47 protein-coding genes, 4 tRNA genes and 6 rRNA genes (1 of these 57 cut by a window edge) are annotated in these 55807 nt (G+C 40.7%); 40 read left to right on the top strand and 17 right to left on the bottom strand.

The genetic code is table 11. The annotated features are described in order from the left end of the window. The coding region (locus PGN18_RS07190; protein ID WP_335318740.1) for a Fic family protein at positions 1-259 on the top strand (259 nt) is incomplete at its 5' end. Position 260: 1 nt separating this feature from the next. On the opposite strand, the gene PGN18_RS07185 is transcribed toward PGN18_RS07190, so the two are convergent. Together PGN18_RS07185 and PGN18_RS07180 are read right to left on the bottom strand one after the other, a co-directional pair. Continuing rightward, the gene (locus PGN18_RS07185; protein ID WP_335318738.1) at positions 261-1445 is read right to left on the bottom strand and encodes a M28 family peptidase; all 1185 of its coding nucleotides are present in this window, start codon (positions 1443-1445) and stop codon (positions 261-263) included. After that, positions 1435-1965, bottom strand: a complete 531-nt coding sequence (locus PGN18_RS07180; protein WP_335318736.1) for a hypothetical protein — start codon at positions 1963-1965, stop codon at positions 1435-1437. The genes PGN18_RS07185 and PGN18_RS07180 overlap by 11 nt, the downstream gene beginning before the upstream one ends. Positions 1966-2317: 352 nt before the next feature. Between PGN18_RS07180 and PGN18_RS07175 the strand changes: the two genes are divergently transcribed. From PGN18_RS07175 to PGN18_RS07165, 3 genes are all read left to right on the top strand, one after another. Continuing rightward, on the top strand, positions 2318-2428 hold the full coding sequence (locus PGN18_RS07175) for a hypothetical protein (protein WP_025145553.1): 111 nt from the start codon (positions 2318-2320) through the stop codon (positions 2426-2428). Between the two features lie 196 nt (positions 2429-2624). Continuing rightward, on the top strand, positions 2625-4058 hold the full coding sequence (gene rlmD / locus PGN18_RS07170; protein ID WP_335318731.1) for a 23S rRNA (uracil(1939)-C(5))-methyltransferase RlmD: 1434 nt from the start codon (positions 2625-2627) through the stop codon (positions 4056-4058). Between the two features lie 68 nt (positions 4059-4126). Then, a complete protein-coding gene (locus PGN18_RS07165) occupies positions 4127-4540 on the top strand; it encodes a hypothetical protein (protein ID WP_335318730.1) in 414 nt (137 codons plus the stop codon). A gap of 143 nt (positions 4541-4683) precedes the next feature. On the opposite strand, the gene PGN18_RS07160 is transcribed toward PGN18_RS07165, so the two are convergent. Beyond that, the gene (locus PGN18_RS07160) at positions 4684-5388 is read right to left on the bottom strand and encodes a head GIN domain-containing protein (RefSeq protein WP_335318729.1); all 705 of its coding nucleotides are present in this window, start codon (positions 5386-5388) and stop codon (positions 4684-4686) included. Positions 5389-5577: 189 nt separating this feature from the next. On the opposite strand from PGN18_RS07160, the gene PGN18_RS07155 reads away from it, so the two are divergent. The 10 genes from PGN18_RS07155 (at position 5578) to PGN18_RS07110 (ending at position 12518) form a co-directional block, all read left to right on the top strand. Further along, entirely contained in the window at positions 5578-6084 is a 507-nt protein-coding gene (locus tag PGN18_RS07155; RefSeq protein WP_090986580.1) for a phosphoribosyltransferase family protein, read from the top strand. Positions 6085-6363: 279 nt separating this feature from the next. Continuing rightward, a complete protein-coding gene (locus tag PGN18_RS07150; RefSeq protein ID WP_335318726.1) occupies positions 6364-6987 on the top strand; it encodes a 1-acyl-sn-glycerol-3-phosphate acyltransferase in 624 nt (207 codons plus the stop codon). Then, positions 6984-8081, top strand: a complete 1098-nt coding sequence (locus PGN18_RS07145) for a glycosyltransferase family 2 protein (protein WP_335318725.1) — start codon at positions 6984-6986, stop codon at positions 8079-8081. Before PGN18_RS07150 ends, PGN18_RS07145 begins: the two co-directional genes overlap by 4 nt. After that, complete coding sequence (locus tag PGN18_RS07140; protein ID WP_335318724.1) at positions 8051-8725, top strand: carotenoid biosynthesis protein; 675 nt, start codon at positions 8051-8053, stop codon at positions 8723-8725. Before PGN18_RS07145 ends, PGN18_RS07140 begins: the two co-directional genes overlap by 31 nt. Before the next feature lie 32 nt (positions 8726-8757). Further along, positions 8758-8964, top strand: coding sequence for a DUF2683 family protein (locus PGN18_RS07135; RefSeq protein ID WP_335318723.1), 207 nt, complete (start codon positions 8758-8760; stop codon positions 8962-8964). Between the two features lie 79 nt (positions 8965-9043). Further along, entirely contained in the window at positions 9044-9226 is a 183-nt protein-coding gene (locus PGN18_RS07130; protein ID WP_335318749.1) for a Txe/YoeB family addiction module toxin, read from the top strand. Positions 9227-9242: 16 nt separating this feature from the next. Then, positions 9243-10094 (top strand): 4-hydroxy-3-methylbut-2-enyl diphosphate reductase, encoded by an 852-nt coding sequence (locus PGN18_RS07125; protein ID WP_335318722.1) that lies wholly within the window; start codon positions 9243-9245, stop codon positions 10092-10094. Between the two features lie 94 nt (positions 10095-10188). After that, positions 10189-10863 carry a fatty acid desaturase gene (locus PGN18_RS07120; protein WP_335318719.1) on the top strand — a complete coding sequence of 225 codons (675 nt, stop codon included), beginning with the start codon at positions 10189-10191 and terminating at the stop codon, positions 10861-10863. A 131-nt stretch (positions 10864-10994) separates the two neighbouring features. Beyond that, the gene (gene hemH / locus PGN18_RS07115; protein WP_335318718.1) at positions 10995-12005 is read left to right on the top strand and encodes a ferrochelatase; all 1011 of its coding nucleotides are present in this window, start codon (positions 10995-10997) and stop codon (positions 12003-12005) included. Positions 12006-12011: 6 nt separating this feature from the next. Further along, positions 12012-12518: a gluconokinase gene (locus PGN18_RS07110; RefSeq protein ID WP_335318717.1), complete on the top strand. Its 507-nt coding sequence runs from the start codon at positions 12012-12014 to the stop codon at positions 12516-12518. Here the strand turns inward: PGN18_RS07110 and PGN18_RS07105 are convergent. Further along, complete coding sequence (locus PGN18_RS07105) at positions 12496-13743, bottom strand: 3-deoxy-D-manno-octulosonic acid transferase (RefSeq protein WP_335318716.1); 1248 nt, start codon at positions 13741-13743, stop codon at positions 12496-12498. The genes PGN18_RS07110 and PGN18_RS07105 overlap by 23 nt on opposite strands. A 300-nt stretch (positions 13744-14043) precedes the next feature. Between PGN18_RS07105 and PGN18_RS07100 the strand changes: the two genes are divergently transcribed. The 3 genes from PGN18_RS07100 to PGN18_RS07090 are packed head-to-tail and all read left to right on the top strand — an operon-like array spanning position 14044 to position 16654. After that, entirely contained in the window at positions 14044-15072 is a 1029-nt protein-coding gene (locus PGN18_RS07100; RefSeq protein WP_335318715.1) for a UDP-glucuronic acid decarboxylase family protein, read from the top strand. 1 nt (position 15073) lies between these two features. Beyond that, complete coding sequence (galE, locus tag PGN18_RS07095; RefSeq protein ID WP_335318714.1) at positions 15074-16096, top strand: UDP-glucose 4-epimerase GalE; 1023 nt, start codon at positions 15074-15076, stop codon at positions 16094-16096. Then, on the top strand, positions 16097-16654 hold the full coding sequence (locus tag PGN18_RS07090) for a hypothetical protein (protein ID WP_335318713.1): 558 nt from the start codon (positions 16097-16099) through the stop codon (positions 16652-16654). A 46-nt stretch (positions 16655-16700) separates the two neighbouring features. On the opposite strand, the gene PGN18_RS07085 is transcribed toward PGN18_RS07090, so the two are convergent. Beyond that, on the bottom strand, positions 16701-17930 hold the full coding sequence (locus tag PGN18_RS07085) for an ABC transporter permease (protein WP_335318712.1): 1230 nt from the start codon (positions 17928-17930) through the stop codon (positions 16701-16703). A 140-nt stretch (positions 17931-18070) separates the two neighbouring features. Beyond that, entirely contained in the window at positions 18071-18424 is a 354-nt protein-coding gene (locus PGN18_RS07080; RefSeq protein WP_090986779.1) for a HesB/IscA family protein, read from the bottom strand. Positions 18425-18516: 92 nt separating this feature from the next. On the opposite strand from PGN18_RS07080, the gene PGN18_RS07075 reads away from it, so the two are divergent. From PGN18_RS07075 to dnaA, 3 genes are all read left to right on the top strand, one after another. After that, the gene (locus tag PGN18_RS07075; RefSeq protein WP_335318711.1) at positions 18517-19047 is read left to right on the top strand and encodes a DUF7935 family protein; all 531 of its coding nucleotides are present in this window, start codon (positions 18517-18519) and stop codon (positions 19045-19047) included. Positions 19048-19141: 94 nt separating this feature from the next. Further along, a complete protein-coding gene (locus PGN18_RS07070) occupies positions 19142-20689 on the top strand; it encodes an acyl-CoA mutase large subunit family protein (protein ID WP_335318710.1) in 1548 nt (515 codons plus the stop codon). A 523-nt stretch (positions 20690-21212) separates the two neighbouring features. After that, positions 21213-22643 carry a chromosomal replication initiator protein DnaA gene (dnaA, locus tag PGN18_RS07065; RefSeq protein WP_090502090.1) on the top strand — a complete coding sequence of 477 codons (1431 nt, stop codon included), beginning with the start codon at positions 21213-21215 and terminating at the stop codon, positions 22641-22643. A 107-nt stretch (positions 22644-22750) separates the two neighbouring features. Here dnaA and PGN18_RS07060 read toward each other — a convergent pair whose 3' ends face one another. The 5 genes from PGN18_RS07060 to PGN18_RS07040 all read right to left on the bottom strand — a co-directional run bounded on the left by PGN18_RS07060 (position 22751) and on the right by PGN18_RS07040 (position 25771). Then, positions 22751-23302: an NUDIX hydrolase gene (locus PGN18_RS07060; RefSeq protein ID WP_335318709.1), complete on the bottom strand. Its 552-nt coding sequence runs from the start codon at positions 23300-23302 to the stop codon at positions 22751-22753. 43 nt (positions 23303-23345) lie between these two features. Continuing rightward, the gene (locus PGN18_RS07055) at positions 23346-23735 is read right to left on the bottom strand and encodes a hypothetical protein (RefSeq protein ID WP_335318707.1); all 390 of its coding nucleotides are present in this window, start codon (positions 23733-23735) and stop codon (positions 23346-23348) included. A gap of 154 nt (positions 23736-23889) precedes the next feature. Further along, on the bottom strand, positions 23890-24657 hold the full coding sequence (locus tag PGN18_RS07050; RefSeq protein ID WP_335318706.1) for a TPM domain-containing protein: 768 nt from the start codon (positions 24655-24657) through the stop codon (positions 23890-23892). Between the two features lie 3 nt (positions 24658-24660). Next, on the bottom strand, positions 24661-25104 hold the full coding sequence (locus tag PGN18_RS07045) for a TPM domain-containing protein (protein ID WP_335318705.1): 444 nt from the start codon (positions 25102-25104) through the stop codon (positions 24661-24663). Between the two features lie 85 nt (positions 25105-25189). Next, positions 25190-25771 (bottom strand): LemA family protein, encoded by a 582-nt coding sequence (locus tag PGN18_RS07040; RefSeq protein WP_090502080.1) that lies wholly within the window; start codon positions 25769-25771, stop codon positions 25190-25192. A gap of 613 nt (positions 25772-26384) precedes the next feature. Between PGN18_RS07040 and PGN18_RS07035 the strand changes: the two genes are divergently transcribed. The 3 genes from PGN18_RS07035 to PGN18_RS07025 are packed head-to-tail and all read left to right on the top strand — an operon-like array spanning position 26385 to position 28837. After that, positions 26385-27926, top strand: coding sequence for an NAD(P)/FAD-dependent oxidoreductase (locus tag PGN18_RS07035; RefSeq protein ID WP_335318704.1), 1542 nt, complete (start codon positions 26385-26387; stop codon positions 27924-27926). 33 nt (positions 27927-27959) lie between these two features. Next, positions 27960-28427, top strand: coding sequence for a DinB family protein (locus tag PGN18_RS07030; RefSeq protein WP_335318703.1), 468 nt, complete (start codon positions 27960-27962; stop codon positions 28425-28427). A gap of 50 nt (positions 28428-28477) precedes the next feature. After that, positions 28478-28837, top strand: coding sequence for a CoA-binding protein (locus PGN18_RS07025; protein ID WP_335318702.1), 360 nt, complete (start codon positions 28478-28480; stop codon positions 28835-28837). Here the strand turns inward: PGN18_RS07025 and PGN18_RS07020 are convergent. Both PGN18_RS07020 and PGN18_RS07015 read right to left on the bottom strand, forming a co-directional pair. Then, on the bottom strand, positions 28834-29943 hold the full coding sequence (locus PGN18_RS07020) for an acyloxyacyl hydrolase (RefSeq protein WP_335318701.1): 1110 nt from the start codon (positions 29941-29943) through the stop codon (positions 28834-28836). The two genes, PGN18_RS07025 and PGN18_RS07020, sit on opposite strands and share 4 nt — an antisense overlap. Beyond that, on the bottom strand, positions 29943-30908 hold the full coding sequence (locus PGN18_RS07015; RefSeq protein ID WP_335318700.1) for a lipid A deacylase LpxR family protein: 966 nt from the start codon (positions 30906-30908) through the stop codon (positions 29943-29945). Before PGN18_RS07015 ends, PGN18_RS07020 begins: the two co-directional genes overlap by 1 nt. Before the next feature lie 764 nt (positions 30909-31672). Between PGN18_RS07015 and PGN18_RS07010 the strand changes: the two genes are divergently transcribed. From PGN18_RS07010 to PGN18_RS06935, 16 genes are all read left to right on the top strand, one after another. Then, complete coding sequence (locus PGN18_RS07010; protein WP_335318697.1) at positions 31673-31816, top strand: hypothetical protein; 144 nt, start codon at positions 31673-31675, stop codon at positions 31814-31816. Positions 31817-32030: 214 nt separating this feature from the next. Beyond that, a 16S ribosomal RNA gene (locus PGN18_RS07005) occupies positions 32031-33552 on the top strand. 254 nt (positions 33553-33806) lie between these two features. Beyond that, positions 33807-33881: transfer RNA gene (locus PGN18_RS07000), tRNA-Ile, on the top strand. A gap of 81 nt (positions 33882-33962) precedes the next feature. Continuing rightward, positions 33963-34039 (top strand) — tRNA-Ala (locus PGN18_RS06995). Between the two features lie 469 nt (positions 34040-34508). Then, positions 34509-37384: ribosomal RNA gene (locus PGN18_RS06990) — 23S ribosomal RNA — on the top strand. A gap of 139 nt (positions 37385-37523) precedes the next feature. Next, positions 37524-37635, top strand: a 5S ribosomal RNA gene (gene rrf / locus PGN18_RS06985). The 16S, 23S and 5S rRNA genes sit together here with 2 tRNA genes alongside, the layout of an rRNA operon. A gap of 1023 nt (positions 37636-38658) precedes the next feature. Beyond that, the gene (locus tag PGN18_RS06980; protein WP_335318698.1) at positions 38659-39525 is read left to right on the top strand and encodes a DUF808 domain-containing protein; all 867 of its coding nucleotides are present in this window, start codon (positions 38659-38661) and stop codon (positions 39523-39525) included. A 797-nt stretch (positions 39526-40322) separates the two neighbouring features. Next, positions 40323-40466 carry a hypothetical protein gene (locus PGN18_RS06975; protein WP_335318697.1) on the top strand — a complete coding sequence of 48 codons (144 nt, stop codon included), beginning with the start codon at positions 40323-40325 and terminating at the stop codon, positions 40464-40466. Between the two features lie 214 nt (positions 40467-40680). Beyond that, positions 40681-42202, top strand: a 16S ribosomal RNA gene (locus PGN18_RS06970). Positions 42203-42456: 254 nt separating this feature from the next. Then, positions 42457-42531: transfer RNA gene (locus PGN18_RS06965), tRNA-Ile, on the top strand. Between the two features lie 81 nt (positions 42532-42612). Then, a tRNA-Ala gene (locus PGN18_RS06960) sits at positions 42613-42689 on the top strand. Between the two features lie 469 nt (positions 42690-43158). Further along, positions 43159-46034 (top strand): 23S ribosomal RNA (locus PGN18_RS06955). A 139-nt stretch (positions 46035-46173) separates the two neighbouring features. Beyond that, positions 46174-46285: ribosomal RNA gene (gene rrf / locus PGN18_RS06950) — 5S ribosomal RNA — on the top strand. A 123-nt stretch (positions 46286-46408) separates the two neighbouring features. Next, positions 46409-46630 carry a hypothetical protein gene (locus PGN18_RS06945; protein WP_335318696.1) on the top strand — a complete coding sequence of 74 codons (222 nt, stop codon included), beginning with the start codon at positions 46409-46411 and terminating at the stop codon, positions 46628-46630. A 181-nt stretch (positions 46631-46811) separates the two neighbouring features. Next, positions 46812-48578, top strand: coding sequence for a S8 family peptidase (locus tag PGN18_RS06940; protein ID WP_335318748.1), 1767 nt, complete (start codon positions 46812-46814; stop codon positions 48576-48578). Between the two features lie 157 nt (positions 48579-48735). Then, positions 48736-50133 carry an IS4 family transposase gene (locus tag PGN18_RS06935; protein WP_335318695.1) on the top strand — a complete coding sequence of 466 codons (1398 nt, stop codon included), beginning with the start codon at positions 48736-48738 and terminating at the stop codon, positions 50131-50133. Positions 50134-50217: 84 nt separating this feature from the next. On the opposite strand, the gene PGN18_RS06930 is transcribed toward PGN18_RS06935, so the two are convergent. The 3 genes from PGN18_RS06930 to PGN18_RS06920 are packed head-to-tail and all read right to left on the bottom strand — an operon-like array spanning position 50218 to position 53111. Continuing rightward, positions 50218-50997 carry a polysaccharide deacetylase family protein gene (locus PGN18_RS06930; RefSeq protein WP_335318694.1) on the bottom strand — a complete coding sequence of 260 codons (780 nt, stop codon included), beginning with the start codon at positions 50995-50997 and terminating at the stop codon, positions 50218-50220. Further along, positions 50998-51930, bottom strand: coding sequence for a glycosyltransferase family 2 protein (locus PGN18_RS06925; protein ID WP_335318693.1), 933 nt, complete (start codon positions 51928-51930; stop codon positions 50998-51000). Next, entirely contained in the window at positions 51927-53111 is a 1185-nt protein-coding gene (locus tag PGN18_RS06920; protein ID WP_335318692.1) for a glycosyltransferase family 87 protein, read from the bottom strand. The genes PGN18_RS06925 and PGN18_RS06920 overlap by 4 nt, the downstream gene beginning before the upstream one ends. Before the next feature lie 171 nt (positions 53112-53282). On the opposite strand from PGN18_RS06920, the gene PGN18_RS06915 reads away from it, so the two are divergent. Then, positions 53283-54251 carry a phosphatidylinositol-specific phospholipase C gene (locus PGN18_RS06915; protein WP_335318691.1) on the top strand — a complete coding sequence of 323 codons (969 nt, stop codon included), beginning with the start codon at positions 53283-53285 and terminating at the stop codon, positions 54249-54251. Between the two features lie 97 nt (positions 54252-54348). Here the strand turns inward: PGN18_RS06915 and PGN18_RS06910 are convergent, their stop codons facing one another. After that, positions 54349-55807: the 3' portion of an alpha-L-arabinofuranosidase C-terminal domain-containing protein gene (locus PGN18_RS06910; protein ID WP_335318690.1), read on the bottom strand. It continues 1118 nt past the right edge of the window; 1459 of the gene's 2577 nt are visible here — the last part of the coding sequence; its start codon lies beyond the right edge, outside the window; its stop codon occupies positions 54349-54351.

The raw sequence follows: 55807 nt of genomic DNA, 5'->3' as shown, positions 1-55807 counted from the left end.
AAGTATGGAAGAAAAGGCAGCCAATCTACTATATTTCGTTGTAAAAAACCATTCATTTTCTGATGGAAATAAACGGATCGCTGCTTTTTTATTTGTTTGGTTTCTGGACAAAAATAAAATGCTCTATCGGGAAGATGGTAGAAAAAGAATTGCTGATAATGCGCTGGTTGCGCTTACTTTGCTTATTGCAGAAAGTGATCCTAAAGAAAAAGAGATGATGGTTAAAGTAGTTATAAATTTGATTAACCATAAAAACTAACCTACTTTAATTCCGCTAAATACACTTTTGTTTGTTTTTCAATCTCATTGGTGGCAAATTTAATGGACGAACCTACTCTTGTAGTTTCTGCTTTAACTGGCATTTTATTGATGGTTGCCAGTGCATCAACATACCATTTGCACCAAACTTCGATAATATGCTTCTCATCGTCTGCCGGTTTTCCTTCGGCGATGGCTTTTTTGCTTAGTTCAAATTCAGTTTTTAAGCGGGTTAAAGCATCGGTTTTAATTTGAGAAACAGTAGCAGTAGCTGTGTTTTCATCTGCTGAAATTAAAGTGTAGGCTGCTGTTAAGCCACTTATACCAACATTTTTCATTTCAGTTGGCGAAACTTTATCAATCCTGTCATTATCCGTATGGTAGAACACATCAGTAAAGTGCCACATTAATAGTCCGGGAATTTTATTTTGCAAGAACGGGGTGTGGTCACTACCACCTTCAAAAGGATTGTAGTGAACTGTCCAGTTGGCAAATTTACCCTGTGCTTTACAGATGTCGAAAATAAAATCGTTGAAATAGTGCGGAAAAAGATCTTTCTCTTTAACATCACCAGCCCCCCATTCAGTATGTTTATCTGTACCTCTTGTCCAAATGGCTGATGGATCAGGCATCTTTTCGATTAGAAAAGAACCGCCGGTTTTTTTGGTGTCTTCGCCAACCATATCCAAACTCATGCCCCACATAATGCCATTGGCCCTTGTGGTATCTTCAGTAATATATCTTCTTGTTGATACGATTTCGTCGCCCCATAAAAAAGTTAAACTGCGCTTAGGGTTTATCTTTTTCGCCTGATACAATTCTGCCGTTAATCTTGCCATTTCTGCTAATGTACCCACGCCACTTGCATTATCGTTTGCGCCAGGTTCTTGTACGTGTGCACTAAATACAAAACGTTCATGTGGATTTACGCTTCCTTTAACATTTGCCACAATGGTTAATTCTTCGGAAGGATAAATTTTAGTTTGAATATTTACCTTCAATTTCGTCTCACCTTTTAGGCAAGCAGCTTTCAATTTTTCTTTCGCCATATAAGATAGGAACAATGTCCACACTTCGCTATTGGCTCTCATGCTGCCGAACTGGATGGAAGTTTGATTAATTTCTGGCTGTGTATATTTCGGCATCGAATAGCCTAAAACACCAATGGCCCCTGCTTTAGTTAGCAATTTGAAGTAAACGCGATGGATTATTTTCTGAAAATAGGATTTTTCCTTTTAAATCCATTTTTTCTATTTCTGCTGGAATTATTTTTTCGATGTAAACAACCTTGGCTGTAATGCCATCAGCGGGAGTTGATCCACAGTTGATGGGAATCATGTTACGATTGGTTTTGTAAGATATGAGCGGCTGTACATCACCTATAATATTAATATTGGCATCAACAGGCTCCCATGCACTGTTGTTCATCGCTCTTTTTTCAATCCGATAGGTTAAAGGCGCTTCAAACTCATCTTGCTTCTGTTCTACAAAACCAGCTTTTTTAAGGATGTTTTCTACATAATAGATACTGGCATTAAAGCCCGTGTTGCCGGGCACACGGAAGTATTTTTCTACAAAAGCGGTGGTTTCGTAGGCATTTTTTTCTTGGAAACCCGCCCTTGTAAGCTTAAAATATTCATTTATCGAATGTTGTGCATAACAGCCTAGGTGAACAAAAAGTAGTGCAAGAAGTATCTTCGTTTTCATGGTCATTAGTAAAAACGAAAGATAACAATAGCTTTTGATTATTTCCCGATTACAATAATATTAAGGAGCCGAACGCAATGTTATACTTACACATCATCTATATGGCAAGCTGTTATACGTTTATTAATACTAACTTTCACTTTACACATAGTGTCCTCTCTTTTTGGTAATTTCATCAATAGCATGTATGGCGAATCAAACAAATACTTGAAGATCAATTATAAAACAATTTAAATTAAAGGTGAAGAAGTTATTTAATTATTCAATACGAAATTAACACAAAATTAATATATACCGTTTTGGTTTTTGGTCTGAATTTTGTATTATTGTTTAAATAGATAGGTTTTTTATCATGAGCAAAGAAATACTAGAATTTTCTGTACAAGTGGATGAGAAATTCGACTTGAAATTTAATTGGCTGGACGGCTTTTGGGGCGCAGCATTTAAATTTTTTGGAAAATAATTTTTTAAGCCATAATTGTTTACCGGGCAGTTAGTTTCCGGTTGAAAAGTTATGCGTAATTTTTTCTGATTTTTGAGTCTTGCTCCTATCAATAACACGCTTCATTACTAGCCCTCAATCTTTTTATTTAGTAGTTTTTAAGCTTCCATCTTTCTGCCCTTCACCTTCAACCTCTTTTTCTTATCTTTGTAAAATAATGAGTAGAAGAAAACCTGGTACGGTAACTATTGTTCCAAACGTACAAATAATTGATATTGCTGAAGAAGGTAAAGGTGTTGGCAAAGCTGATGAATTGGTCATTTTTGTAGATAAAGCTGTTCCTGGTGATGTGGTAGATGTACGCTTAACGAAAAAGAAAAAGAATTTTGCTGAAGCCATCATCGATCAGCTTCATGAAAAATCAGCATTGCGTACCAATCCTTTTTGTCCTCATTTCGGAACCTGCGGCGGTTGTAAATGGCAGCATATGGGGTACGATGCTCAATTAAAGTTTAAACAGAAAAATGTTGAGGCCGCCTTACAGCGTTTAGGCAAAATAGATACCTCTGGCACAGAACCGATTTTGGGTTCGGCAAAAAACAGATATTATCGTAATAAATTAGAATTTACTTTTTCGAATAAACGTTGGTTGGAAAAAACTGATGTTGAACGCGATGAAGATTTTGATATGAATGCACTGGGTTTTCACGTACCCTTACGTTTCGATAAAATTTTAGATATCGAACATTGTTATTTACAGGATGAGCCATCTAATTCGATCAGAAACGCCGTCCGTAAATATGCTTTAGAAAATGAGCTGTCTTTCTACGATTTGCGTAACCATGTAGGCGTTTTGCGTAACCTGATTATCCGTACTTCCAGCACGGGAGAAGTAATGGTTGCGGTAGTTTTTGCTTATCCGGAACAAACACAGATTAATGGTTTAATGGAGTTCCTTAAAAGTGAATTCCCACAAATTACCTCCCTGCTTTATATCGTTAACCAAAAGAAAAATGATACCATTTTCGATCAGGACGTAGCGGTTTTCGCTGGCCGTGATCATATTTTCGAAGAAATGCCTGTCGGACTGATAGGCGGGGATGTCATCCGTTTTAAAATCGGGGTAAAATCGTTTTATCAGACCAATTCAGAACAGGCCTTTGAACTGTATAAAATTACGCGTGATTTTGCAGAATTTAAAGGCGATGAACTGGTTTACGATTTATATACCGGAGCAGGAACCATTGCCAACTTTGTGGCTAAAAATGTAAAGCAAGTGGTAGGTGTAGAGTATGTACCAACTGCGATTGAAGATGCTAAATTCAACTCCGAGCTAAACGGAATTGATAATACGATCTTTTATGCAGGCGATATGAAGGATATTCTTACATCCGAATTTATATTGGCACATGGTAAGCCTGATGTAGTGATCACCGATCCGCCGCGTGCTGGAATGCATGCAGATGTGGTGCAAAGATTATTGGAAATGGAAGCCGAGAAAATTGTGTATGTAAGCTGTAATGCCGCAACTCAAGCCAGAGACCTTGAATTGTTAAAGGAGAAATATGACGTGTCGCGCATCAAGCCGGTAGATATGTTTCCTCATACACAACACGTAGAGAATGTGGTACTATTGAGGTTAAGAGCGTAGGAACATAAAATGGAAAAGGTTTTATGGGACTTTCAAGATTCTACACTTAAACCTTTCAACAACAAAAAATGGATAGAGAAGAATTATTAAGTGCAACGCCCGAAGATAGTGGGGCGCCACAACGTAAACAGGAGAGTCCACTGATCAGTTTAGAGAAAGACCTGGAGTTTTATGCTGATGCGATTAAAGAAGTAGCTATTGAAATTATGGTTGAAGGCATTTCTGCCTATCCTATTTTTATTGCTCACCAACATGAAGTAAATATAGGGGAGGTTATTTTGAATAAAGAAGAACTCAATACCAATTGGACCATACAAGCCTCTACATTAGAAGAATTTGTAGAAAAAGGAATTATCAGCAAGGAGAAAAAAGAACCTTTCTTAAAAGTATATAAGAAACCGGAAGACTTTATGTGTGTATTTGTAATCGTTCCTGAAGGTGCTAACTTTATTTATTACCCCTATAAAAAAGGTAGAGGATAGGAGGCGGAGGGTTTAAGGTTTGCTTGCCATAGCCAATAATAGCCAGAATCCGTATAATTCCCGAATACCTGATGGCTATCTATAACGAAAAACGCCGTTTTGCATCCACAAAACGGCGAATTATCATTAACTAAACTAAACTTTTAATTTACGTGGTGTACCTCTCCACTTTTTGATGTCGATGTTTTTTTGAGTGAGGCATTCCCTTTATAACTTACATCGCCACCTCCACTTGCACTGGCTTCTAAACCTTTATTTACATAAATATTTACATCAGAACCACCAGAAGCCTGCACCTTTGCATAATCTGCAATTAATTCATAAGCGTCGATATCGCTGCCGCCGCTAGATTGAATGGTCATGTTTTCTGCTTTTCCTTTTAGATCAATGTCACTGCCACCGCTTGATTGGATGGATAGATCTTTACAAACAACACTAAGCTTTAAATCTGAACCACCAGAAGAGCGGATGGCAAGTTTATCTGTCTTGATCTGATTTTGTGTAAAAACATCCGAACCTCCAGAAGCTGCAATTGCATTTAGGGTTTTAAAATTTACATAAGCTTTAATAGTACGGTTTTTAAACATGCCACCCCAGTTGATGCCATCTTTAAACCTAATGGTAACATTACTGCCGCTTTGCTCCACAACAATATCTTTTAATATTTCAGAATCAGATTTTATGTTTACACTTTCGCTACCGCCTTGGGTTAAGTATAAGTCAATTCCACTGCTAACGCCAATACTATTGAAGTTTTTAACCGTAAAACTTTTAGCTTCCTGCGCTTTAGCCATATAGCTGGTTACCACTATAAATAAGATGGCGGATGATTTGATAAGGATTTTCATATTTGTCTTTCGTTAAATGATCTTGAAGCTGTTGTAATGTGATATTTACATGTCAAGGCTTCGATTTTTGTTTTGGTTAAAGATTAGACGCATCTCTGGCGAAAACGTTGCAAACAATCGAAATTATTTTTTAAATAGTTTGAATTTCATCCTTAAAATCGTTCTTTTTGTATTCAATCCGATTATACAATGGCATCGCAATTACTTATTCTTAACAAGAAACAAATTCAGCAGAAAATAGATCGTATCGCTTATCAGATTTTAGAGGATAACCTGAACGAGAAAGAAGTGGTACTTGCCGGCATTTGGGACCGCGGTTATAAATTGGCACAGAGGTTAGAAAAAGTGCTTAAAAAGATTTCAGGTTTTAAACTTACCCTGCTACGTATTGACCTGCAAAAAGAAAGCAGCAAATTGGTGGCTTCAACAGATTTGGACGAAAGCCATTGGAAAAACAAGGTAATTATTATTGTTGATGATGTATTAAACAGTGGTAAAACCCTTGCTTATGGTTTAGGTGTTTTCTTAAACACACCTCATAAAAAAATCCGTACGGTAGTTTTGGTTGACCGGAGCCATAAAATCTTTCCCATTGCCACTGATTTTGTTGGTCTTGAACTTGCTACCGTTTTAAAAGAGCATGTTGATGTAGTGATGGATGTAGAGGGAGAAGAAGATCGGGTTTATTTGAGCTAGGTATCGATGTAAGATGGAAGAGGTTAGATGGGTGATGAACGATATCTATAGTTAAATTTTATAATTTGATTGTTTGCCAACAGTATCTGTAAATTCGAACTGGCTACTAGTAGCTGAGACTGGAGAATCGGCGAAGCTAAATCTTTTAGTCAATAATTAGGTTCAAAGATCCCTCTACCGACTTAACGTCGGGACTTCGCTACATTCGAGATGATGAATTTTTTAGATCTACGACATGCTATATTTGTAATTCACCTCAATTTTTTGCAATTTTCCAAAATGTATCAGCCCAGAAAAAATAATCTGATTTTCAAGTTTTTCTCATGGTATATTCAGTTTATTATCAAAAAAGATTTTGCAGCATTTAATTATAATGCAATAGCTACGCAATCTGATTCTTCTGTTCTGATTTTGGCCAATCATTTTAGCTGGTGGGATGGCTTTTTTCTGTTTTATATCAACAAAAAAGTCCTAAAAAAACGGTTTCATGTTTTAGTGAATGCCGAGAACTATACGAAAATAGGTTTTTTGAAGTTTCTAGGTGCTTTTGCCGCTGAAAATAAAGGTAGGGACGTTCTGGAAACGCTTAACTATGCAGGCAAATTGTTAGATGATCCTGCAAACTTGGTGCTGGTATTTCCGCAGGGCAAATTATATTCGAATCATTTAAAAGGTATTCATTTCGAAAAAGGAGTGATGCAGATGATTAATGCCAGCAAAAAAAAAATAAACATCATTTTTGCTGCTACTTTCATTGATTACTTTGCAAAAAGAAAACCAACGGTTTATACCTATCTACAGCATTGGGAAAATGAAGAATATGTGAGTTTGCAATTGCTAAAAAGTGCCTATAATAAACATTACGATCAATCGGTTGTTAAACAAAATCAACTAATTGAATGACGATTTTTATTTATGCCGTTTTGATTTTCCTGGTGATCCGGTTTTCGGTTACTGTTTTTAATTTCCTTTCTAATCCCAAGTTGCCGAGAGTGGTTAAATATCACCATGATCTGGTTTCGATTCTTATTCCCGCTAGGAATGAGGCTGAGAATATTTTAGAATTGCTTGTTTCGATAAAAAATCAGGACTATACCCATTATGAGGTTTTTGTTCTGGATGACAACAGCAATGATAATACTTTTGAGGTAGTCGAAAAATATTGCCTCGACAATCCGCAATTTAAGGTGGTAAGGGGTAAAGCGTTACCTCTAAACTGGTTGGGGAAAAACTATGCCTGCCACCAGCTTAGCGAATTGGCTACCGGTAAATACTTATTGTTTATTGATGCTGATGAAACAATTAAAAGAGGATTGATCAATAGCCTCATCAGCCGGATGGAAATTGGAAACCTGGCTTTACTTAGCGTTTTTACCAATCAAACGATGAAATCAATAGGTGAATGGTTAACTGTTCCCTTGATGCATTTCATCCTGTTGAACTTATTGCCTTTGCGACTAGTTAAGCTTTCGAAAAATCCAGCTTTTGCAGCGGCTAGCGGGCAATGTATGTTTTTTAATGCCAATCATTATAGAGAAAAACAATGGCATGAGCGGGTTAAACATCAGGTAGTAGAGGATGTGGAGATTATGAAATTGGTAAAACAGGAAAAATTTAATGCAGAAGCACTTCTGGCCAACGGATTGATTTATTGCAGGATGTATAAAAATTTAAACGAAAGCTTAAATGGCTTTAGTAAAAATTTACTGGCAGGTTTTGGTAATAACATCATAATATTATTACTTTACCAGCTTTTGGTAACCATAGGGCCATTAATTTTAATCCTAAACTTTAATCTTAATTTACTTGTATTACCATTAACTTTAATAGTGTTATGCCGAATGATGATTTCCTATTTATCCGGGCAGCATGTTTTGATAAACCTGGTTTTACATCCTTTACAGATGACGTTCTTCTTAATCATTTCACTCATTTCTATAAAAAAATATATTTTTAAAACGGGCACATGGAAGGGCAGAACAATCAAAACGATTTAAAGGTTAAAAGGATTGCAGTGGCAATAATTGTCATTTTTCATGTGGTTGGCTTATTGGGCTTCTTAATCACTGCTGCACAGCCTTATTTTATCAAGCTTGTACCCTTTCATTTATTGCTGATGTTTGCTGTAATTGTTTTTTCGTACAATGCAGATGTGAAACGTTTATTATTATTCGTTTCTGGAGTGTTTCTCTGTGGCTTTTTAGTTGAAGTATTTGGTGTGCATACTGGAAAAATATTTGGCAGTTATTATTATGGCGATACATTAGGTTACAAAGTTGCTGCGGTTCCACTGTTGATGGGGGTTAATTGGGTAATCCTTATTTTCAGCGTTGGGCAAATGATGAAAAGTATGAAAATCAGGCATAGTATTTTGGCTTCGGTTCTTGGCGCTGTTTTATTGGTTGTTTTCGATTTCTTTTTAGAGCCTGTGGCCATGAAATTTAACTACTGGCAGTGGGATTGGCACGAAATTCCGGTTCAAAATTATGTTGCCTGGTTTATGGTTTCTGTAATCTTATTAAAATTTTATTACGCTTTAGGCTTAAAACAACAGAAATATATTGGTGTGGTAATGTTTGTCTCGCAGTTAATCTTTTTTGTTGTCTTGTACATGACAACCGGAACAAATATTTTTGTTTAATTTTGTAAGGTTATTTTAATTAATTTTATAATATGGAAACACTAATCGTACAGCCCAAAAATAAAAAGCAGCTTTTGGCAGTTGAGGCGGTGTTACAAGCATTAAACGTAACTTTTAAAAAAGAGAGAAGCTATAGCCCTGAATTTATAAATGAAATAGCTAATGGTGAAGAAGATATAAAAAATGGACGTTTAACGAGAGTTAAGGATGTTCAAAATATATGGGAAAGTATTTTGTAGACATCACAGATCAAGCTAAAAAACAATTGGCTGAAATCCTTAAATCAGGAGATAAAGCTTCCATTAAAAACTTCAGCAAATTTTTATAGAATTAAGTATTCATCCCGCATCAGGCGTAGGTAAACCTGAAAGGTTAAAATTTGAATATTCTGGTTATTGGTCAAGACAAATAAATAAAAAAGACAGATTAGTTTATAGAATTGATGAAGAGATTATTACTGTATTTGTAATTTCTGCAAAGGGACACTACCACGATAAATAACTATTCCGGAAAAAAAATGAGCAATTTAAACTTACAGGTCAACATCGATAAATCATCAGGCTTTTGCTTTGGCGTAGTATATGCGATAGAAATGGCCGAAGATATTCTGGATAACGAAGGTTATTTATATTGCCTTGGCGATATTGTGCATAACGATGAAGAAGTGGAGCGTTTAACCGACCGCGGATTAAAAATCATCGACCACGAAGTATTAAAAAACTTAAGGAACGAGAAAGTTTTAATCAGGGCACATGGCGAGGCTCCCTCAACCTATCAACTGGCTTTAGAAAATAACCTGACGTTAATAGATGCTTCATGCCCCGTGGTGCTGAAATTACAGAACAGAATTAAAAATTCGCATGATGATGATGAGCAGATACTTATTTTTGGTAAGCACGGCCATGCTGAAGTGATCGGATTACAGGGTCAAACCGATGGTAAGGCCATTGTTTTTCAAGATTTGGCCGAATTAGATCACGTTCAACTTCCTGCTAAATTTACTTTGTATAGCCAAACGACTAAAAGCACCGATAAATTTTATCACATTAAAGATGAATTATTAAACCGTGGTTACGAAGTTAAGGCTAACGATACCATTTGCAGACAAGTATCTAACCGCTACGAGGAATTGGAAGATTTTGTGAGTCATTACGATAAGATCGTTTTCGTTTCCGGAAAGAAATCTTCAAACGGAAAAGTACTTTATGATGTGTGTAAAAAGCACAACGATAACTCATACTTCATTTCAAATGTTGAAGAGTTGGATCAAACCTGGTTTAACGAAAATGATAAAGTAGGTATTTGTGGGGCTACCTCTACACCAATGTGGCTAATGGAAAATGTTAAGGCCGCTCTGGAGCAGTATTAGTTCCTACAGTAAGCGTCACCCTGAATTTATTTCAGGGTCTTACTAACTAAGAAAGATGCTGAACATTCAGCATGACGAAATAAAATAAAAACCATTGAAAAAAATAAACCCATATACTGGAGTACTGGTTGCATTAACTGTAATTGCCTGTTGGTTTATTTCTCTTTATTTTTTGCTGACATGGGATTTTACCTGGAGCAATCCTTTGGTTTATCTCATGATTTTTGTTCAGATGCATTTATATACCGGGTTGTTTATTACCGCTCACGATGCCATGCATGGAACGATATCGCCTAACCCCAAAGCAAATAATTTTATTGGCTATCTTTCCGTTTTTCTTTATGCAGGTTTCTTTTATAACCGTTTGTATGCAAAACATCACCAACACCACCGTCATGTACATACTGAAAACGATCCGGATTTTGCGCCACATGGCTTTTGGAAATGGTATTTGCGTTTCATGTTAAATTATGTTACGATTATTCAATTGGTAATTATGGCCATAGCTTTTAATGTGTTGCAAATCTGGGTTGATAAAGAAAATCTATTATTATTTTGGGTGCTGCCATCCTTATTGAGCACCTTTCAGCTTTTTTATTTTGGTACATATTTACCCCATAAAGGAGAACATAATAATGAATACCATTCTTCAACCCTAAAGAAAAATCATCTTTTTGCGTTTATTACCTGTTATTTTTTTGGTTACCATTTAGAACATCACCAGAAACCGGGCATGCCCTGGTGGCAGTTGTATAAAACTAAAGGGTAATAATTGCTTTTCTAGTAAATAGTTAACAAACACCATTTTTTTGACCTAAAAATGTCGGCAATCACATTTTTAGCTTAGTGAAAAGACAATAAAAAGGCGATATTTGCGACACAAAACATATTTCTTTATAGATGAGCAAAAAGGGAATTTTACTGGTAAATTTAGGAACACCTGATAGTCCGGCGACGGGTGATGTAAGAAAATACTTAGATCAATTTCTGATGGATGAGCGGGTAATTGATATTCCTAAACTCAACAGAACATTATTGGTTAAAGGTATTATTGTTCCCTTCCGTAGCCCTAAAACGGCCAAGTTATATAAAGAAATCTGGGATGAAAATGGTTCACCGTTACTGTTTTACAGCAGGTTGCAGGCTAAAATGCTTCAGGAACGATTAGGCGATGATTACCACGTTGAATTGGCTATGCGTTATCAAAGTCCGTCTATTGCATCGGCATTGGCGAATTTGAAAGCAGGTTTAGTAGAAAGCATACAGGTAATACCCATGTTTCCACAATATGCTTCTGCCAGTACTGGTTCGGTAATGCAGCTGGTAATGGAATTGGTGAGCAAGTGGCCAACAGTTCCTCCTATTTCCTTCATTAATTCATTCCACGATAATGAATTAATGATCAAAGTTTTTGCCGAAAATGCCGGGAAACATCAGGTAGAAAGTTATGATCACGTATTGTTCAGCTTCCACGGCTTGCCAGAACGTCAACTTTTAAAGTGCGATCATACTGGAAATTATTGTTTGAAAAGTGCCGATTGCTGTCAAACATTAAATGATACCAATAAATTTTGCTATTCTGCACAGGGGCATGATACCGCCAGGTTAATTGCTAAGGAATTAAATTTATCAAAAGACCAATATACTGTTTGTTTCCAATCGCGCTTAGGTAAAGAGCCGTGGGTACAGCCTTACACTACAGATGTGTTAAAGAAATTGGCTGCAGAAGGCAAAAAACGTCTTTTGGTTTTTAGCCCGGCTTTTGTTGCTGATTGTTTGGAAACGCTTTACGAAATTACGGTTGAGTACCATGAAGAATTTAAGGCTTTGGGTGGCGAACATGTTCAGTTGGTAGAAAGTTTAAACGATAGTCCTGTATTTATTGAGGCTTTAGCCGGAATGGTAAAATAGTTAAAGATGGGAAGTTTTATTATTTTGATGGGTGTTTCGGGAAGTGGTAAAACAGTAATAGGAAAAGCCCTGGCTCCTGCAATAAATGCGGAATTTATAGATGGAGATAACCTGCATTCGCAACGGAATGTAGATAAGATGGCTGCTGGAATTCCCCTAACCGATGCTGATCGTTTAGATTGGCTGCAATTGATTGCAAAAGTTGGTGGCGAACATTCTGCCCAAGGAACTAATTGTATTATTGCTTGTTCTGCACTTAAAAAATCTTACCGTGATCTGTTGAGAGCACATAATAACCTGATGCATTTTGTGTATTTGAAAGGAAGTTTCGATTTGATACACGATCGCATTGGTAAACGTGCCCATCAATATATGCCTTCCAGCTTATTGCAAAGTCAGTTTGAAACTTTAGAGGAACCACAGGCAGATGAACCGGATGTATTTACGGTTTCCATCGATCAAAGTATATCCGAAATAGTTGAAGAAATTGTTAAGGCTGATCTGATTTCGTAATTACCGAAATAATCTGATCTGTTGCTCCTTTTTTATCATCCACATATTTTCTCGCCGCATCCGCTGCATGTTGATTGTCTGCAAAAGCACTAAAGGCATCAATCAGTTCTTCAGTTGATACTATACTTTTGGCTGCACCAATGGCAATAAGATCCTTTGCTTCCTGAAATTTATCGTATTTAGGACCGAAAATCACAGGCATTCCAAAAGCCGCGGCTTCTAAAGTATTATGGATTCCCGTTCCAAAACCACCACCAATGTAAGCCACTTTCCCATATTGGTATAAGGAAGAAAGCATGCCGATGTTATCGATGATTAAGATTTTGGATTTAAGATTTGAGATTTGAGAACCGTTAACTTTTAACAGGGAACTGAAAACTGAAAACCGTACACTGCCAACTGAAAACTGTTTTTCAATACTTTCAATATGGCTTTCATGGACTTCGTGAGGTGCGATGATAAATTTCCAATTAGCGTATCGCTGAGTTAAGGACGATAATATTTTTTCATCTTCGGGCCAGGTACTTCCGCAAACTAAAGTAGGCGCGCCATCAATAAAGCTTTCGATGATGTTGAGCTGTTTAGGCGATTGAGCATTTTCGTAAACCCGATCGAAACGGGTATCACCACTTATGGTTACATTATTTAATCCAATTGATTTTAAAAGGTTCTTGCTTTCTTTATTTTGTACAAAAAAGTATGTAACAGATTTTAAAATATTGCGATAGAAGCCGCTGTACCATTTAAAAAATGCCTGGCTTTCTCTAAAAATCCCGGAAATTACATACAAAGGAATGCCCTGGTCTTTTAGTTCCTTAAAATAGAAATACCAAAATTCATATTTGGTAAAAATCGCCATTTCAGGGTTAATGTCTGCTATAAAACGTTTGGCATTAGCTGCCGTATCAATCGGGAGATAGAATACATCTGCCAAAGCATAATTTTTTCTGATTTCATATCCTGAAGGTGAAAAAAAAGTAACTACAATTTTCTTTGAAGGATAAAGGGCTTTTAATTTTTCTAAAACTGGCCGGCCTTGTTCAAATTCACCTAAAGAAGCAAAATGGAACCATATATGTTTTTCTACTGGATTAACTTTTTGGGCAATTGTGGTAAAGATGTCTCTTCGCCCATTGATAAACAATTTAGCTTTCGGATTAAATAATGAGAATATCCTGATGAGTAAAGTATAGCCCCAGATTCCGATGATGTAAAGTAATTTCATATCTTCGTGCCAAGATAAAACGAATATATTTAAAAAGCTTAAAAATATATGGAAGCCTCGTTATTTTACTGGTATTGGCTAAATAAATAGATCTCGCTGATTGCCTTATTGCTAATCAAAGTAAATAGAAAATGGCTTGAAAAATAAAATCATTTTGATGGCTGGAATTTATGCGATTGCAAAAAAAATGATCGATCTTGGCTATTTATTATAATACCATAATTAGAAGACTTATAAATCCCTGGTTTACTATAGGGAGAGAACAATCAAAATGTATCGGGTAAGATTAGTTAAAAAAATATGAGCGAAAAAATGGAAAATTTCCCATCAGCAGATTTGGGAAGTAGAAAGAGGATATTGATTACAGGTGCAGCCGGATTTCTAGGCTCACACCTTTGTGATCGTTTTGTAAAAGAGGATTATCATGTCATTGGGATGGATAATCTGATTACTGGTGATATAGCCAATATCGAACACTTGTTCAAGCTAGAAAATTTCGAGTTTTATAACCACGACGTTTCTAAATTTGTTCACATTCCAGGTAAGCTCGATTATATCTTACATTTTGCTTCGCCTGCAAGTCCGATTGATTATCTTAAAATTCCCATCCAGACGCTAAAGGTAGGCTCGTTGGGCACGCATAACCTTTTGGGTTTGGCACGTAATAAAAATGCAAGAATGCTGATTGCGTCAACTTCTGAGGTATATGGCGATCCGAACGTAAATCCACAGCCTGAAGAATACTGGGGCAATGTAAATCCAGTAGGGCCGCGTGGAGTTTATGACGAGGCCAAGCGTTTCCAGGAAGCTATCACTATGGCTTACCATACTTTTCATGGAGTAGAAACCAGGATCGTTAGGATTTTTAATACTTACGGACCGAGAATGCGGCTGAATGATGGCCGTGTTTTACCTGCGTTTATCGGACAGGCTTTAAGAGGGGAAGATTTAACCGTATTTGGAGATGGAAGTCAAACACGTTCTTTTTGTTATGTTGATGATCTGATAGAGGGTATATACCGCTTATTAATGAGTGATTATGTACAGCCTGTAAATATTGGTAACCCTGATGAAATTACCATCAAACAATTCTGTGAAGAAATTATCAAACTTACAGGCACTTCACAAAAAATTGTATATAAGGAACTTCCACAGGATGATCCAAAACAACGCAGGCCAGATATTACCAAAGCAAAAGAAATATTGGATTGGGAGCCAAAAATAGGACGCGCCGAGGGATTAAAAATTACCTACGAATACTTTAAGTCTTTGCCTCCAAAGGCTTTGGAAAAAATAGAACATAAAGATTTTACCACATTTAACCGTTAAAATGGCAAAAATATTAGTTACGGGCGGAACGGGATATATTGGTTCGCACACAGCAGTAGAGTTACACAACGCAGGATATGATGTTGTAATTATCGATAACCTTTCCAACTCGAATATCAAAATTTTAACTCAGCTGCATGCCATTACCGGCAAATGGTTTGATTTTCATGAGATTGACCTACAGGAGGAAAAAGCAGTAAAGGAATTTGCAGAGCGTCATGCTGATATTGATGGGATTATTCATTTTGCAGCTTACAAGGCAGTAGGTGAATCGGTTGAGCAACCCTTAAAGTATTACAAAAATAACTTTTATGGATTAATCAATCTGTTAATCTCGTTTGACAGGAAAATTAATTTTGTATTTTCTTCATCATGTACCGTTTATGGTCAGCCGGAAACCTTGCCTGTAAACGAAGCTGCATCAGTGCAAAAAGCAGAATCTCCTTATGGGAATACCAAACAGATCGCTGAAGAAATACTGGCCGAAACTGCTGCGGTTACACCTGATTTAAATGTAATCTCTTTACGTTATTTTAATCCGGTTGGTGCCCATGAAACTGCTTTAATCGGTGAGCTGCCAAATGGTGTGCCAGCAAATCTAGTCCCTTTTATTACTCAATCAGCGATTGGGAAACGTGGCCCGATTACCGTTCATGGAAATGATTACGATACGCCAGACGGTTCTGCAATCCGCGATTATATCCATGTAGTTGATCTTGCAAAAGCACATGTAGCTGCCATAAAAAAATTAGAAGATGGAAACCCGAATGGAAACTATGATGTTTTCAATATCGGTACTGGTAAGGGGTCTTCGGTATTGGAGATTATCGCTGCTTTCGAAAAAGTAAATGGCCAAAAACTGGATTATAAAATTGGACCGAGGAGGGTTGGAGATGTTGTTGAGGTTTATGGTGATGTAGAGAAATCTAATAAGGAACTGGGCTGGAAGGCCAATCTAGATATCAATGAAATGATGCGCTCTGCCTGGGAATGGGAAAAATACATTAAGGCTAATCCTTTTTAAATGAAGTTATCGGAGCACAAAGATTTAAAAACTGCCATTACCGAGCTGCCTGTTAAAGAAAAAGACAAGCTGTTACTGCGTTTGGTAGCAAAAGATAAAGTGCTTACCGAACACCTTCATTATAAATTATTAGAGGATGAAACGGATCTGGAAGACCGTAAAGAAAGGATCAAGGCTGATGTTGATGAGCAGATTGCTGAACTCAAAAAATTGAATGCCAAAGAGGCTTTAGTAAAAGTAAGGAAGATGATTACTACTGTCAATCATTTTTACAGAGTGACAAAAGACCCTGTGGGAGAAGTAGAGTTAAAAGTTTTTATTCTTAATAGCATTCCTTTAGATTATAAAAAATCAATTTTTGGTTACCGCGATTTTATGATGCTTTTTAGTGTTTACTACATTAAAACGGTTGCGGTAACCATTAATAAATTCAAGAAACTTCATGAAGATCTACAGTTCGATTTAAGTGAGAACCTAAGTCAGCTGCTCGATAAAATTTATTCCTCTAAATTGGCTGTTGCTGCCGAAGCCAGCAATTTGCCAAAAGAAGTTGGTTAAAGCTATGACTCATCATTAGGTTTGGATTACCGGACTACTGAATCAGTTATTCATACCTTAGTGCTTCTACAGGATCTAGCCTGGATGCCTTTTTTGCGGGATAATAGCCAGAGAGTATTCCAACAAATACACATAATACGAAGCCACCAATAATAAACAACCACGGAATTAAGAATGAGCCACCCATGGCCAGGGAAATTAAATTTCCTAAAACAATTCCAAGGAAAATACCAAATATACCGCCCATTAAACAGATAACTACAGCCTCAATTAAAAACTGGCGACGGATTACTTTTGGATTGGCACCAATGGCTTTACGGATGCCAATTTCGCGCGTACGTTCTGTAACAGAAACCAGCATGATATTCATTAAACCTATTGATGCTCCAATTAAAGTAATAATACCGATTGCAACACCACCTATGGCCACAAAGGCCAGGTTTTCAAATAGTGTTTGGGCAATGGCATCACTTTTGGTAATCTCGAAATTATTGGATTCGTTAACCTTTACTTTGCGGATATTTCTGAATAAGGCAGTAGATTCGCCAATAATATTTTCCTGCATATCATTACTGGGTACCATTACCGTAATGGTGTAAGATGGATTGGCATTGGCATTAATCTGCTTTGCTTTTAGCAGCGGCACATAAACGGCCCGGTCGCCACTAAAGCCCATACTCGATCCTTTTTTCTCCAATATGCCAACAATTTTAAACCTGTTATTCCCCACATTAATCAGCTTATCTAAAGGGTCTGAATCTTTGAAAAGCTTTTCTACTACCTCACCACCAACTATACAAACATTACTTCCCAACTGTATTTCAGAAATGCTAAAGTTCCTTCCTTGTGAGAGGTTTAAGCCTTGAGCGGCCAAACCATTCTCGTCAATTCCCTGAACGTTAATATTGGGGTTGGTTTTTAAACTGCCATATTTTATGGTAGAACCACCACTGGCAAAAACACTTACTGCAACAGTAGCAGGCGTATTCAGGCTATCTTTAAACTTAACGGCATCTTCGTAACGGATGGCTTTAAAAGGTTTCGGCCTTTTCCCGTTTCCAATTCTTATTCCTGTACCCCGGTTCCGAATGGTAAACGAGTTGGCCCCCATGCTACTAAAAGCATCTGTCATACTTTTTTTTACAGCATCAAGCGTGGTTAAAATCCCCACCAAAGCCATTAAGCCAATGGCAATAATTAAGGCGGTTAGCATAGTGCGCAAGCGGTTTGCTTTAATAGATTCTAATGCCAGTCGGATGTTTTCTCTGTAATTCATTTATTGTAAGTACCAAGTTAAGTATGGTATGGAAATAGGATCATCCTTACACCTTTGCCTTAAACCTTTATGTGTAAAAATAAAAAAAGTCCCGATGTTTAGACAAGGGGACTGTACGATATGTTACAATAATATTTTATTTATGCCGAGAAACTCGTGCCACAGCCACAAGTGCTAGTTGCATTGGGGTTAATGAAGGTAAACCCACGTGAATTTAAGCCGTCCTGCCAATCAATCATCATGCCCATTAAGTACATCTGGTGTGCTTTGTTCATGAAAACCTTGATGCCGTTGATTAAAAACTCCTGATCGCCGTCTTTTTTCTGATCAAAACCTAAAACGTAATTCATGCCGGCACAGCCACCACCTTCTACGCCAACGCGCAATCCGTAATCATCGCCAATCTCCTGCTGATCTTTTAATTTATATAACTCTTTGGCTGCCCCTTCAGAAAAACTAACTGGTGCAAATGCTGTATCAACTGTTGTGCTCATGTTATTTAAATTTAATCTGTTACAAATATAAATAATAATGTACATTTTTGCTTTTAACAGGCAGTTAATATTACTGTACTTAAACAATACTTATGAATACACAACAAATTTTAGTTGACGTAGCAATTTTATTCACAGGCCTTTTCACAGCATTAATGGCGGTTTATTATATTTTAAGGAATGATATCCAACGTTTTTTTAACTTGAAAATCATTGAACTGAATAAAGAAAACCGTGCGCAGATTTTACCTTTGCGCTTACAGGCGCATGAACGTTTAATTATATTTGTTGACCGCATTAATCCGGCTAATTTGCTTGTTCGGTTGCATCAGCAAGGGATTAACATTGCGACTTTGCAAGCTGGTATTTTAAATGAAATCCGTTCAGAATATCAACATAACATTGCCCAGCAGCTGTACATAGATAGCATAACCTGGGGTGTGGTAAGAAAATTAAAAGAGGATACCATTGCCATGGTCAATAATGCGATACAAAGTTTACCTGACGATGCAAATGGAATTGAACTTAGCAAAGCCATTTTGCAACACATGGTCAGTATAAATGAAAATCCGTATGATTTAACAATCGAGTTAATCAAGAAAGACATTTATAAGTTGTTTTAAGGATAATCGGTTAATTAAAATCCGATCCAAAGCTAATTTTACAGTTAACTGATTGACCAGTTAGAGCAATTAAACCAAAGATTAAACTAACCAAATGAACGAGATAAAACATGTCACTACTTCGGGGATTGAAATAAAAGCCTTATATACCGAAGCAAAACCCATGAAAGAACTGCCCGGAGAATTTCCTTTTACCAGGGGAATCCAGAAGGATATGTACCGCGGCCGCCTATGGACGATGCGGCAGTATGCCGGTTTTTCGACTGCTGAAGAATCAAACAAACGTTATCATTATTTATTGGCGCAGGGAACAACCGGTTTGTCAGTTGCTTTTGATCTTCCGACGCAAATTGGTTACGATTCTGATCATGATATGGCTGATGGAGAGGTGGGCAAAGTTGGAGTAGCTATCGATTCATTAAAGGATATTGAAATTTTATTTGATGGTATCGAGTTAAAAGACATTACAACCTCAATGACGATCAATGCAACTGCTTCAATTTTGTTGGCCATGTATATTGCGCTGGCTAAAAAACAAGGTGCAGATTTAAAGCAGATTTCGGGGACGATCCAAAATGATATCCTGAAAGAGTACGCAGCAAGGGGAACATACATCTATCCACCAAAGCCGTCCATGCGTTTAATTACTGATATTTTTGAGTTTTGTAGTAAAGAAGTGCCAAAATGGAATACCATTTCCATCTCTGGTTATCATATTCGTGAAGCCGGATCAACCGCTGTGCAAGAACTTGCTTTTACATTAGCAAATGGCAAAACTTATCTAAAAGCTGCCTTGGAAAAAGGTTTAGACATAAACATCTTTGCCAAACGTTTGTCATTCTTTTTCAACTGCCACAATAATTTCTTTGAAGAAATAGCCAAGTTTAGGGCTGCAAGGCGGATGTGGGCGAAAGTTACCAAAGACTTGGGCGCAATGGATGAAAAGGCCCAGATGTTAAGGTTCCACACCCAAACCGGGGGATCAACCTTAACTGCTCAACAACCCTTAAACAATGTGATCAGGGTTAGTAATCAGGCTATGGCTGCGGTTTTAGGCGGAACCCAATCCTTACATACCAATGGCTATGACGAAGCACTTTCCCTGCCTACAGAATCTGCTGCTAAAATAGCTTTACGTACTCAACAGATTATCGCTTTTGAGAGCGGGGTAACCGATACGGTAGACCCATTGGCAGGCTCATTCTTTGTAGAAAGCCTAACCGATGAAGTAGAGGCGGCGGCCTGGGCTTATATCGATCGTATAGACGCTATGGGTGGCTCGGTTAACGCCATCGAAAGCGACTATATGCAAAATGAAATTGCTGGTGCCGCCTATCAATACCAAAAGGAGATCGAAGACGGGGAAAGGATCTCTGTCGGTGTAAATAAGTTTACCCAGGAGGAAGAAGGTTTTACGGAAGTGTTTAATATAGACGATTCGATCCGCAAGCTGCAATCTGAAAAGTTGGAACATTTAAAATCAACCCGAGATCAAGTTGCGGTTGAGCAAGCACTAAATCAATTAAAGGAAGCAGCCAAAGGCGAAATCAACCTGATGCCTTTGATCATAGATGCCGTTGAAAAATATGCTACACTTGGCGAAATTGCGGATGTGTTTAGGAATGCTTTTGGTGTTTATTAAATAAATGTGCTTCTTTAAATTGAAATGTTAAAGAAGTTCTGCTTTAATCAATAATATAATACGACCAAAATTCTAGTTCTCCAAATGATCAAAATATTGGTCTGAACTGTTGTAAAATTATTGCAGGACTAAATTCTATAGGGATAGGCTAAGTCATATTATTACCTCAAAATTAATTTAGTAAAGTTATAGTTTTGATTTCCAGTTTATTTGAAATTTAAACACCTAAAACGGTTAAGTGCATCCAAAAATGGCTTAGATTTTGCTCCTTTGGAGCGATTCGAAATGAAGAATGGATATTTGATAATAAATGGTGATTAATGTGGATAACCATTGTTAATAAATAGTTATCAACATAAAAAATTGAGGTTAAGCGGGCTACTGTATTCCTTATCAGTAGGTTACGATTTATTTAAAATTTTTGTTTAAAATGTTGATAATTATGTCAATATTCGTAGTCCCTAAACGGACCATCCCTTTAATTCGAATAGGTACTGTTAACCAATAAATTATAGAAATCGCAATGGAAAAAACTTGTACAGAAGTGTGGAAGAACTGTCTTCAAATTATTAAGGATAATATTCCGGGCCAAAGTTTCAAAACTTGGTTCGAGCCGATAACGGCTCTTAAATTGGAAGGTAAGGTTTTAACCATACAGGTGCCAAGTTTGTTCTTTTACGAATGGCTTGAAGAACATTATGTGGGCTTGCTGCGCAAGACTGTAAAAAAACAACTTGGAGAGGATGGCAGGTTGGAATATAATATCGTTGTAGATAAATCATCAAACAGCGGTAATCCTTATACTACCAATATGCCCTCAAATGGAAATGGAGCGGAGGCAAAGGTACAATCGATGCCGATTCCGGTTTCCATTAATAAGGATATTAAAAACCCATTTATTATCCCTGGATTAAAGAAATTAAATGTTGATCCGCAATTAAATGCTAACTATACTTTCGAAAATTATATTGAGGGAGATTGCAACCGCTTGGCACGTTCTGCAGGTTACGCTGTAGCAGCTAAACCAGGTGGTACATCTTTTAACCCTTTAATGATTTACGGCGGAGTTGGTTTGGGTAAAACGCACCTGGCTCAGGCAATCGGTAATGAGATTAAACGCAGCATGCCAGATAAATTAGTGATCTATGTAAGTTGCGAGAAATTCTGTCAGCAATTTGTAGATTCCTTAAAAAATAATACCATTAACGATTTCGTCAACTTTTACCAGGCAATGGATGTAATCATCATGGACGATGTGCACAATTTTGCGGGTAAGGAAAAAACACAGGATATCTTCTTCCACATTTTTAATCACCTGCATCAGTCGGGCAAACAGGTAATCTTAACATCGGATAAAGCACCAAAAGATTTAGCTGGTTTGGAAGAGCGTTTACTGAGTCGTTTTAAATGGGGTTTATCTGCAGATTTACAGATTCCTGATCTGGAGACACGCATCGCTATTTTAAGGAAAAAGATGTATGCAGATGGTATTGAGTTACCAGGCGAGGTGGTAGAGTATGTGGCGCATAACATTGATAATAATGTGCGTGAATTAGAGGGGGCTATGGTATCTCTTCTGGCACAAGCTACTTTGAATAAAAAAGAAATCGATTTGGCGCTTGCTAAGCAGATGTTGAAAAACTTCATTAAAAATACCTCAAAAGAAATTTCAATGGAATACATCCAGAAATTGGTTTGTGAATATTTTGAGGTCCCTGTTGATATGGTGAAATCGCAAACACGTAAACGCGAAATTGTTCAGGCCCGTCAGATTTCGATGTACCTTTCAAAGAGTCATACTAAATCATCACTAAAAACAATTGGTGCTTTCTTCGGCGGCCGCGATCATAGTACCGTAATTTATGCTTGCCAAACAGTAGAAGATTTAATCGATACCGATAAGAAGTTTAAAGCTTACGTACACGATATCCAAAAGAAATTAAAAATGAGCTAAGTTTTTAAAGGCTTATTGCTCCATAAAAAAGCAGCCAGATGTTTAAAATTTGGCTGCTTTTTTTACCTGTAATTTTTGAGATAGGAATAAGGGACCTATCTCGGATTTTATTGATCTTTAGCTATTTCTTCGAGCCCGTAAAACAAAGCTGCAACGTGTAAGGCCTGGGCAATTTTATTTTCTTTGATCAGTTGTTTTACTTCTTCAACCGTATATTCTTCAACATTTAAAATTTCATGTTCATCCAAATGCTGCTCATGGGTTTTAATACCACCTGTTAAAAAATAGGTAAAGGTTCTGTTGTTCGATGTTGCAGGATTGGGATAAAGTTCGGCAATAAACTTGCAGGTTTTAAAACTGTAACCCGTTTCTTCCAATAACTCACGTTTAACGGCAAACTCAGGAGCCTCATCACCATCAATCACACCGCCCGGAACCTCGAGCGAAACAATATCAGCTGCGTGGCGGTATTGGCGTACCATAATTATTTTCCCTGCTTCTGTTAAAGCAATGGCATTTACCCAGTTTGGATATTCTAAGACGTAATAATCATCTTTTATCACGCCACCTGGAAGTTTTACCTCATCAACGCGCAAGGTAGCCCACTGTTCACGTACTAAATATTTAGAGGCAATTTTCTGCCACTTCTCTATAATCATTTATTTATGTTGTTTATTTTGTTTGGCGCCACGCGCTCAGCGCTTAGCGCAGGTATTGTTGTATTGTTTTCTGGCGGTGTAAGTTTACCAAATGTACAATCTTATGTTCATCAGACAAGTATTGATAAACTAAATTAAGTTTTGGCGCAATATGCTGGTTGCGCTCCTGGCTTACACCTAACTCGTAGTATAAAAATTCGCTTAACGAGTCGAGTTTTTCAGGTGGAAGGTTACTTTCAATTAACCAATTTTCAAAAACACAGAGATCTTCATTTTCAAGAACTTCTTTTGAAAGTTGAAACCTGCCTGCTAAAGTTTCTTCAAAAAGTTGATTGGCCTCCGCTAACCTACCCTCTAATTTGAGCCCCATAATGCGAGCCAAAACCTGGGCCAGTTTCTGGATTTCAGCTGTAATTAAATCTCTTCTGTACATTAGGGTTGTAATGTTTAATTGTTGCAAAGTTGTAACGTTGTGTAACTTTCAAACTGTAAAAAAGTTCCAACTTATGGACTATGGACTATGGACTATGGACTATGGACTATGGACTATGGACTATGGACTATGGACTATGGACTATGGACTACTGCTACCAGCTTCCGCTGCTACCACCTCCACCGAAGCTTCCTCCGCCAAAACCACCGAATCCGCCTCCTCCACCAGAAGAACCACTGCCCCAGCCACCGCTGCTTCGACCGCTGCCACTTCCAAACAACATCGCCCAGAATAGTGCATTAGATGCTCCACGTCCACCAATAACTTCGCTTCCGCCTCCACCACCTTTTCGCATGATGATGATAATCACAATTACAATGATAATAATGATGGCAATGCTACCTGAACCGCCTTTTTTAGAAGAAGCTTTCGGATTGTCGTTTTTATATTCGCCCCGGGTATATTTTATAATGGATGTAGTAGCTTCGTCCAGGCCTGCATAATAATTGCCAGTTCTAAAGTTGGGTTTAATGTCGTTGTCAATGATACGCTTTGCATAAATATCGGGTAAGGCACCTTCAAGGCCGTAGCCTGTTTGAATAGAGATTTTTCGGTCGCCAACAGCCACAGCAATCATAATACCATTGTTTTTACCACTTTGGCCTACGCCCCATTTTCTGCCTAGCTCTACTGCGTATTCATTAATATCATAATCGCCTATGGATTTTAAAATAGCAACTGCAATCTGTGTAGAAGACGAATCGTTAAAGGTTACCAGTTTATTTTCGAGCGCCTGTTTCTGATCTGCTGATAATACATTTGCATAATCGTTAACTAAAGTGTTGGGCTTTTCCGGAAAATCCTGCGCGAAAGCAAAAGCAAATAATAAACTGAATAATGATAAAAGGAATATTTTCTTCATCTCTTATTTGTTTTTTAGCTTATCCATAAAAACAATATCGTTTGGCAATTCGTTAATATCACCTTTTTGCGGAGGGAAGAACAAGGCTAATTTTTCTCCAGCCAATACTACACCTGCAATAATGCCATCAGCCAAATTACCTTTTGCAAAATGTGCTGTCATGGCAATTTTAGTAGTTTCCCAAAAGTTATCAGGTACTACATTGTGGATGCCAACATCACCGATAATGGCAAATTTATGGTCGGCATGTGCCAGATAAATTAGCACACCATTTCTTTTTGCAGTTTTATCCATATCCAATTTAGCAAAATATTCGGTGGCTTTTTCGTAGGGATCGCCTGCGCAATGCTTGTCAATAGCAATTCTGATTTCTCCGGAAGTTGCTCTTTCTGCATCAGAGATTGCATTTGCTATTTTTTCTTGTTCAATATCTGAAAATAACGACATGTACTTAATTTTTATATGAAGTAAAAAGGGTAATAAATGTTCAATTCATAAACATTCACTACCCTCGTATGTTGTATCAAGAATATTAAAATTCTACTTTAGGTGCATCTTTAGCAGAAGCATCGGCTTCAAAATATCCCTTAGGTTTAAAGCCGAACATGCCAGCCGTTAAATTGGTAGGGAAAGACCTGATTTTACCGTTATATTCCTGCACTGCATCATTAAAATCTTTACGGGCAACTGTAATTCTGTTTTCAGTACTTTCCAATTGTGCCGATAAATCACTAAATTGTTGTGTGGCCCTTAATTCAGGATAATTTTCAGTGATTGATAGTAATTTACCCAAAGCCTGACTCAACTGTCCTTGAGCAGCCTGGTATTTTTGGATGTTTTCTGGAGTCAGTTCATCAGCTTTAACCGTCATCTGGGTTGCTTTGGCACGTGCTTCAGTTACAGCCGTTAAAGTACCTTGCTCAAATTTAGCCGCTCCTTTTACCGTAGCTACCAAGTTAGGAATTAAATCCGCTCTTCTTTGATACTGGGTTTGTACTGTTCCCCATTTCGATTTAACGTTCTCATCCAGTTTAACCATGCTGTTATATCCGCATGAACTTAAAGTGCTCACTGCAATAACTGCAGCTAAAAATCCAAATATTAATCTTTTCATTTTTATGGTTTTGTCGTTTTAATAGAATTAAGTTATCCTCAATTTACAAATTAGATATCAAATTGCATGCCTTTGTTACACTTTCGGTATTTATCTGACAGGTTGACAAGCGCCACAGGAATTTAGTAAGTTGAAATTTGCGATATTCTTATGGCGATTGAATAATAAACCGTTGCATATCAAAGCTGGTTTTTTGTTTTGGAGCGCAGGGTCTTTCGCTTTTTTTAATGTTCGTTCCCGCTCATCCGCTTTATCCAGCTAGAAACCTGTGAAACAAGCAAGCACACCAAAGTATAACACAAGCCGGTGCTTAAAATCGGGATGCCCGCTCCGATCGGGGCTAAAAACTTTGAAGTGTGGCACAAAAAACCGGCATAGTAGCAGAAAAACAACCTAATTAAACCTAAGGGATCGAACGGATGCCCCCGGCCTTCACCGTGTCAGAAGGTAGAGCGGGAAGAAACCGACCTATAGAATGCTGAAACGGCTTTTCAAAAAAAGAAAAATTAAGCATTCGTCAGCAAATAAATTTCGGGGCGTATTCTGGAAACCAACAAATATTCTTTCCAGATGATTATCTTTGTAACCGTTCAGGATAAAAACCTGACTAGTTATGCAAAAAGACATCGAAATTACTTTGCTCCCTGATCAGGTTGAGCAGTATGAAGTTATAAAACAGAAACTTGCAGAAGGGTTAAAACTTGCCGGAACAAGGATAAAAGGCTATGAAATTCTGAAAAGATCGATCGATGCCCGTTCCAGAAAGGTAATTTTCCGTTTACAGGTGAGGGTTTTTGTAGATGAAGAAGCCGTTCCCGAAGTTTATCAGATCAACTATCCAAACGTGAGCGATGCTAAGCCTGTAATTATTATCGGCGCTGGTCCGGCAGGTTTATTTGCAGCTTTGCAATGTATTGAAAATGGATTAAAGCCCATTATTATCGAAAGAGGTAAAGATGTTAAACAGCGACGGAGAGATCTTGCAGCTATCAATAAGCAGGGCTTGGTTAACACGGAATCTAATTATTGTTATGGCGAAGGTGGTGCCGGAACCTATTCTGACGGTAAACTATATACACGCTCTAATAAACGTGGCGACATCAATAAAGTGTTACAGGTTTTTATAAACCATGGTGCAGAAGCGGATATCGCGATAGATGCCCGTCCACATATCGGTACCAACAAACTTCCCCATATCATCACTTCGATAAAAGATACAATCTTAAATGCGGGAGGTGAAGTGATGTTTGATAGCAGGATGACAGATATTTTGATCGAATTTGGAAAAGTAAAAGGCATTGAGATAAATTTTGAAGAAAAATTATTGGCTGATGATATCATCCTGGCAACTGGTCACTCTGCAAGAGATGTGTACGAATTATTGAACAGTAAAAATATCTTAATTGAAGCAAAACCATTTGCTTTAGGTGTGCGGATTGAGCATCCTCAGGTAATTATTGATTCAGCCCAATACCATTGCGATATCCGCTCTGAATTTTTACCGCCGGCTTATTACAGTTTGGTTGAACAGGTTGGTTCACGTGGCGTATTTTCTTTTTGTATGTGCCCGGGGGGCATCATTGCACCTTGTTCTACTGGCGAAAATGAAATTGTGGTTAACGGCTGGTCGCCATCTAAACGGAATAATCCTTTCGCCAATTCCGGAACTGTAGTTCAGGTAACTTTAGACGATGTTCAGGGGTATGATCCACTTAGGATGTTGCATTTCCAGTCGGAGGTTGAGAAAATGGCTTTTGAAGCCGGTGGCGGTAATCTCGTAGCTCCTGCACAGCGAATGATCGATTTTGTAAACAATAAATTATCGATCGATTTACCAAAGAACTCCTATCTTCCTGGCACCAAAAGCTCTATGCTGGATAATATTTTGCCTAATTTTGTATCAGATAGTTTGCGCACAGCATTACCCTTATTTGGGAAAAAAATTAAAGGTTATTACACTAACGAAGCCATTTTAGTAGGGGTAGAAAGCAGGACTTCCTCACCTGTCAGGATTCCAAGGGATAAAGACACCTATCAACATCCTCAGGTAAAAGGTTTATATCCCTGTGCAGAAGGAGCGGGTTATGCCGGCGGGATCGTATCGGCAGCAATCGATGGAATTAACTGCGCAAATGCAATATTGAGCGCCTCTTAACAAACTTTATAGCATGCCAGTTGTTATTTTGGTATGTTTAATATCACGAACGAAATAAAAAAAGCTTTTAACGGAGATGCGTGGCATGGTAACCATGTGATGCAAACACTGAATAATGTTAATCCAGAAAGCGCATTTAGCCATTTTGTTCCTGGCGCGCATTCTATTGCAGAAATTGCCTTGCATTTAACCGCATGGACAGAAGAAGTTTCTTCCAGGTTGATTGGTAAATCGGCTGCTGAGCCTGAAAGGGGTGACTGGCCTGAACCTGAAGAGCGTACAGCCCAGGCATGGGAACGCATTATCTTTGATTTTAAGATTGCAAACGAAGAGCTGATCCGACTTTGCGAAAGTTTAAAAGACAGTCAGTGGAACGAAGAGGTGAAGAGTGAGCGTAATCCTGCTTTAGGCACAGGGTTAACCAATGCAGAGCTTATAAGTGGTTTGGCGCAGCACCATGCTTATCACGCTGGTCAGATTGCTTTGTTATCTAAATTTTAAGCTGTGTAATTTCTCTATCGTTATAACCTCTTAATCTTTGTAATCCTATTATGAAAAAGACTCTAATTATTGGCGCATCGCCAGATCCATCCAGATATGCATACAAAGCAGCGCATATGCTCACACGTTTTAATCATAAAATTGTTAATGTTGGCATAAAGAAGGGGGAAGTAGCAGGTGTTCAAATTGAAAAGCCTGAAGAAATCCACCAGGATATTGATACCATCACCTTATATATAGGTCCTGCTCTGCAGCCACAATACCACGATTATATTCTGGCTACAAAACCAAAGCGGGTTATTTTCAATCCTGGGACCGAAAATTATGAATTGGAGAAATTATTGGATCTGCACGGCATAGAACCTATAGAAGCCTGCACTTTGGTACTGCTTAGTACCGGACAATATTAAAACCTGTACACTACACCCCAATTTACGTAATCAGCCTGGGCAAAGTGCATATAGGTTTTGGCCTGTAAACCCAGATGTTGAGTAATGTTAAAGGTTGGTCCAAATGTCCAGTACCAGGTTGCTTTATCCATCAGTCTATTATAGTGGATGTATTTTCCGATCTGAGCCGCAACGGTTACCCTCCATAAATTAATATCAGCTCCAATACTAACGCCTGTGCGCCATCTATCATACGAAGTACCGTAGTTTTGGAATGTATCGCCATAATTATTGGGATCGAAGGTGGTGTAATAATAAACTGCATCGGCACCCGCCTTAAGCGACGTGACATCATTCAGGTAAAAATTGTAACCTGCATATATTCCACTTTTGTATAAGCTTTTACTTCGATCACCAAATACCCCCCTCGCGCCCAAACCGGCACTAAGCTCAATCGAATTCCGCTGTAGAGTGGTATAGGTGCTTTTCCGCTCCGCTGTCAATGTTTTTGGATTGTTGAGTTTAAGCCCGATGTAGATATTTCCGGTATTTAATCCGCCATTGGGAACAGTCGCCCCTCCATTTGAGACATGTAGAAAGCCAAAACCAGCTAATAAATCAGTGTATTTGCCTATTGGTAACTCCATTCCTAAATCTGCTTTAATGGTTTCGTTAACCGGACTTCCCAAAAATCTGTTTTTGGTATTATTATAGTAATACTTGTTTGTGTAACCCAGGCCTACGCCAGGTGTAAAATTAAATTTTGCTTTTCCAATTTTAAACAACTGGAAATCCATCTGCGCCACTAAGCCATATACCTGTCCAAAAGCATTGGACGAAGTATCTTTTGTGCCTTTCAGTTTGCTTAAATCCCTAAAAATGAAACCGATTCCGTAAGATTTAGCACCACTAAATCCAATCCATTTATCGGTGTTCTGGCTAATGTCTTTAAAATAAGCTGCATCAAAACCTGTGATCTGATCTTGAAACAAATGTCCCTGATCGTTATTGATGTGAGTGCCGAAGATGGGTTTAAGGATGATAGAATGGTTTTCCGGAGCAATTTGAGCCTTAGCAAATGAGCAACCTGTGATCAATAAAATAAATAAGAGTAGCTTTTTTTTCATTAGTTTTTACTAAAACGGTAAGCAAGACTATAATAGGCGTAACGGTAGCCAGTGGCACTGTTTTTAACTTCGTTTGAAGTAAAAGTAGCGGTGTAATTGGCTGTCCAGCGTGCAATGGCGAAGGTTAGACCAACCTGTGTGGTAAAAACAATGGGCTTCGGCTTAAAAGTAATTGGACCTTTATCGTTTAGCAACAAGCCTCCCTGAAGGCTCGAATCGTAGGCTACTGCATGTAATTGCGGAGCAACCGAAAGAAAAAGTTCATATTTTCGCTTAGCCTTATTTTTATTATTGTTGCTTACTAAACTATTAAATGCAGCTGATCCATCCATTTCATTAAATCTTCCTAATCTGAGCAATGCGCCAACATTGGCTTTGGTTATTACATTGCCCGCCGCCGCAGAAGCAGTTCCGGTGACATCAAATATTTCGTTAGTAGTTGTTAATAGGCTTTTGTTGTATTCTATACCTAGGTTTAGCGTGGGTTCGCTATTTAATCCATATTCCCATCCTGCAATTTGATTTTGGCCAACCAGTTTATGGTAAGTTCTCTGGAATTCTTCGCCCAGGGCATCTTTACCTGTGAGGCCAACCTGTGCCGAAGCCTTTAAAAGCTGTTTGTTTTGGTAAAATCTGCTGTAATTAGCCTCACCATATAGATAAGCAGTAAAGGGACGATCGTGCAAGGCAGGGTTCGGAGCAAAACTATAATAAGGATTGTATATTTTCTGTCCCAATTCGAAACCAATAACCTCTTTACTACGGCCGGTCTTCTGGTTTTCACCATTTAAAGCATGCCTGTATTTAATAAAAAAACCATTGGTGTAATATTTGTCGCTGGTGATATCAATGTAGGCATCATTCTCTGTAATAACTACGAGCTCACTTTTGTAGTTCTGAGCTTGGCCAAACTTTGCAATAAAGATAAAGAGCAAAGGTAAGTATGTTTTAAGCGCAATTTTCATTGTTAATGAGGATGATTTATTAAGCGGTAAAAGTATTAATTATTGTTTAAAAATCGATACGATAGGTATGAGTACGTTATATAGCCGAACATATTCTACAATAGAAAGTATTTGCCCTTTTTTTTTGAAAAGCAGGTTGAGTGCTTCTATATAAAGATGTTCCCGCTATTCATTCCAAATCCTCGGCTCGTTCCTCGCTCCGGGTTTTCCGCTGCTATCGCCTGCTGCTGCAGGCAGGGGGTTAGGTGGCACGGGCTTCCGGAGTTTCAAGGTGCTGGATGCCGGAGAAAGCCTGGCGAACCTGTATTTTGTTGCAAAATCCTGGGTGCTGCCGTCATCCTGAACTTCCGCCCGGCCTTTGTTTCAGGATCTTTTTACTGCACCATATCCATTAGTTTTTATACCCTGCAGGATTTATAAATCTGTCCCAAACAAGTAATCTTCCAAAAAGTTTTAACCCTATAGGTATTTTTTCCTGTTGAAAACCATTGAGTTATGCCAAATTCCGCGTTAAACGCTTCAAAACCTTTGCGGTTGAATATATTTTTTCTACTTTTGCATCCCGCTCCGGAGGAGAGGGCAACAGACTGAAAAGGTGGAAGGGCGATTAGAAAAGCGAGATTTATTTTAAAATAAATATTGCGGGATAGGAAAAGATTGCTACCTTTGCAGCCCGGTTCGGGAGGAACGGGAAGCTGGAAAAACAGCATATTGAAAAAGGGGATGCGGAAAAAGAAGATTGAAAAATAAAATTTATTTTATTTGTGATTTACAAAAAAGATGCTTACCTTTGCAACCCCAACGGAAACGAAGGGGAAACAAAAGATCGGAACGGCGGATGCCGGAAAGAGAAACAGAAAAGATTGAAACAGGCGGAAACCTGGCAGGACGAACAAGACCTGGCCTAACTGAAGTCTGAAGATATATAAAGATCGGCCGTGAGGTCAATGATCGATAAGTTCTTAAAAGAGATGTCAATGTAGCGTAGCGAGGTAATGGAGTACGGTCAAAGTACATGATTACGTAGCTTTATTTTAAAGGTGTCTGTCTGACAGACAACATAACAAAAGAAGACTATTTTTAACAATAGTTAAAACTGGTCAGCATTGAACAACACATTTTACAATGGAGAGTTTGATCCTGGCTCAGGATGAACGCTAGCGGCAGGCCTAATACATGCAAGTCGAACGATATTTTCCAGCTTGCTGGAAGAGAAAGTGGCGCACGGGTGCGTAACGCGTATGCAACCTACCTTTATCAGGGGGATAGCCCGGAGAAATCCGGATTAATACCGCATAAAATCACAGGATGGCATTATCCAATGATCAAACATTTATGGGATAAAGATGGGCATGCGTGTCATTAGCTAGTTGGCGGGGTAACGGCCCACCAAGGCGACGATGACTAGGGGATCTGAGAGGATGGCCCCCCACACTGGTACTGAGACACGGACCAGACTCCTACGGGAGGCAGCAGTAAGGAATATTGGTCAATGGAGGGAACTCTGAACCAGCCATGCCGCGTGCAGGAAGACTGCCCTATGGGTTGTAAACTGCTTTTATCCGGGAATAAACCTCATTACGTGTAATGAGCTGAATGTACCGGAAGAATAAGGATCGGCTAACTCCGTGCCAGCAGCCGCGGTAATACGGAGGATCCAAGCGTTATCCGGATTTATTGGGTTTAAAGGGTGCGTAGGCGGCCTGTTAAGTCAGGGGTGAAAGACGGTAGCTCAACTATCGCAGTGCCCTTGATACTGACGGGCTTGAATGGACTAGAGGTAGGCGGAATGAGACAAGTAGCGGTGAAATGCATAGATATGTCTCAGAACACCAATTGCGAAGGCAGCTTACTATGGTCTTATTGACGCTGAGGCACGAAAGCGTGGGGATCAAACAGGATTAGATACCCTGGTAGTCCACGCCCTAAACGATGAACACTCGCTGTTGGCGATACACAGTCAGCGGCTAAGCGAAAGCGTTAAGTGTTCCACCTGGGGAGTACGCCCGCAAGGGTGAAACTCAAAGGAATTGACGGGGGCCCGCACAAGCGGAGGAGCATGTGGTTTAATTCGATGATACGCGAGGAACCTTACCCGGGCTTGAAAGTTAGTGAATGATCTAGAGATAGATCAGTCCGCAAGGACACGAAACTAGGTGCTGCATGGCTGTCGTCAGCTCGTGCCGTGAGGTGTTGGGTTAAGTCCCGCAACGAGCGCAACCCCTATGTTTAGTTGCCAGCATGTTATGGTGGGGACTCTAAACAGACTGCCTGTGCAAACAGAGAGGAAGGAGGGGACGACGTCAAGTCATCATGGCCCTTACGTCCGGGGCTACACACGTGCTACAATGGACGGTACAGAGGGCAGCTACATAGCAATATGATGCGAATCTCACAAAGCCGTTCACAGTTCGGATTGGGGTCTGCAACTCGACCCCATGAAGTTGGATTCGCTAGTAATCGCGTATCAGCAATGACGCGGTGAATACGTTCCCGGGCCTTGTACACACCGCCCGTCAAGCCATGGAAGCTGGGGGTACCTAAAGTATGTAACCGCAAGGAGCGTCCTAGGGTAAAACCGGTAACTGGGGCTAAGTCGTAACAAGGTAGCCGTACCGGAAGGTGCGGCTGGAATACCTCCTTTCTGGAGTAGACACACCTACTCGCCACGCAACATGATATTTCGATAAGGTAGAAGGCAAAGAGGTAGAAGGCTTAAGGTCCTGATACCCGATACTTTATACCAAAAAAAGATAAACAAAAAGAAACACCCAGAAGACAACGGTGGGCATACTATAAGGGTATAGCTTAACGGAGACATGAAGGGTAAGCCAAAAAGGGAAGCAGTAGCGGTAAGATACTATATACTGCATACTAAAGCTTACCTTAAAATCAAACAGTCCCGTAGCTCAGCCTGGTTAGAGCACTACACTGATAATGTAGGGGTCTCCAGTTCAAATCTGGACGGGACTACACGTTTAAGTTTGGAGAAAAGAGTTGGGAGATGGGAGTTAAAGCTCGAAACTCCAGACTAGAGACTCAAAACTAAAATCTGGGGGATTAGCTCAGCTGGCTAGAGCGCCTGCCTTGCACGCAGGAGGTCAACGGTTCGACTCCGTTATTCTCCACCATTAAAGGTTGAGGGCTGTAAGGTAGAAGGTTTAGGGTTAGACCCAGGGCTTAGAACTGAAAACACCACAACAGAAAAAAACAATTGCCGGGATCGGTAATGTACATTGACATAAAGATTGAGAAAAGAAGAAACGCCACGGGGCACTTCTAAAGTTTTAGCTACCTGATACCAGGTACTGTATACGAAAGATGAAACGGTTCGAGACCGCAGTTTTTTACTAATAAGCTGAAAGCGAAAAGCTGAAAGGTTAAGGCATCTGAAAAGAAAGCTTTAAGCTTTAGACTTTGAGCTGAAAGCTTAATAAAGTTCTTTGACATATTGGAAGAAGTTAAAAAAGAAGAGCAAACAACAATAGGCGACTGTTTTGTTTGTGCTCACTTAAAGGGATCGTAAGAAACCGATAAGTAATGAGACATCATAACAAGAGCAAAAAAGCATACCATGCGGCGCAAAAGGCGCATGAGTAGAAGAAAGTAAGAAAGAGTACACGGGGGATGCCTTGGCTCTCAGAGGCGATGAAGGACGTGATAAGCTGCGATAAGCTCCGGGGATCTGCAAATAGGAACTAGATCCGGAGATTTCCGAATGGGGCAACCCGGCATGTTGAAGACATGTCACATATAATGAGCAAACCTGCCGAACTGAAACATCTAAGTAAGCAGAGGAAGAGAAAATAACAATGATTTCCTAAGTAGTGGCGAGCGAAAGGGAAAGAGCCCAAACCTACCTTGTTACGGCAAAGTGGGGGTTGTAGGACTGCAACGTGGCATTAGCAGACAGAAGTGGAACGGGATGGGAAGCCCGGCGATACATGGTGATAGCCCAGTACACGTATAGAATGCTAGCCTAGCAGTATCCTGAGTACCGCGAGGTCGGAGACGCCTTGTGGGAACCAGCCGGCACCATCCGGTAAGGCTAAATACTCCTGAGAGACCGATAGTGAACCAGTACCGTGAGGGAAAGGTGAAAAGAACCCCGAACAGGGGAGTGAAATAGAACCTGAAACCGTGTACTTACAAGCGGTCGGAGCTGGCAGGTCCAGTGACGGCGTGCCTTTTGCATAATGAGCCTACGAGTTACTCTTCTCTGGCAAGGTTAAGTGCTTCAGGCACGGATCCGAAGCGAAAGCGAGTCTGAACAGGGCGTATAGTCAGAGGAGGTAGACGCGAAACCTTGTGATCTACCCATGGACAGGTTGAAGGTGCGGTAACACGTACTGGAGGACCGAACCGATAAACGTTGAAAAGTTTCCGGATGATCTGTGGGTAGGGGTGAAAGGCTAATCAAACTGGGAAATAGCTCGTACTCCCCGAAATGTTTTTAGGAACAGCGTCGGCATCGAGTTACATAGAGGTAGAGCTACTGATTGGGTGCGGGGGAGTCAAATCCTACCAAATCCAGACAAACTCCGAATGCTATGTAATATGGCCGGCAGTGAGGCGCGGGGTGCTAAGGTCACGCGCCGAGAGGGAAAGAACCCAGACCATCAGCTAAGGTCCCCAAGTTACGGTTAAGTTGAACTAACGAGGTCCGATTGCACAGACAGCTAGGATGTTGGCTTGGAAGCAGCCATTCATTTAAAGAGTGCGTAACAGCTCACTAGTCGAGCGATCGGGCATGGATAATAAACGGGCATTAAACTGTACACCGAAGCTATGGGATTGAAATATATCGGTAGGGGAGCATTCTATATGCGGTGAAGGTATCTGGTAATGGGTGCTGGAGTGTATAGAAAAGCAAATGTAGGCATAAGTAACGATAAGGCGGGCGAGAAACCCGCCCACCGAAAGGATAAGGTTTCCTGATCAACGCTAATCGGATCAGGGTCAGTCGGGACCTAAGGAGAACCCGAAGGGGAAATTCGATGGACAACGGTTTAATATTACCGTACTTTTTATAACTGCGATGTGGGGACGGAGTAGTGACACTGCCGCGATCTGACGGAATAGATCGTTGAAGGCTGTAGGTATATCGAACATAGGCAAATCCGTGATCGATGCTGAGAGCTGATAGTACCAAGGACCTTCGGGCGATTGGATAGTGCAGGTAATCAGACTTCCAAGAAAAACCGCTAAGCTCCAGGTTATAAAAACCCGTACCGCAAACCGACACAGGTATCCGGGAAGAGGATTCTAAGGTGCTCGAGTGAATCATGGCTAAGGAACTCGGCAAAATGGCCCTGTAACTTCGGGAGAAGGGGCGCTGTCAGCAATGTCAGCCGCAGTGAAAAGGCCCAGGCGACTGTTTAACAAAAACACATGGCTTTGCAAAATCGAAAGATGAGGTATAAGGCCTGACACCTGCCCGGTGCTGGAAGGTTAAGAGGGGATGTCATCGCAAGAGAAGCATTGAATCGAAGCCCCAGTAAACGGCGGCCGTAACTATAACGGTCCTAAGGTAGCGAAATTCCTTGTCGGGTAAGTTCCGACCTGCACGAATGGTGTAACGATCTGGGCGCTGTCTCAGCCATGAGCTCGGTGAAATTGTGGTCCCGGTGAAGACGCCGGGTACCCGCAACGGGACGGAAAGACCCCATGCACCTTCACTACAATTTAACATTGACATTGGGTACAGGATGTGTAGGATAGGTGGGAGGCTTTGAAGCGGTGTCGCCAGGCATCGTGGAGCCAACGTTGAAATACCACCCTTTCTGTATTCGGTGTCTAATCCCAAAATTTGGGAGACATTGTTTGATGGGTAGTTTGACTGGGGTGGTCGCCTCCAAAAAGGTAACGGAGGCTTTCAAAGGTAAGCTCAGTACGCTTGGTAACCGTACGCGGAGTGCAATAGCATAAGCTTGCTTGACTGTGAGACATACAGGTCGATCAGGGTCGAAAGACGGATATAGTGATCCGGTGGTTCTGCATGGAAGGGCCATCGCTCAAAGGATAAAAGGTACGCTGGGGATAACAGGCTGATCTCCCCCAAGAGCTCATATCGACGGGGAGGTTTGGCACCTCGATGTCGGCTCGTCACATCCTGGGGCTGGAGAAGGTCCCAAGGGTTCGGCTGTTCGCCGATTAAAGTGGCACGCGAGCTGGGTTCAGAACGTCGCGAGACAGTTCGGTCCCTATCTGTTGTGGGCGTAGGAATTTTGAGTGGGGCTGACCTTAGTACGAGAGGACCGGGTTGGACCAGCCTCTAGTGAATCTGTTGTTCCGCCAGGGGCATTGCAGAGTAGCTACGCTGGGAATAGATAAGCGCTGAAAGCATCTAAGTGCGAAACTAGCCACAAGATGAGAATTCCATATAGGACCGTAGCAGACTACTACGTTGATAGGCTACAGATGTAAAGCTGGCGACAGCACAGTCGAGTAGTACTAATCATCCGAAGCTTTCAAAGCTAACAGAACTGTTGTTTGTTCTTCACAATAACTTCTTTCAATAATATGTCATTTGAGGCCGGAAGGCCGAAGGTGAACAGGCTGAAGGTAAAACCTCCACCCTAAAACCCTCCCTCCCTCAACCTTAAATAAAAATATTCAGGTGCCTATATCGGTGGTGTCCACCTCTTCCCATTCCGAACAGAGAAGTTAAGCCCACCAGAGCCGATGGTACTGCGGTAACACGTGGGAGAGTAGGTCGGTGCCAGATCTTAAAGAGAAGCCCTTCAGCAGAAATGTTGAAGGGCTTTCTTGTTTTATGGCAGAGAGCAGAGGGCATGGGGCATGGAGCAGTTTCCCAACGTTAAGGACTCAAGGCAGCTTAAATGCTTTTCCCGCAGAAATGCTAAACTGCGCAGAAACCATTCCATCACCCATTTTCCATCTTACATCAGCTAGGGGCTACGGGCAGAGAGCCAGGAGCATAGGAAGGTTTCCATCATTATGGTCTTAAGGGTTTGTTCCCACAGAAAGCGCTGATCTGCGCAGATGTTCCATTATCCATCTTACATGATTTCCATCTTCCATCCCTGCTTGATAGCCTTGATGGCAGCGGTATCCCTTTTGGCTAGGAAAAATTGTTTATGGAACAGGGTTTCCAAAAGGATAAAGCGCACAGCAGGACGGAACGCTACCGACAAGCACAGGAAACTGCGCTCCAAATCATCAAATGACTCGTTATTCAAATTAGGGCCTTCCCGCAGATGAAACTAATCTCCGCAGATCATTCCATCATCCATCTTACATCAGCTAGGGGCAGAGAGCCAAGAGCATAGGACGGTTTCCATCATTATGGTCTTAAGGGTTTGTTCCCACAGAAAGCGCTGATCTGCGCAGATGTTCCATTTCCATCTTACATGATTTCCATCTTCCATACCTGATTGATAGCCCCTGATGGCAGCGGCATCCCTTTTGGTTAAGAAAAATTGTTTAACAGATAAGTTTCCCCAAAAGGATAAAGCGAACAGCAGGACGGAACCCGGCCTAAACGCATAGAAAACTGCGCTCTGAAAAATAATTTTACTGCCTTAATGCAAAGAATATACCAACTGATACACTTTATCAATTTCAGTGATAATAGATTTATTTATTTCTTTTTCGAACAGTTTTGATTTATTAATGTTATAATGCCTGTAAATATTATTTGCTTTTAACTAAGCTAAGTGAAGATTGAATGTGAGATCATTTAAATCTAAAAAGGAATTAATATTTTGCAACATTAATAAATTTAGATATGGCTTCTGGTTTTTTTGCGATTTTAGATGATATAGGTGCTTTAATGGACGACGTAGCTGTAACGGCAAAGGTGGCAGCTAAGAAAACAGCTGGCATTTTAGGTGATGACCTGGCCGTAAACGCAGAAAAATCAACTGGTTTTCTTGCCTCTAGAGAACTACCAGTATTATGGGCAATCACAAAGGGTTCATTGGTAAACAAACTCATTATTGTACCCATTGCCCTATTGCTCAATTTCTTTTTTCCGGTAGCAATCAAAATAATCCTGGTTCTTGGTGGATTGTATCTGGCGTATGAAGGGGTAGAAAAGGTGGTTGAATATTTTTTTCATCGCGCAAAGCCCTCGCATGTAGAAGCCAAAGAAGTTATTCAGGATGATAAGGAAGCAGAAAAAAGCAAAATCAGATCAGCCATTGTAACAGATTTTATTTTATCCATAGAAATTGTCATTATCGCACTAGGCAGTGTTTTGGATGAAACGCTTACCATCCAAATTTTGACAGTTTCAGTGATTGCATTATTGGCTACAATTGGTGTTTACGGAATTGTTGCACTTATTGTTAGGATGGATGATGCTGGATACCGTTTGGTGAAGGCTTCTGGTGATAAAGGTATTCTTTCAACAATTGGCAAAATACTGGTTAAGTCGCTACCTGTCATTATCAAAATTTTAAGCATTGTGGGTACAATTGCATTAATACTGGTATCAGGGGGAATCTTTGCGCACAATATTGAGTTTTTACATCATATTTTCCCTTCATTTCCATCCATACTAAGAGAATTTGCTTTTGGGTTAATCATTGGACTAGCTTCTGTTTTAGTTGTGATGGCAGTTAAAAAACTTTTGGCTATTATTAGAAGATAAAAGGCGAGCTGTTCATTTTGCAGCATGAATTTGGAATGATGTAGGTTTAAACTGATTCCTACATTATAAGCCATATATTTCCTTTTCCATAAATTTAAGTGGCATTTTTGATTGGTGTTTTATCGTTTTCCAACTTCATCTCCGTTTTCAGCAAAGCAGGTTGAGTGCTTCTATATAAAGATGTTCCCGCTATTCATTCCAAATCCTCGGCTCGTTCCTCGCTCCGGGTTTTCCGCTGCTATCGCCTGCTGCTGCAGGCAGGGGGTTAGGTGGCACGGGCTTCCGGAGTTTCAAGGTGCTGGATGCCGGAGAAAGCCTGGCGAACCTGTATTTTGTTGCAAAATCCTGGGTGCTGCCGTCATCCTGAACTTCCGCCCGGCGAGTCGGACGGGTGTTTCAGGATCTTTTTACTGCACCATATCCATTAGTTTTTATACCCTGCAGGATTTATAAATCTGTCCCAAACAAGTAATCTTCCAAAAAGTTTTAACCCTATAGGTATTTTTTCCTGTTGAAAACCATTGAGTTATGCCAAATTCCGCGTTAAACGCTTCAAAACCTTTGCGGTTGAATATATTTTTTCTACTTTTGCATCCCGCTCCGGAGGAGAGGGCAACAGACTGAAAAGGTGGAAGGGCGATTAGAAAAGCGAGATTTATTTTAAAATAAATATTGCGGGATAGGAAAAGATTGCTACCTTTGCAGCCCGGTTCGGGAGGAACGGGAAGCTGGAAAAACAGCATATTGAAAAAGGGGATGCGGAAAAAGAAGATTGAAAAATAAAATTTATTTTATTTGTGATTTACAAAAAAGATGCTTACCTTTGCAACCCCAACGGAAACGAAGGGGAAACAAAAGATCGGAACGGCGGATGCCGGAAAGAGAAACAGAAAAGATTGAAACAGGCGGAAACCTGGCAGGACGAACAAGACCTGGCCTAACTGAAGTCTGAAGATATATAAAGATCGGCCGTGAGGTCAATGATCGATAAGTTCTTAAAAGAGATGTCAATGTAGCGTAGCGAGGTAATGGAGTACGGTCAAAGTACATGATTACGTAGCTTTATTTTAAAGGTGTCTGTCTGACAGACAACATAACAAAAGAAGACTATTTTTAACAATAGTTAAAACTGGTCAGCATTGAACAACACATTTTACAATGGAGAGTTTGATCCTGGCTCAGGATGAACGCTAGCGGCAGGCCTAATACATGCAAGTCGAACGATATTTTCCAGCTTGCTGGAAGAGAAAGTGGCGCACGGGTGCGTAACGCGTATGCAACCTACCTTTATCAGGGGGATAGCCCGGAGAAATCCGGATTAATACCGCATAAAATCACAGGATGGCATTATCCAATGATCAAACATTTATGGGATAAAGATGGGCATGCGTGTCATTAGCTAGTTGGCGGGGTAACGGCCCACCAAGGCGACGATGACTAGGGGATCTGAGAGGATGGCCCCCCACACTGGTACTGAGACACGGACCAGACTCCTACGGGAGGCAGCAGTAAGGAATATTGGTCAATGGAGGGAACTCTGAACCAGCCATGCCGCGTGCAGGAAGACTGCCCTATGGGTTGTAAACTGCTTTTATCCGGGAATAAACCTCATTACGTGTAATGAGCTGAATGTACCGGAAGAATAAGGATCGGCTAACTCCGTGCCAGCAGCCGCGGTAATACGGAGGATCCAAGCGTTATCCGGATTTATTGGGTTTAAAGGGTGCGTAGGCGGCCTGTTAAGTCAGGGGTGAAAGACGGTAGCTCAACTATCGCAGTGCCCTTGATACTGACGGGCTTGAATGGACTAGAGGTAGGCGGAATGAGACAAGTAGCGGTGAAATGCATAGATATGTCTCAGAACACCAATTGCGAAGGCAGCTTACTATGGTCTTATTGACGCTGAGGCACGAAAGCGTGGGGATCAAACAGGATTAGATACCCTGGTAGTCCACGCCCTAAACGATGAACACTCGCTGTTGGCGATACACAGTCAGCGGCTAAGCGAAAGCGTTAAGTGTTCCACCTGGGGAGTACGCCCGCAAGGGTGAAACTCAAAGGAATTGACGGGGGCCCGCACAAGCGGAGGAGCATGTGGTTTAATTCGATGATACGCGAGGAACCTTACCCGGGCTTGAAAGTTAGTGAATGATCTAGAGATAGATCAGTCCGCAAGGACACGAAACTAGGTGCTGCATGGCTGTCGTCAGCTCGTGCCGTGAGGTGTTGGGTTAAGTCCCGCAACGAGCGCAACCCCTATGTTTAGTTGCCAGCATGTTATGGTGGGGACTCTAAACAGACTGCCTGTGCAAACAGAGAGGAAGGAGGGGACGACGTCAAGTCATCATGGCCCTTACGTCCGGGGCTACACACGTGCTACAATGGACGGTACAGAGGGCAGCTACATAGCAATATGATGCGAATCTCACAAAGCCGTTCACAGTTCGGATTGGGGTCTGCAACTCGACCCCATGAAGTTGGATTCGCTAGTAATCGCGTATCAGCAATGACGCGGTGAATACGTTCCCGGGCCTTGTACACACCGCCCGTCAAGCCATGGAAGCTGGGGGTACCTAAAGTATGTAACCGCAAGGAGCGTCCTAGGGTAAAACCGGTAACTGGGGCTAAGTCGTAACAAGGTAGCCGTACCGGAAGGTGCGGCTGGAATACCTCCTTTCTGGAGTAGACACACCTACTCGCCACGCAACATGATATTTCGATAAGGTAGAAGGCAAAGAGGTAGAAGGCTTAAGGTCCTGATACCCGATACTTTATACCAAAAAAAGATAAACAAAAAGAAACACCCAGAAGACAACGGTGGGCATACTATAAGGGTATAGCTTAACGGAGACATGAAGGGTAAGCCAAAAAGGGAAGCAGTAGCGGTAAGATACTATATACTGCATACTAAAGCTTACCTTAAAATCAAACAGTCCCGTAGCTCAGCCTGGTTAGAGCACTACACTGATAATGTAGGGGTCTCCAGTTCAAATCTGGACGGGACTACACGTTTAAGTTTGGAGAAAAGAGTTGGGAGATGGGAGTTAAAGCTCGAAACTCCAGACTAGAGACTCAAAACTAAAATCTGGGGGATTAGCTCAGCTGGCTAGAGCGCCTGCCTTGCACGCAGGAGGTCAACGGTTCGACTCCGTTATTCTCCACCATTAAAGGTTGAGGGCTGTAAGGTAGAAGGTTTAGGGTTAGACCCAGGGCTTAGAACTGAAAACACCACAACAGAAAAAAACAATTGCCGGGATCGGTAATGTACATTGACATAAAGATTGAGAAAAGAAGAAACGCCACGGGGCACTTCTAAAGTTTTAGCTACCTGATACCAGGTACTGTATACGAAAGATGAAACGGTTCGAGACCGCAGTTTTTTACTAATAAGCTGAAAGCGAAAAGCTGAAAGGTTAAGGCATCTGAAAAGAAAGCTTTAAGCTTTAGACTTTGAGCTGAAAGCTTAATAAAGTTCTTTGACATATTGGAAGAAGTTAAAAAAGAAGAGCAAACAACAATAGGCGACTGTTTTGTTTGTGCTCACTTAAAGGGATCGTAAGAAACCGATAAGTAATGAGACATCATAACAAGAGCAAAAAAGCATACCATGCGGCGCAAAAGGCGCATGAGTAGAAGAAAGTAAGAAAGAGTACACGGGGGATGCCTTGGCTCTCAGAGGCGATGAAGGACGTGATAAGCTGCGATAAGCTCCGGGGATCTGCAAATAGGAACTAGATCCGGAGATTTCCGAATGGGGCAACCCGGCATGTTGAAGACATGTCACATATAATGAGCAAACCTGCCGAACTGAAACATCTAAGTAAGCAGAGGAAGAGAAAATAACAATGATTTCCTAAGTAGTGGCGAGCGAAAGGGAAAGAGCCCAAACCTACCTTGTTACGGCAAAGTGGGGGTTGTAGGACTGCAACGTGGCATTAGCAGACAGAAGTGGAACGGGATGGGAAGCCCGGCGGTACATGGTGATAGCCCAGTACACGTATAGAATGCTAGCCTAGCAGTATCCTGAGTACCGCGAGGTCGGAGACGCCTTGTGGGAACCAGCCGGCACCATCCGGTAAGGCTAAATACTCCTGAGAGACCGATAGTGAACCAGTACCGTGAGGGAAAGGTGAAAAGAACCCCGAACAGGGGAGTGAAATAGAACCTGAAACCGTGTACTTACAAGCGGTCGGAGCTGGCAGGTCCAGTGACGGCGTGCCTTTTGCATAATGAGCCTACGAGTTACTCTTCTCTGGCAAGGTTAAGTGCTTCAGGCACGGATCCGAAGCGAAAGCGAGTCTGAACAGGGCGTATAGTCAGAGGAGGTAGACGCGAAACCTTGTGATCTACCCATGGACAGGTTGAAGGTGCGGTAACACGTACTGGAGGACCGAACCGATAAACGTTGAAAAGTTTCCGGATGATCTGTGGGTAGGGGTGAAAGGCTAATCAAACTGGGAAATAGCTCGTACTCCCCGAAATGTTTTTAGGAACAGCGTCGGCATCGAGTTACATAGAGGTAGAGCTACTGATTGGGTGCGGGGGAGTCAAATCCTACCAAATCCAGACAAACTCCGAATGCTATGTAATATGGCCGGCAGTGAGGCGCGGGGTGCTAAGGTCACGCGCCGAGAGGGAAAGAACCCAGACCATCAGCTAAGGTCCCCAAGTTACGGTTAAGTTGAACTAACGAGGTCCGATTGCACAGACAGCTAGGATGTTGGCTTGGAAGCAGCCATTCATTTAAAGAGTGCGTAACAGCTCACTAGTCGAGCGATCGGGCATGGATAATAAACGGGCATTAAACTGTACACCGAAGCTATGGGATTGAAATATATCGGTAGGGGAGCATTCTATATGCGGTGAAGGTATCTGGTAATGGGTGCTGGAGTGTATAGAAAAGCAAATGTAGGCATAAGTAACGATAAGGCGGGCGAGAAACCCGCCCACCGAAAGGATAAGGTTTCCTGATCAACGCTAATCGGATCAGGGTCAGTCGGGACCTAAGGAGAACCCGAAGGGGAAATTCGATGGACAACGGTTTAATATTACCGTACTTTTTATAACTGCGATGTGGGGACGGAGTAGTGACACTGCCGCGATCTGACGGAATAGATCGTTGAAGGCTGTAGGTATATCGAACATAGGCAAATCCGTGATCGATGCTGAGAGCTGATAGTACCAAGGACCTTCGGGCGATTGGATAGTGCAGGTAATCAGACTTCCAAGAAAAACCGCTAAGCTCCAGGTTATAAAAACCCGTACCGCAAACCGACACAGGTATCCGGGAAGAGGATTCTAAGGTGCTCGAGTGAATCATGGCTAAGGAACTCGGCAAAATGGCCCTGTAACTTCGGGAGAAGGGGCGCTGTCAGCAATGTCAGCCGCAGTGAAAAGGCCCAGGCGACTGTTTAACAAAAACACATGGCTTTGCAAAATCGAAAGATGAGGTATAAGGCCTGACACCTGCCCGGTGCTGGAAGGTTAAGAGGGGATGTCATCGCAAGAGAAGCATTGAATCGAAGCCCCAGTAAACGGCGGCCGTAACTATAACGGTCCTAAGGTAGCGAAATTCCTTGTCGGGTAAGTTCCGACCTGCACGAATGGTGTAACGATCTGGGCGCTGTCTCAGCCATGAGCTCGGTGAAATTGTGGTCCCGGTGAAGACGCCGGGTACCCGCAACGGGACGGAAAGACCCCATGCACCTTCACTACAATTTAACATTGACATTGGGTACAGGATGTGTAGGATAGGTGGGAGGCTTTGAAGCGGTGTCGCCAGGCATCGTGGAGCCAACGTTGAAATACCACCCTTTCTGTATTCGGTGTCTAATCCCAAAATTTGGGAGACATTGTTTGATGGGTAGTTTGACTGGGGTGGTCGCCTCCAAAAAGGTAACGGAGGCTTTCAAAGGTAAGCTCAGTACGCTTGGTAACCGTACGCGGAGTGCAATAGCATAAGCTTGCTTGACTGTGAGACATACAGGTCGATCAGGGTCGAAAGACGGATATAGTGATCCGGTGGTTCTGCATGGAAGGGCCATCGCTCAAAGGATAAAAGGTACGCTGGGGATAACAGGCTGATCTCCCCCAAGAGCTCATATCGACGGGGAGGTTTGGCACCTCGATGTCGGCTCGTCACATCCTGGGGCTGGAGAAGGTCCCAAGGGTTCGGCTGTTCGCCGATTAAAGTGGCACGCGAGCTGGGTTCAGAACGTCGCGAGACAGTTCGGTCCCTATCTGTTGTGGGCGTAGGAATTTTGAGTGGGGCTGACCTTAGTACGAGAGGACCGGGTTGGACCAGCCTCTAGTGAATCTGTTGTTCCGCCAGGGGCATTGCAGAGTAGCTACGCTGGGAATAGATAAGCGCTGAAAGCATCTAAGTGCGAAACTAGCCACGAGATGAGAATTCCATATAGGACCGTAGCAGACTACTACGTTGATAGGCTACAGATGTAAAGCTGGCGACAGCACAGTCGAGTAGTACTAATCATCCGAAGCTTTCAAAGCTAACAGAACTGTTGTTTGTTCTTCACAATAACTTCTTTCAATAATATGTCATTTGAGGCCGGAAGGCCGAAGGTGAACAGGCTGAAGGTAAAACCTCCACCCTAAAACCCTCCCTCCCTCAACCTTAAATAAAAATATTCAGGTGCCTATATCGGTGGTGTCCACCTCTTCCCATTCCGAACAGAGAAGTTAAGCCCACCAGAGCCGATGGTACTGCGGTAACACGTGGGAGAGTAGGTCGGTGCCAGATCTTAAAGAGAAGCCCTTCAGCAGAAATGTTGAAGGGCTTTCTTGTTTTATGGCAGAGAGCAGAGGGCATGGGGCATGGAGCGGTTTCCAACCGTAAGGCAGCTTAAATGCTTTTCCCGCAGAAATGCTAAACTGCGCAGAAACCATTCCATCACCCATTTTCCATCTTACATCAGCTAGGGGCAGAGAGCCAGGAGCATGGGGCGGTTTCCATCATTATGGTCTTAAGGGTTTGTTCCCACAGAAAGCGCTGATCTGCGCAGATGTTCCATTATCCATCTTACATGATTTCCATCTTCCATCCCTGCTTGATAGCCTTGATGGCAGCGGTATCCCTTTTGGCTAGGAAAAATTGTTTATGGAACAGGGTTTCCAAAAGGATAAAGCGCACAGCAGGACGGGACCCGGCCTAAACGCACAGGAAACTGCGCTCCGAAATAGCTCAACCACTTGTTAAAAGATGTGAAAACTTGCAACCTAAAAGTAATAAAACCGTATTATTGTAGGATTACGTACATATTATGATGATGAATGTGAACTTTAAGAAATTAACTTTTTTTGCCTTTATTTTATGTCTACATTTTAATGTTTTTGCGCAAAGTAAGAATGTACAACTCCCTGCAAATTGGTTTAACCTCGATTTACTGGAAAATGGCTATTTTGGTATCAGCACTGAGAAAGCATATCGTGAACTTTTAAAGGATAAAAAACCTAAACAAAATGTTGTTGTAGCCGTAATAGATGGTGGTGTAGATACTAAACATCCGGATCTACAACGTGTTTTGTGGACGAATAAAAAAGAAATTCCTGGAAATGGAATAGATGATGATGGCAATGGGTATATTGATGATATCCATGGCTGGAATTTTATTGGCTCTAAAAAAGGCAATTTAGAGTTCGATAATTTAGAACTCGTTCGGTTGTTAAGAATTTATACCCCAAAATACCAATCGACAACCAATTTAACACCATTGGACAGTTCGCAGAAAGAGGAATTTAGACTGTATAAAAAAATGGTTGGCGATTTTGGTAAAAAATACGAAGACGCCAGCAATACTTTTTCTGTTTTAATAGCCATTAACAAAGTTTTAGATACGGTAACTAAAATCAGTAAGAGAGAAATTCCAACGATGGATGATGTGGATCGCTATAAACCTGATGATGAAACTGAAGAGCAGGTTAAAACCATCATCAGAAAAGGTGCAAGGGAAGATGGAGGTTTCGAAAAATTTTATAAGAGCATTAAAGAAGGGTACAAACAATACGATGCGATGTTGAAGTACAATTTAAATCCTAAGTATGACATGCGTGCAGAATTGGTTGGTGATGACTATAGCAATGCCTATCAAAAGGATTATGGAAATAATGATGTAAAAGGTCCGGATGCCTTTCATGGTACGCACGTTTCAGGAATCATTGGTGCCGATCGCACTAATTCAATCGGTATTATGGGAGTAGCCAATCAGGTAAGCATTATGGCGATCAGGGTTGTACCGACGGGTGATGAACGGGATAAAGATGTGGCCAATGGTATCAGATATGCCGTGGACAATGGTGCGAAAGTAATTAATATGAGTTTTGGTAAAAGTTATAAATGGGATAAAAAGGCGGTAGATTCTGCAGTAAAGTATGCTGAACTTAAAGGGGTATTGTTAGTGCATGCCGCCGGAAATGATAACCAGAATAACGATATTGAAGAGAATTTCCCAAATAAATTTTTCGATAGCAAAGCGGCAGAAGTTTATAAGGAAGCCAATAAAAAACCAAGCAAGCCAGATTTTACGCCACCTAAACCTATGGCACAAAATAACGGAATGGGTATGAGGTCACCTTATGATCGATCTATAACAGTAAAACCTGTGCTAATCGACTCCGCAAAGTTTAATTTGCCTCACGCCAGTAATTGGATTGAAGTTGGTGCAAGTGCTTATAAAGATGATGATAATCTGAAAGCCAGTTTCTCTAATTATGGTAAATATAGTGTAGATGTGTTTGCCCCTGGATTTTTAATCAACTCAACCGTTCCCAACAATAAATATGAAGAGGCGGATGGAACAAGTATGGCCTCGCCCGTTGTAGCAGGTTTGGCGGCATTGATTTTAAGTTATTATCCGGATTTAAAGCCAGCACAGGTACGGCAAATTATCATGAAATCGGTTTCAAAAGTGGCGCATAAGGTGAAATACAAAAATGAAAGAGGCGAAAACACGCGTGTACCTTTTAGTGAAATTTGTGTAAGTGGTGGGATTGTTAATGCCTACAACGCACTGAAATTGGCAGAGACTTATAAGTAAGATAGGTTTTTAGTTTGTGGAGCGCAGTGTCATTGCAGCTATGTAGGCTTGTTCCCGTGCTCCGCTGTATCCCTCCGCTGCGCATTCGGGGATGTCGCTTCGCCCGCCCGCCTGCAACGGCTACTATTAGGACACAAATAAAAAATATCTTTGCAGAATGGATCGCATAGGACATAAACCAGATTTTGATGGGCTTTTGGGAGATAAACGATTAGAGCGTCGAGCAGAGCTGATATCTTCATCCCTACTTCAAAGCAGGAGCTCCAGCATTCATTCAGCTACAAAAAATGAAGCAGAACAGAGAGGTTTTTATCGTTTTCTGGGCAATGAGGCTGTTAATGAGTCCGTTTTGATTAAAGAGATGATACAGCGGTGTGTTAAAAACACAATGGGTAAAGATGTATTGGTAATTCAGGATACCAGTTCCTTCGGGCTAAGCAAAAATGCCAATAACATTAAACCTGGAAGTGGACTTGGTTTGGTTGGAAATAAAACAGGTTTAGGATTTCTTTCCCATGTGAGTTTGGTACTTGATGCCGGTAGTGAAGACATATTGGGCTATTGCGACCTCCAGTTATGGCACAGAACCAGGGACAAGTCGAATAATACCACCAAGGTTTACAAAACAGAAGCGATTGAAGAAAAGGAATCTTATAAATGGATTAAAGCGGGCAAGAAAACCAAAGATGTTTTATCACAGGCAGCCCATGTTACCATTATCCAGGATAGAGAGGGCGATATCTATGAGCAGTTCTGTTTAGTTCCAGATTCCCGTACCAGTTTGATCATCCGGAGCAGGGATAACCGAAGACTGGCTGATGGTTCCAAATTACATTCGGTATTGAGGAACGCCCCAGTTCTGGGCGGATACCTACTAACCTTACCGGCCGACCTGCGCAAAGATAAAACCAAAAGAGTCGTGGAAATGGAGGTAAGGTGTCAAAAGGTAAGTATCAAAAAGCCAAGGAACGGAGTTGGCAAAGAGATAGCTGAAGAAAAAGAACTATATGCTATAGAAGCAAGGGAAAAGAATAATGACACCAAAGATGGCGTGTGCTGGAGGCTGCTCACAGACCAGCCCACCTTAAGCTTAGAGGAAGCCCTGAAGATAGTTTGTCGGTATACACAGCGATGGTATATCGAGCAACTGTTCCGCATACTAAAAAAACAAGGTTTTCAGATAGAAGAGAGCCAGTTGGAAACAGGATGGGCAATTAGAAAACTATTTTTGATGGTATTAAATGCAGCACTGAGGGTGATGCAGCTTTATCTGGCCTATGGCAAAGAGGACTGTCAAGAGCTCAAGGAAGTGTTTGATCAACAGGAAATTGATTGTCTGGAAGCTATTGAGAAAAATCATCTGCCAAAAACACCGAAAACGATTAATCCATACCGAAAAGACAAACTCTCCTGGGCAAGTTGGATTATCGCAAGACTTGGGGGATGGAAAGGAAATGTTAGATCCCAACCAGCAGGACCCATTATAATAAAAAGAGGATTGGATAAATTTGAAGATATCTATCAAGGCTGGAAACTTGCGGCATTTAAAACTTAAGATGTGTCCTAATAGTAGCTGCAACGGGCAGGGGGCTAAACACGCTGGTTACTGCCCTGAATGAAATGAAGATATCCTTAAAATCTAAGAATCCAGGCTTTTAATAAACTCCTGGAAGGTGCCAAATGGGTAGTTTTTTGCTTTCATCCATGAAATAAGCGCTTCCATGCGCTCGATCATTTTTGTACCCGTGTTTTTCCTTACATAAGCAGGGAAACCAAAACGTTCAAAATCATTTAAATCGGTAAATTCCCATGGGTGAAAGTATATGTTCAGGTATTTATCCTTTTTATAAGTCCAGCTGGCTAAAGTTTTATAAATGCCTAAGGGCAGATTGTGAAAAGAGAGCCAAAATAACGGGAAACGAATTAATGGGCTAACGGAAGCAGGAATCTGCAAAACCTTATCTTTAATAAAATGCGTTCTTGAAATATTAAAATTGTTATAACGCCCAGGCAAATAAGTTGGATTAATGGACGTATTGTAGGTATATCCGGCTTTCTCGATCTCCTTTTCATCAACAGGCATCATTCTCGCCATGCGATAACCCATAATTTCTTTGCCCGAAATTTCTTCCAGCTTTAGTTTTGATTGAAGCAAATGTTCGGGTTTAAAATCAGAATGATAATAACCATGCGAAGCGAGTTCGTGTCCTGTTTCGGTAATCCGTTTAATCAGATCGGGGATATTTTCGGCAAAGGTAACGGTACAGAAAAAAGTAGCTTTCACACTGTATTTATCCAGGATATTTAAAATGGCGATGGTTCCTGCTTTCGAAATGGCAATCTGATCTTCAAAAGAAATATCTTTTCCATACTCAAAAGGCATATCAAACTCTTCTATATCAAAACTTAACAGTACCATTTATTTTTGTTGAATATTGGATGAACGGATAATATAATTCGGGCGGTTTTTAGTTTGCATAAACATTTTACCTACGTAAATACCTATTATCCCCAGGATAATAAGCTGTAATCCTCCAAAAAAGACAATAGTCATAATTACGGATGCCCAGCCGGAAACTTCTACATGGTTAACGAAAGCGTAGATGATATATGGTATATATAATACGGAGGCAAAAGAAAGAATAAAACCCAGATAAACTGCCGTGTAGAGTGGCTTGATGCTAAAAGATGTTACACCATGCAGGGCTAGCCTAAGCATTTTTTTGAGGGTGTATTTACTTTTGCCCGAAAAACGTGCCGCCGGATTATATTTAATAGCGTATTGCTTAAAACCCAGCCATTTTACCAGACCACGAAGAAAGGGTTCGTTTTCATGAAAGTTACGGAAAACATTAACCACCCGCTGATCGAGCAGCCTGAAATCTGCCGCCCCAGGTTCCAGATCAATATCAGAAAGCCAGTTTAATACTTTATAAAACAGACTTGATGAGCTTCTTTTACCTTTCGATAAATTTTTATCATCTTCGCGAATGGTGTAAACCACTTCATAACCCGCTTCCCATTTTGCAATCATATCGGAAATCAGTTCCGGAGGGTGTTGCATATCACAATCCATAGAAATCACACAATCACCAAATGCATGGTCCATGCCCGCTTTAACAGCCAATTGGTGACCGAAATTCTTAGAAAACTCGAGGAAAAATATATTATTTGCTGTTGAGGCGTAATCCTTAATTTTTTCGAGTGTATGATCAGCGCTTCCATCATCAACCAGTATGATCTCGTAATCATAATTGATGGTTGAAAAAACTTGTTTAATACTTTCGGCAATTACAAAAATATTATCGGCTTCGTTGTAAGCAGGGATTACTATAGAAACTAACTTATTCATTTATCGGTAATCAGATAAGATTCAAAATCTTCTTTCATCATTTGATAGATTATGGTTAGCCAAATGATAACGCAAGGTAGGGCTTTAAGCGAATATAGACGAATAAATTCTTTAACTGGCCTGGGGAAAATATCCGTTGGAGATAGGCTGGTTAATATAAACGCAAAAACAAATAAGGCAATGACCCATCCTTTTTTTGGCTTTTGTTGTACCATAAACCAAATGGCAACTCCTGCAAAAGCAATAATATAAGTTGGCGACTCGGAACCGCTGCTAAATATAACGGTAAAAATAAGCGTTGATGCCAATAACATTAACCTAAAGCCCAGATGTTTGTATTGATTAATCCTTAAATAGGGTAAGCCAAATAGGGTAAGGCCTGCCAATAAAAACGGTGCATTTGAAATATTGATATTTCCTGTAGTTCTCCTTACGATGCCCATCAATGAAATATCCTGAAATGAGGTTAGTGAGGCATTCAAGTCATTTTTATGAGCCAGGGAATGGTACCAATCTGTATAAGATTGAATAACGAAGGAGGGGGACGAAATAAGCATGGGCAGTACAAACAATACCAGAAATGCGATAAAACATCCTGCAATGAATTTGAACTTGTTCCTGGTGAAGAAGAAAAATGCCAATCCAACGATGCCATAAAGTTTAATCAATGTGCCTATAGCGATAAAAAAAGCAGATTGTACTTCTTTCTTTTTAATCAGATAAGAGAAACTGAGTAAAATTAATCCCGTTAGGGCAATGTTAAATTGGAAACTAAAGAGTGCGGTCAAGGCTTCATGTGCACAGATCCAGGCTATAATTGTTCGTTTGTTGAGTGAAATTGGAAGGCTGTAAATTCCCCAAAGTAATATCGCTACGTTGGCTATGTTCCAAAGTATACTACCGAGGCCATCAGGTAGTAAAGCAAAAGGTGCTATGAAAATGGAAAATACTGGCCCGTAGTGGTTACTGTCTCGGTATTCGGGGTAATTATGATACAAATTCTGAAGGTCTACAGTATGCCAATATACATATTTGAAGATCAGGTAATTATTGTAAGAGTGATGGCTATATTGCTTTAAACCAGCTACTATAGCCAATAGGAGATAAACAGCGAATACACATTGCCTATTTAAAAGTAATGAAGAGAGTTTGCTGAGCTTATTTTTTGTAGAAATGTTCATTATCATTTGGTTCCGCAATATAACTATTTTGTTACGTCAACACGAAATAGATCATGTTACTAGCCTGGCAATATTAATTAATTATGAAATTATTCACGGTATATCGATTTAGTAAATCATTTTACTAGCTTTAGTAACCTGAACCAAATAAATCATCAATCTTAAAAAACTATGAGAAAATTACAACTGCCACTTTTTGTGGCCCTGGTGCTTACCTTTAGCGCCTGTAAAAAAGAAGAACAAAAGACTGAAAAATTTTCCGGACCAAAACTTAAAGAAAATGTAAATCCAAGTGCGGCGCTATCAAATTTTTCGCTTAATAACTGGATGAGCGTACTTGCTGACCAAAATAGCATAGCGCTCATTTCTATGCCAGGTACGCACGATTCCGGTGCTACCATCGAGCCCGTTGCAGGCACAGCGAAATGTCAGAACCTCAGCATCGCCGATCAGTTAAATGCAGGAGTACGTTACCTCGATATCCGATGCAGGCACATTGACAATGCTTTTGCCATTCATCATGGAGCCATTTATCAAAACCTTAATTTTAATGACGTGCTAACCGCCTGTATCAATTTCCTGAACAGTCACCCTACAGAAGCCATTATTATGAGTGTCAAAGAGGAGCATACGCCGGCTAACAACACCAGGTCGTTCGAGCAAACTTTTGACAGTTACGTGCAGCAAAACCCTTCAAAATGGGATTTAGGAAACAACATTCCAACTTTGGGCAGCATCCGTGGAAAAATCAGGTTGTTGAGAAGATTTTCAGGATCGTCACCAAAAGGGATTGATGCAACTGCATGGGCAGACAATACCACTTTCGATATCAATAATGCTGCTGCAAATTTAAGGGTTCAGGATTTTTACAATGTTAATGATGTAAATACCAAGTGGACGAGAATAGAAACCTTGTTAAATGAAGCCAAAAATGATACCTCGAATAAACTTTACCTGAACTATGCAAGTGGTTATAAAGCTGGTGTATTCAGTATCCCAAGTATTACTACGGTGTCGAATTCGGTAAACCCAAAAATCACAACCTTTTTTACCAATAATACCCATGGTAAATTTGGTATTATTCCACTTGATTTTGTTGATTCGGGCAGAAGCCAACTAATTATTAATACCAATTTCTAATCTTAACGCAGCGATCTATTGGTTCAGGATGAGTTAAAAAGGATGCACAGTCTGATCAGACTATGCATCCTTAATTGCAATAGTATTTACATTGTAACTACTTCGCTTTAAATCTTAAAACGGTAAATGAATAAGCTGGTAGCTCGAGCTGTTTGGTTGCCTCGGTACTAATGTTTGTAATAAGAGGAACAGCTTTATTATCGTCCGGACTGCCACAGAGTACGGTTTTAATGGCATTTTTGCCGAGCTTTTTCTGGTTGAGATCAAGCGAGGCGTTCACGGTTACCGGAAGCAGGTTAACCAGTTTAACGATCAAATCTCCAGTTTTAGCATCTTTAACCATCGAGCAGGCCATCCGTTTCTTCACGTTTTCTTGGTTAGAAGAAAGCTCCACAGTAGATGGAATATACGCATCTCCGGCATTCTGCCCATATAATTGCTGTACGAAATAGCCTATTGTAGGTTTAACTTCTGTATTGTTAAAATAAATCAAATCGGGATCCCATTGTGTATGACCTTCTTTAGCAATAAGTGGGGCATAAGATGCCATGCTCACTACATCGCCATTGCGCTCAAGTGAAAGGAGATACAATGCTTCAGCAAGCGAAGTTTCCATGTTAGTTCTATTGCCGCCTGGTAAACTTGCTGCATACTCGCCCAGGTAAACTTTAGATTTAGATCGATCGTAACTGTCGTAAAAATTCTGATTATTGATAAACCAGCCTGGTGACTGGTAATAATGCTCATCAATGATCGGCACATTAAGGTTTGATGCGATTTGCCAGCCAGCTTCATAGTCAGTTCCTTCAAAAAATGGACCTGCAGTACCGATCACGGTAATTTCGGGATGCGATTTTTTCAGGGCATTGTAAATCATCGTAAACCGTTCAGCAAATACTTCAGTAATCTGGTCTTCATTTCCAATGCCTATATACCTCAGGTTAAATGGTTTTGGATGACCTGCTTCGGCACGTTTCTTTCCCCATTCGGTTTTTACATCGCCATTGGCATATTCTATTAAATCAACGATATCCTGTATATATTGCCCCATTTCGCTCATTGGGATGCCGCCCTGTTGGCCACCACCACCTGTAGCCGAATTTTGGCAAGGCACGCCGGCAGCTATTACCGGAACGGGTGCAGCACCAATATCTTCGCAAAACTGAAAATATTCATAATAACCGAGTCCCATCGTTTGATGATAGCCCCAAAGGTTTCGGTCTGGTTTGCGTTCAGCTAAGGGGCCGATCGAGTTTTTCCATTTGTAAATGTTAGCAATACCATCTCCATGGGCAAGGCAACCTCCCGGGAAACGCACAAAACGGGGCTGTATATCTGCAATGGTTTGTGCCAGATCCACCCTTAGCCCATTTTTGCGGCCTTTGAACGTATTCCTTGGAAATAACGAGACCATATCAATTGCGATACGCCCCGGATTAGCCATCACGATTTCAAGTTTTGCATTGGTTGCGTCAGCAGACGACACCAAACTTGAGGCGACCGTTTTCCAGTTGGCAGAAGTGGTGTTCAAATTTGCTTTACCCAAAATTCCCTGT

The sequence above is a fragment of the Pedobacter terrae genome (assembly GCF_036946585.1).
In the GTDB taxonomy this organism is placed as follows: Bacteria; Bacteroidota; Bacteroidia; order Sphingobacteriales; family Sphingobacteriaceae; genus Pedobacter; species Pedobacter terrae_C.
Note: the sequence above shows the minus strand (reverse complement) of the source record. Positions and strands in the feature narration are given on the sequence as shown.

Bases quoted from the DNA above. Each gene is read 5' to 3' on its own strand.
- PGN18_RS06935 (WP_335318695.1), top strand. From the start codon at position 48,736: ATGGATCGCATAGGACATAAACCAGATTTTGATGGGCTTTTGGGAGAT.
- PGN18_RS07075 (WP_335318711.1), top strand. From the start codon at position 18,517: ATGAATACACAACAAATTTTAGTTGACGTAGCAATTTTATTCACAGGC.
- PGN18_RS07090 (WP_335318713.1), top strand. From the start codon at position 16,097: ATGAAGTTATCGGAGCACAAAGATTTAAAAACTGCCATTACCGAGCTG.
- PGN18_RS06940 (WP_335318748.1), top strand. From the start codon at position 46,812: ATGAATGTGAACTTTAAGAAATTAACTTTTTTTGCCTTTATTTTATGT.
- PGN18_RS07145 (WP_335318725.1), top strand. From the start codon at position 6,984: ATGACGATTTTTATTTATGCCGTTTTGATTTTCCTGGTGATCCGGTTT.
- PGN18_RS07045 (WP_335318705.1), bottom strand. From the start codon at position 25,104: ATGTCGTTATTTTCAGATATTGAACAAGAAAAAATAGCAAATGCAATC.
- PGN18_RS07055 (WP_335318707.1), bottom strand. From the start codon at position 23,735: ATGTACAGAAGAGATTTAATTACAGCTGAAATCCAGAAACTGGCCCAG.
- PGN18_RS07060 (WP_335318709.1), bottom strand. From the start codon at position 23,302: ATGATTATAGAGAAGTGGCAGAAAATTGCCTCTAAATATTTAGTACGT.
- PGN18_RS07125 (WP_335318722.1), top strand. From the start codon at position 9,243: ATGAGCAATTTAAACTTACAGGTCAACATCGATAAATCATCAGGCTTT.
- PGN18_RS06920 (WP_335318692.1), bottom strand. From the start codon at position 53,111: ATGAACATTTCTACAAAAAATAAGCTCAGCAAACTCTCTTCATTACTT.
- PGN18_RS07080 (WP_090986779.1), bottom strand. From the start codon at position 18,424: ATGAGCACAACAGTTGATACAGCATTTGCACCAGTTAGTTTTTCTGAA.
- PGN18_RS07050 (WP_335318706.1), bottom strand. From the start codon at position 24,657: ATGAAGAAAATATTCCTTTTATCATTATTCAGTTTATTATTTGCTTTT.
- PGN18_RS07030 (WP_335318703.1), top strand. From the start codon at position 27,960: ATGTTTAATATCACGAACGAAATAAAAAAAGCTTTTAACGGAGATGCG.
- hemH (WP_335318718.1), top strand. From the start codon at position 10,995: ATGAGCAAAAAGGGAATTTTACTGGTAAATTTAGGAACACCTGATAGT.
- PGN18_RS07040 (WP_090502080.1), bottom strand. From the start codon at position 25,771: ATGAAAAGATTAATATTTGGATTTTTAGCTGCAGTTATTGCAGTGAGC.
- rlmD (WP_335318731.1), top strand. From the start codon at position 2,625: ATGAGTAGAAGAAAACCTGGTACGGTAACTATTGTTCCAAACGTACAA.
- PGN18_RS06915 (WP_335318691.1), top strand. From the start codon at position 53,283: ATGAGAAAATTACAACTGCCACTTTTTGTGGCCCTGGTGCTTACCTTT.
- PGN18_RS07180 (WP_335318736.1), bottom strand. From the start codon at position 1,965: ATGAAAACGAAGATACTTCTTGCACTACTTTTTGTTCACCTAGGCTGT.
- PGN18_RS06925 (WP_335318693.1), bottom strand. From the start codon at position 51,930: ATGAATAAGTTAGTTTCTATAGTAATCCCTGCTTACAACGAAGCCGAT.
- PGN18_RS07110 (WP_335318717.1), top strand. From the start codon at position 12,012: ATGGGAAGTTTTATTATTTTGATGGGTGTTTCGGGAAGTGGTAAAACA.
- dnaA (WP_090502090.1), top strand. From the start codon at position 21,213: ATGGAAAAAACTTGTACAGAAGTGTGGAAGAACTGTCTTCAAATTATT.
- PGN18_RS07135 (WP_335318723.1), top strand. From the start codon at position 8,758: ATGGAAACACTAATCGTACAGCCCAAAAATAAAAAGCAGCTTTTGGCA.
- PGN18_RS06980 (WP_335318698.1), top strand. From the start codon at position 38,659: ATGGCTTCTGGTTTTTTTGCGATTTTAGATGATATAGGTGCTTTAATG.
- PGN18_RS07070 (WP_335318710.1), top strand. From the start codon at position 19,142: ATGAACGAGATAAAACATGTCACTACTTCGGGGATTGAAATAAAAGCC.
- PGN18_RS06930 (WP_335318694.1), bottom strand. From the start codon at position 50,997: ATGGTACTGTTAAGTTTTGATATAGAAGAGTTTGATATGCCTTTTGAG.
- galE (WP_335318714.1), top strand. From the start codon at position 15,074: ATGGCAAAAATATTAGTTACGGGCGGAACGGGATATATTGGTTCGCAC.
- PGN18_RS07015 (WP_335318700.1), bottom strand. From the start codon at position 30,908: ATGAAAATTGCGCTTAAAACATACTTACCTTTGCTCTTTATCTTTATT.
- PGN18_RS07165 (WP_335318730.1), top strand. From the start codon at position 4,127: ATGGATAGAGAAGAATTATTAAGTGCAACGCCCGAAGATAGTGGGGCG.
- PGN18_RS07100 (WP_335318715.1), top strand. From the start codon at position 14,044: ATGAGCGAAAAAATGGAAAATTTCCCATCAGCAGATTTGGGAAGTAGA.
- PGN18_RS07085 (WP_335318712.1), bottom strand. From the start codon at position 17,930: ATGAATTACAGAGAAAACATCCGACTGGCATTAGAATCTATTAAAGCA.
- PGN18_RS07150 (WP_335318726.1), top strand. From the start codon at position 6,364: ATGTATCAGCCCAGAAAAAATAATCTGATTTTCAAGTTTTTCTCATGG.
- PGN18_RS07175 (WP_025145553.1), top strand. From the start codon at position 2,318: ATGAGCAAAGAAATACTAGAATTTTCTGTACAAGTGGATGAGAAATTC.
- PGN18_RS06945 (WP_335318696.1), top strand. From the start codon at position 46,409: ATGCTAAACTGCGCAGAAACCATTCCATCACCCATTTTCCATCTTACA.
- PGN18_RS07155 (WP_090986580.1), top strand. From the start codon at position 5,578: ATGGCATCGCAATTACTTATTCTTAACAAGAAACAAATTCAGCAGAAA.
- PGN18_RS07105 (WP_335318716.1), bottom strand. From the start codon at position 13,743: ATGAAATTACTTTACATCATCGGAATCTGGGGCTATACTTTACTCATC.
- PGN18_RS07020 (WP_335318701.1), bottom strand. From the start codon at position 29,943: ATGAAAAAAAAGCTACTCTTATTTATTTTATTGATCACAGGTTGCTCA.
- PGN18_RS07035 (WP_335318704.1), top strand. From the start codon at position 26,385: ATGCAAAAAGACATCGAAATTACTTTGCTCCCTGATCAGGTTGAGCAG.
- PGN18_RS07025 (WP_335318702.1), top strand. From the start codon at position 28,478: ATGAAAAAGACTCTAATTATTGGCGCATCGCCAGATCCATCCAGATAT.
- PGN18_RS07160 (WP_335318729.1), bottom strand. From the start codon at position 5,388: ATGAAAATCCTTATCAAATCATCCGCCATCTTATTTATAGTGGTAACC.
- PGN18_RS07140 (WP_335318724.1), top strand. From the start codon at position 8,051: ATGGAAGGGCAGAACAATCAAAACGATTTAAAGGTTAAAAGGATTGCA.